Source organism: Tenacibaculum piscium (assembly GCF_021390715.1).
Classification (GTDB): domain Bacteria; phylum Bacteroidota; class Bacteroidia; order Flavobacteriales; family Flavobacteriaceae; genus Polaribacter; species Polaribacter piscius.
In genome coordinates this window covers 1-57671 of the sequence record NZ_JAJGWT010000005.1, presented here as the reverse complement: position 1 = coordinate 57671, position 57671 = coordinate 1, and the positions used below count along the sequence as shown (strand labels likewise).

At 30.7% G+C, this 57671-nt stretch carries 48 protein-coding genes, 2 tRNA genes, 1 rRNA gene and 1 other annotated feature (1 of these 52 running past the window's edge); of the genes, 20 read left to right on the top strand and 31 right to left on the bottom strand.

The genetic code is table 11. The features are described 5' to 3' along the window. The 3 genes from ffh to L0U77_RS06585 all read right to left on the bottom strand — a co-directional run. Positions 1-482, bottom strand: the start of a protein-coding gene (ffh, locus tag L0U77_RS06595; RefSeq protein WP_101917379.1) for a signal recognition particle protein. It extends 847 nt beyond the left edge of the window; 482 of the gene's 1329 nt are visible here — the first part of the coding sequence; its start codon is at positions 480-482; its stop codon lies off the left edge, out of view. A gap of 44 nt (positions 483-526) precedes the next feature. Beyond that, on the bottom strand, positions 527-685 hold the full coding sequence (locus L0U77_RS06590) for a hypothetical protein (protein WP_159459581.1): 159 nt from the start codon (positions 683-685) through the stop codon (positions 527-529). An 81-nt stretch (positions 686-766) separates the two neighbouring features. Continuing rightward, positions 767-1330: an RNA polymerase sigma factor gene (locus tag L0U77_RS06585; protein WP_101917377.1), complete on the bottom strand. Its 564-nt coding sequence runs from the start codon at positions 1328-1330 to the stop codon at positions 767-769. 209 nt (positions 1331-1539) lie between these two features. On the opposite strand from L0U77_RS06585, the gene ychF reads away from it, so the two are divergent. After that, positions 1540-2631 carry a redox-regulated ATPase YchF gene (gene ychF / locus L0U77_RS06580; protein ID WP_233885230.1) on the top strand — a complete coding sequence of 364 codons (1092 nt, stop codon included), beginning with the start codon at positions 1540-1542 and terminating at the stop codon, positions 2629-2631. 216 nt (positions 2632-2847) lie between these two features. Further along, positions 2848-3519, top strand: coding sequence for a DUF2461 domain-containing protein (locus L0U77_RS06575; protein ID WP_233862090.1), 672 nt, complete (start codon positions 2848-2850; stop codon positions 3517-3519). 183 nt (positions 3520-3702) lie between these two features. Here L0U77_RS06575 and L0U77_RS06570 read toward each other — a convergent pair whose 3' ends face one another. After that, positions 3703-5046 (bottom strand): MATE family efflux transporter, encoded by a 1344-nt coding sequence (locus tag L0U77_RS06570; RefSeq protein ID WP_233885233.1) that lies wholly within the window; start codon positions 5044-5046, stop codon positions 3703-3705. Between the two features lie 101 nt (positions 5047-5147). Between L0U77_RS06570 and L0U77_RS06565 the strand changes: the two genes are divergently transcribed. The 4 genes from L0U77_RS06565 to L0U77_RS06550 are packed head-to-tail and all read left to right on the top strand — an operon-like array spanning position 5148 to position 8171. Beyond that, positions 5148-5540: an acyl-CoA thioesterase gene (locus tag L0U77_RS06565; RefSeq protein ID WP_101917371.1), complete on the top strand. Its 393-nt coding sequence runs from the start codon at positions 5148-5150 to the stop codon at positions 5538-5540. 40 nt (positions 5541-5580) lie between these two features. Beyond that, entirely contained in the window at positions 5581-6699 is a 1119-nt protein-coding gene (locus L0U77_RS06560) for a DEAD/DEAH box helicase (protein WP_101917370.1), read from the top strand. 28 nt (positions 6700-6727) lie between these two features. Beyond that, a complete protein-coding gene (locus L0U77_RS06555) occupies positions 6728-7354 on the top strand; it encodes a trimeric intracellular cation channel family protein (RefSeq protein ID WP_233900914.1) in 627 nt (208 codons plus the stop codon). Between the two features lie 16 nt (positions 7355-7370). Next, positions 7371-8171 carry a LysM peptidoglycan-binding domain-containing protein gene (locus L0U77_RS06550; protein WP_233897286.1) on the top strand — a complete coding sequence of 267 codons (801 nt, stop codon included), beginning with the start codon at positions 7371-7373 and terminating at the stop codon, positions 8169-8171. 232 nt (positions 8172-8403) lie between these two features. Here the strand turns inward: L0U77_RS06550 and L0U77_RS06545 are convergent, their stop codons facing one another. Further along, positions 8404-9615 (bottom strand): RsmB/NOP family class I SAM-dependent RNA methyltransferase, encoded by a 1212-nt coding sequence (locus tag L0U77_RS06545; RefSeq protein ID WP_233885238.1) that lies wholly within the window; start codon positions 9613-9615, stop codon positions 8404-8406. Positions 9616-9676: 61 nt separating this feature from the next. On the opposite strand from L0U77_RS06545, the gene L0U77_RS06540 reads away from it, so the two are divergent. Further along, positions 9677-12229 carry a DEAD/DEAH box helicase gene (locus L0U77_RS06540; protein WP_233900913.1) on the top strand — a complete coding sequence of 851 codons (2553 nt, stop codon included), beginning with the start codon at positions 9677-9679 and terminating at the stop codon, positions 12227-12229. A gap of 54 nt (positions 12230-12283) precedes the next feature. On the opposite strand, the gene L0U77_RS06535 is transcribed toward L0U77_RS06540, so the two are convergent. The 4 genes from L0U77_RS06535 to L0U77_RS06520 are packed head-to-tail and all read right to left on the bottom strand — an operon-like array spanning position 12284 to position 18834. Then, positions 12284-13432, bottom strand: a complete 1149-nt coding sequence (locus L0U77_RS06535) for a Wadjet anti-phage system protein JetD domain-containing protein (RefSeq protein WP_233897288.1) — start codon at positions 13430-13432, stop codon at positions 12284-12286. Beyond that, positions 13429-16812: an ATP-binding protein gene (locus L0U77_RS06530; protein ID WP_233897289.1), complete on the bottom strand. Its 3384-nt coding sequence runs from the start codon at positions 16810-16812 to the stop codon at positions 13429-13431. The genes L0U77_RS06535 and L0U77_RS06530 overlap by 4 nt, the downstream gene beginning before the upstream one ends. Next, positions 16796-17380 (bottom strand): DUF4194 domain-containing protein, encoded by a 585-nt coding sequence (locus L0U77_RS06525; RefSeq protein ID WP_233897290.1) that lies wholly within the window; start codon positions 17378-17380, stop codon positions 16796-16798. The genes L0U77_RS06530 and L0U77_RS06525 overlap by 17 nt, the downstream gene beginning before the upstream one ends. Further along, a complete protein-coding gene (locus L0U77_RS06520; RefSeq protein WP_233897291.1) occupies positions 17377-18834 on the bottom strand; it encodes a DUF3375 family protein in 1458 nt (485 codons plus the stop codon). The genes L0U77_RS06525 and L0U77_RS06520 overlap by 4 nt, the downstream gene beginning before the upstream one ends. A 203-nt stretch (positions 18835-19037) precedes the next feature. Here L0U77_RS06520 and L0U77_RS06515 point away from each other — a divergent pair, with 203 nt between their 5' ends. Further along, the gene (locus L0U77_RS06515; RefSeq protein WP_233897310.1) at positions 19038-19679 is read left to right on the top strand and encodes a class I SAM-dependent methyltransferase; all 642 of its coding nucleotides are present in this window, start codon (positions 19038-19040) and stop codon (positions 19677-19679) included. A gap of 21 nt (positions 19680-19700) precedes the next feature. Then, the gene (locus L0U77_RS06510; protein ID WP_233897292.1) at positions 19701-21185 is read left to right on the top strand and encodes an FAD-dependent oxidoreductase; all 1485 of its coding nucleotides are present in this window, start codon (positions 19701-19703) and stop codon (positions 21183-21185) included. A 3-nt stretch (positions 21186-21188) separates the two neighbouring features. On the opposite strand, the gene L0U77_RS06505 is transcribed toward L0U77_RS06510, so the two are convergent. Next, a complete protein-coding gene (locus L0U77_RS06505) occupies positions 21189-22121 on the bottom strand; it encodes a 3-hydroxyacyl-CoA dehydrogenase family protein (protein ID WP_338126515.1) in 933 nt (310 codons plus the stop codon). Between the two features lie 7 nt (positions 22122-22128). After that, a complete protein-coding gene (locus L0U77_RS06500) occupies positions 22129-23094 on the bottom strand; it encodes a Gfo/Idh/MocA family protein (RefSeq protein WP_193700141.1) in 966 nt (321 codons plus the stop codon). Positions 23095-23489: 395 nt separating this feature from the next. Between L0U77_RS06500 and L0U77_RS06495 the strand changes: the two genes are divergently transcribed. Beyond that, positions 23490-24131: a protein-L-isoaspartate(D-aspartate) O-methyltransferase gene (locus tag L0U77_RS06495; protein ID WP_101917352.1), complete on the top strand. Its 642-nt coding sequence runs from the start codon at positions 23490-23492 to the stop codon at positions 24129-24131. A gap of 76 nt (positions 24132-24207) precedes the next feature. On the opposite strand, the gene L0U77_RS06490 is transcribed toward L0U77_RS06495, so the two are convergent. The 5 genes from L0U77_RS06490 to L0U77_RS06470 all read right to left on the bottom strand — a co-directional run bounded on the left by L0U77_RS06490 (position 24208) and on the right by L0U77_RS06470 (position 27867). Then, complete coding sequence (locus tag L0U77_RS06490) at positions 24208-24399, bottom strand: lipoprotein (RefSeq protein ID WP_233885250.1); 192 nt, start codon at positions 24397-24399, stop codon at positions 24208-24210. 17 nt (positions 24400-24416) lie between these two features. Then, complete coding sequence (locus tag L0U77_RS06485; RefSeq protein ID WP_101917349.1) at positions 24417-25277, bottom strand: substrate-binding domain-containing protein; 861 nt, start codon at positions 25275-25277, stop codon at positions 24417-24419. Between the two features lie 8 nt (positions 25278-25285). After that, entirely contained in the window at positions 25286-26203 is a 918-nt protein-coding gene (locus tag L0U77_RS06480; RefSeq protein ID WP_233897293.1) for a nucleoside phosphorylase, read from the bottom strand. A 214-nt stretch (positions 26204-26417) separates the two neighbouring features. Beyond that, entirely contained in the window at positions 26418-27128 is a 711-nt protein-coding gene (locus L0U77_RS06475) for a hypothetical protein (RefSeq protein WP_233885258.1), read from the bottom strand. A gap of 37 nt (positions 27129-27165) precedes the next feature. Continuing rightward, positions 27166-27867, bottom strand: a complete 702-nt coding sequence (locus tag L0U77_RS06470) for an HmuY family protein (RefSeq protein ID WP_233885260.1) — start codon at positions 27865-27867, stop codon at positions 27166-27168. An 84-nt stretch (positions 27868-27951) separates the two neighbouring features. On the opposite strand from L0U77_RS06470, the gene L0U77_RS06465 reads away from it, so the two are divergent. Then, on the top strand, positions 27952-28986 hold the full coding sequence (locus L0U77_RS06465) for a cytochrome-c peroxidase (RefSeq protein WP_233897294.1): 1035 nt from the start codon (positions 27952-27954) through the stop codon (positions 28984-28986). Between the two features lie 514 nt (positions 28987-29500). Here L0U77_RS06465 and L0U77_RS06460 read toward each other — a convergent pair. From L0U77_RS06460 to L0U77_RS06425, 8 genes are all read right to left on the bottom strand, one after another. Continuing rightward, complete coding sequence (locus tag L0U77_RS06460) at positions 29501-29824, bottom strand: translation initiation factor (RefSeq protein ID WP_101915731.1); 324 nt, start codon at positions 29822-29824, stop codon at positions 29501-29503. 26 nt (positions 29825-29850) lie between these two features. Continuing rightward, entirely contained in the window at positions 29851-30798 is a 948-nt protein-coding gene (locus L0U77_RS06455) for an isopenicillin N synthase family dioxygenase (protein ID WP_233897295.1), read from the bottom strand. Positions 30799-30877: 79 nt separating this feature from the next. Continuing rightward, positions 30878-31636 carry a DUF6048 family protein gene (locus L0U77_RS06450; RefSeq protein WP_101917336.1) on the bottom strand — a complete coding sequence of 253 codons (759 nt, stop codon included), beginning with the start codon at positions 31634-31636 and terminating at the stop codon, positions 30878-30880. Then, on the bottom strand, positions 31617-32102 hold the full coding sequence (locus tag L0U77_RS06445) for a DUF6452 family protein (RefSeq protein ID WP_233897296.1): 486 nt from the start codon (positions 32100-32102) through the stop codon (positions 31617-31619). The genes L0U77_RS06450 and L0U77_RS06445 overlap by 20 nt, the downstream gene beginning before the upstream one ends. 20 nt (positions 32103-32122) lie before the next feature. After that, positions 32123-33574, bottom strand: a complete 1452-nt coding sequence (gene rlmD / locus L0U77_RS06440; protein WP_101917333.1) for a 23S rRNA (uracil(1939)-C(5))-methyltransferase RlmD — start codon at positions 33572-33574, stop codon at positions 32123-32125. 102 nt (positions 33575-33676) lie between these two features. Continuing rightward, entirely contained in the window at positions 33677-34372 is a 696-nt protein-coding gene (locus L0U77_RS06435) for a YiaD family glycine zipper/OmpA-like lipoprotein (RefSeq protein ID WP_101917332.1), read from the bottom strand. Between the two features lie 49 nt (positions 34373-34421). Then, complete coding sequence (locus tag L0U77_RS06430) at positions 34422-34910, bottom strand: lipocalin family protein (RefSeq protein WP_233885265.1); 489 nt, start codon at positions 34908-34910, stop codon at positions 34422-34424. A 239-nt stretch (positions 34911-35149) separates the two neighbouring features. After that, positions 35150-36340: a mechanosensitive ion channel gene (locus L0U77_RS06425; protein WP_233885267.1), complete on the bottom strand. Its 1191-nt coding sequence runs from the start codon at positions 36338-36340 to the stop codon at positions 35150-35152. 333 nt (positions 36341-36673) lie between these two features. On the opposite strand from L0U77_RS06425, the gene rocD reads away from it, so the two are divergent. Then, positions 36674-37954, top strand: a complete 1281-nt coding sequence (gene rocD, locus L0U77_RS06420) for an ornithine--oxo-acid transaminase (protein WP_233862033.1) — start codon at positions 36674-36676, stop codon at positions 37952-37954. Between the two features lie 380 nt (positions 37955-38334). On the opposite strand, the gene L0U77_RS06415 is transcribed toward rocD, so the two are convergent. The 4 genes from L0U77_RS06415 to L0U77_RS06400 all read right to left on the bottom strand — a co-directional run bounded on the left by L0U77_RS06415 (position 38335) and on the right by L0U77_RS06400 (position 42508). Then, on the bottom strand, positions 38335-41364 hold the full coding sequence (locus L0U77_RS06415) for a DEAD/DEAH box helicase (protein WP_233900912.1): 3030 nt from the start codon (positions 41362-41364) through the stop codon (positions 38335-38337). Between the two features lie 128 nt (positions 41365-41492). Continuing rightward, positions 41493-41870: a CCC motif membrane protein gene (locus tag L0U77_RS06410; RefSeq protein WP_233897300.1), complete on the bottom strand. Its 378-nt coding sequence runs from the start codon at positions 41868-41870 to the stop codon at positions 41493-41495. A gap of 23 nt (positions 41871-41893) precedes the next feature. Further along, a complete protein-coding gene (locus L0U77_RS06405; RefSeq protein ID WP_233897301.1) occupies positions 41894-42163 on the bottom strand; it encodes a DUF2752 domain-containing protein in 270 nt (89 codons plus the stop codon). 21 nt (positions 42164-42184) lie between these two features. Next, complete coding sequence (locus tag L0U77_RS06400; RefSeq protein ID WP_101917324.1) at positions 42185-42508, bottom strand: YbaB/EbfC family nucleoid-associated protein; 324 nt, start codon at positions 42506-42508, stop codon at positions 42185-42187. 99 nt (positions 42509-42607) lie between these two features. Here L0U77_RS06400 and L0U77_RS06395 point away from each other — a divergent pair, with 99 nt between their 5' ends. Both L0U77_RS06395 and capA read left to right on the top strand, forming a co-directional pair. Then, positions 42608-44779, top strand: coding sequence for a S9 family peptidase (locus L0U77_RS06395; RefSeq protein WP_394801650.1), 2172 nt, complete (start codon positions 42608-42610; stop codon positions 44777-44779). A 130-nt stretch (positions 44780-44909) separates the two neighbouring features. Then, positions 44910-45908, top strand: a complete 999-nt coding sequence (capA, locus tag L0U77_RS06390; protein WP_101917321.1) for a cysteate synthase — start codon at positions 44910-44912, stop codon at positions 45906-45908. 31 nt (positions 45909-45939) lie between these two features. Here capA and L0U77_RS06385 read toward each other — a convergent pair whose 3' ends face one another. After that, positions 45940-47487 carry a fibronectin type III domain-containing protein gene (locus L0U77_RS06385; RefSeq protein WP_233900911.1) on the bottom strand — a complete coding sequence of 516 codons (1548 nt, stop codon included), beginning with the start codon at positions 47485-47487 and terminating at the stop codon, positions 45940-45942. 150 nt (positions 47488-47637) lie between these two features. On the opposite strand from L0U77_RS06385, the gene L0U77_RS06380 reads away from it, so the two are divergent. Beyond that, positions 47638-48072, top strand: a complete 435-nt coding sequence (locus tag L0U77_RS06380) for a hypothetical protein (RefSeq protein WP_101917316.1) — start codon at positions 47638-47640, stop codon at positions 48070-48072. A 123-nt stretch (positions 48073-48195) separates the two neighbouring features. On the opposite strand, the gene L0U77_RS06375 is transcribed toward L0U77_RS06380, so the two are convergent. Then, complete coding sequence (locus L0U77_RS06375) at positions 48196-48978, bottom strand: alpha/beta fold hydrolase (RefSeq protein WP_233885278.1); 783 nt, start codon at positions 48976-48978, stop codon at positions 48196-48198. Between the two features lie 190 nt (positions 48979-49168). Between L0U77_RS06375 and L0U77_RS06370 the strand changes: the two genes are divergently transcribed. Further along, the gene (locus L0U77_RS06370; protein ID WP_233897303.1) at positions 49169-50482 is read left to right on the top strand and encodes a DEAD/DEAH box helicase; all 1314 of its coding nucleotides are present in this window, start codon (positions 49169-49171) and stop codon (positions 50480-50482) included. 89 nt (positions 50483-50571) lie between these two features. On the opposite strand, the gene L0U77_RS06365 is transcribed toward L0U77_RS06370, so the two are convergent. Beyond that, positions 50572-51525: a tRNA dihydrouridine synthase gene (locus L0U77_RS06365; RefSeq protein WP_233897304.1), complete on the bottom strand. Its 954-nt coding sequence runs from the start codon at positions 51523-51525 to the stop codon at positions 50572-50574. A 198-nt stretch (positions 51526-51723) separates the two neighbouring features. Here L0U77_RS06365 and pbpC point away from each other — a divergent pair, with 198 nt between their 5' ends. The 4 genes from pbpC to L0U77_RS06345 all read left to right on the top strand — a co-directional run bounded on the left by pbpC (position 51724) and on the right by L0U77_RS06345 (position 56713). Further along, positions 51724-54012 (top strand): penicillin-binding protein 1C, encoded by a 2289-nt coding sequence (pbpC, locus tag L0U77_RS06360; protein ID WP_338126512.1) that lies wholly within the window; start codon positions 51724-51726, stop codon positions 54010-54012. Positions 54013-54853: 841 nt separating this feature from the next. After that, positions 54854-56401: ribosomal RNA gene (locus L0U77_RS06355) — 16S ribosomal RNA — on the top strand. Between the two features lie 79 nt (positions 56402-56480). After that, positions 56481-56554: transfer RNA gene (locus tag L0U77_RS06350), tRNA-Ile, on the top strand. Between the two features lie 85 nt (positions 56555-56639). Continuing rightward, a tRNA-Ala gene (locus tag L0U77_RS06345) sits at positions 56640-56713 on the top strand. Between the two features lie 245 nt (positions 56714-56958). Continuing rightward, positions 56959-57364, top strand: a sequence feature (23S ribosomal RNA rRNA prediction is too short). The last annotated feature ends 307 nt before the right edge of the window (positions 57365-57671 follow it).

Here is a 57671-nt window from a genome sequence, read left to right as displayed (position 1 = left end):
TCGGCATATACTTCTACGCCAATTTGTTCTCCAACAACTTGTAACTGATTAATAGCGGCAGGACGATACACATCACACCCGACTAATAATACTTCTTTTGATTTTTTGGTTTTTAAGAAGTTCGCTAATTTACCTGAAAAAGTAGTTTTACCAGACCCTTGTAAACCAGACATTAGAATAACGCTCATCGAACCACCTAAGTTAATTCCAACGGTATCACCACCCATTAGGTCAGTTAATTCGTCTTTAACTAATTTTACCATTAATTGGCTAGGATTCAAGGTTGTTAATACGTCTTGACCTATGGCTTTTTGTTGAACTCTTTTGGTAAAATCTTTTGCAATTTTAAAGTTAACATCGGCATCTAATAAAGCTCTACGAACTTCTTTTAGTGTTTCAGCAACGTTAACTTCTGTAATTTTTCCGTGTCCTTTTAGCGTATGTAACGCTTTATCTAACTTTTCACTTAAATTATTAAACATGTATCGGCTTCATTTTTAGAGTTACAAATATAATAATTTAGTTGTTAGGAGTGTGTTTTTTCAGCTGATTTTACTTGATTTTTTAAACGTTCCCAAGCAAGGTTTATTTTTTCTTTTGAAACGGGTTTTTCTTTAAATCGAATTTCGATAGGATTGTATTTTTTATCCAGTTTATTTAGTATTGTTATTTTAGCGGTTTTCATAGAATTAAAAGCAGAATTAAAAGTATCAAGAGTATCAAGAGTATCAAAAAAAAGAAGCCAAAGTTACATATTAATTCTTGTTTAATTAAATAATTGTAATATTTGAATATCTTCTCTTAATTTTTTAATTGCTTTATGAAGGGTGTTGGCAACGCTCTGATAGTTAATATTCATTACATCGGCAATTTCTTGTGTTTTAAGGTTGCAATGATATTTTAAGTAAAGTGCTTCTCGTTGTTTTTTTGTTAATTTATTGAGTGAATCGCTTAGGTTTTTATTTCTAAAGATAGTTGATTCTTGATGTGTAAGTAATTCTTCGGGTGTAAAATGAATATCAACAAGATGATGATTTAAATCTCTAACGAGTTTATTTTTTTGATTTTTTTGCAGGATTTTAATTAAAAATCGTCTGTAAGAAATGAATAAATAAGGGGCGATTTTGGTTAAATCGCTTAAATTTTCTCGATGTTCATATACATACATGAAAAAATCTTGAATAGAATCTTCGGTTATTATTTTATTGCCAGAAATTTTTAAACCGTAGTTAAATAGGTTTGTATAATAGTTTTTAAAAAGTAGTTCAAAAGCGGTTAAATCTCCTTTTTTTAAGGATTTCCATAAAATTTCATCAGACAATTTATCCATATAAAAAAACAAAAATTAGTATCAAAGATTAGTATTAAAAGCAGCTAAATGTACTGAAAAAAAAATCAATATATTTTTCTTTTTTTTCTGTTTTTAGATAAAATAGTTAATTGAGCATCAAATAAAAGAGTAAAATTCAAAGCAAACAAGTATATTTGCAAACGCAAAATTTTCAAGGAAATAATAGAAAATAATAGAAAGATAATAGTATGAAAGCTGGAATTGTAGGATTACCAAATGTAGGAAAATCAACCTTATTTAATTGTTTATCAAACGCAAAAGCACAAAGTGCGAATTTTCCATTTTGTACGATAGAGCCTAATATTGGTGTGGTAAATGTGCCAGATCCAAGGATTCAGGTTTTAGAGGGCATGGTAAATCCGGAGCGAGTGATGCCTGCAACCGTAGAAATTGTAGATATCGCAGGTTTAGTAAAAGGAGCAAGTAAGGGAGAAGGTTTAGGAAATCAGTTTTTAGCGAATATTAGAGAAACTGACGCTATTATTCACGTATTACGTTGTTTTGATAACGATAATATTATTCATGTTGATGCTTCTGTAGATCCTGTTAGAGATAAAGAAACTATTGATATTGAGTTACAATTAAAAGATTTAGAAACGGTTCAAAAGCGTTTAGAGCGTGTAAAGAGAACGGCTAAAACGGGTAATAAAGAAGCACAAATAGAATTAGAAATTTTATTAAAAGTTGAAGAAACTTTATTACAAGGAGTTTCAGTAAGAGCGATTGATTTTTCAGAAAAAGATCAAGAAATTGTAGCGAGTTTACAATTTATAACGGCAAAACCAGTATTATATGTTTGTAATGTTGATGAAAGTGCAGCTGTTACAGGAAACGATTATGTTACCAAAGTCAAGGAAGCTGTAAAAGACGAAAATGCCGAAGTAATTGTTTTGGCGGTTGGTACAGAGGCTGATATTACGGAATTAGATGATTACGAGGAACGTGAAATGTTTTTAGCGGATATCGGATTAAAAGAAGCGGGAGCTTCGGTTTTAATTAGAGCTGCTTATAAGTTGTTAAATTTACAGACTTATTTTACGGTAGGAGTTAAGGAAGTTCGTGCTTGGACGATAAATGTTGGTGATACTGCTCCACAAGCAGCGGGTGTTATCCATACGGATTTCGAAAAAGGATTTATTAGAGCTGAGGTAACAAAGTACGATGATTATGTTACTTTAGGAGGCGAGCAAAAAGTAAAAGAGGCTGGAAAATTAGGTATTGAAGGAAAGGAATATATTGTTCAAGATGGCGATATTATGAATTTCAGATTTAACGTTTAAACATAAGATTTTTTTTGGGCGTTCGGGCGGGCTTTCACTACTCGCTTTTTTTAAATAGAAAAAATTTAAAAAAGAGCTCAAACAGGCCGTTCAATCCCTAACGCAAAATAAGAGCGTAAAAAAATAATACAAAAAATAGAAGTATATAAAAAACGTTGTAGATTTTTCTACAGCGTTTTTTTTGTATCTTTCATGTATAAAAAAGCATCAAAAAATATGCACTTAGAAAAATCAATATTTCAATTTTTAAAAGATTTAGAAGAAAATAACAATCGTGATTGGTTTGCGGATCAGAAAGCAACTTTTATAGAGGTTCAAGAGAATGTAAAAGGTTTTTATCTGAAAGTAAAGGGAAACTTAGAGGAACATGATACTATTGATAAAATGAAACAATTCCGAATTTATAGAGATGTTCGTTTTTCAAAAGATAAAACGCCTTATAAAACACATTTTGGAGGTTCTTTTTCACGAAAGGGAAATGATTTAAGAGGTGGTTATTATTTACAACTTCAACCAGGAAAGAGTTTTTTGGCTGGTGGATTTTGGGAACCGAATAAAGAAGATTTATTACGTATTCGAAAAGAAATTGAAATGGATGCTTCTGAATTTAGAGCTATTTTAAGTAATCCCTCATTTGTAAAAAATTTCGGAACTAAATTTGAAGGAGATGAATTAAAAACAGCACCAAGAGGTTTTGATAAAAACCATCCTGATATTGATTTATTACGAAAAAAAGGATTTATAGCTGTTCGTAATTTCACGGATAAAGAAGTGTTTTCTAAAGATTTTTTATCAGAAATTGATAGTTCTTATAAAGCGTTACGTCCATTTTTGAATCTAATGAGCGATGTATTAACGACTAATTTAAATGGTGAATCATTACTTTAAAATATATTTTGATTTGTTTTTTTTAAACAGGCTCTAAAAGGAATTAAAATTGTATCGAGAATTTGAATTATTTTGTGTTGATGAATTTTAATTGACTTTACTATTAAATAAGTTCTCGATACAATTTTTTTGAAGATTTTTTTGAAGGAAGAAAATCACTCGAACTGAAAGCAAACTGACAGTTTATTTTTTATTTAAACGATGTTTCATTTCTTTTTTCAAATATAAATAAGTAACTAAAGTTGCTAGAATATCAGCAATAGGAAAAGACATCCAAACGCCGTTTATCCCATAAAATTTAGGCAAAATATAAACCAACGGAATTAAGAAAATTCCTTGTTTTAATAAGGTTAATAGTAAAGCAGGTAACGCTTTACCCGCTGCCTGAAAATAAGCCGAACCAATTAATTGAAGCGTGATGACAGGAGTTGCTAAAAATGTAATAATTAAAGCATCCGAAGTAAGGGAAATTAATTTTCTATCATCAGTAAATAAGCCAACAAATTCTGCAGGAAATATCATTATCAAAATAAAAATAAACGTTGCAATGCTAGTTCCGTATAAAATAGCCGTTTTTATAACTTCCTGTACTCGTGCCCAATTATTTGCTCCGTAATTATAGCCTGCAATCGGTAAAAAACCTTGTGTAACTCCTAATACAGGAAATAATGAAAACATCATTATTCTATTGATAATTCCGTACATGGCAATCGAATTTTCTCCGCCATATTTAAATAAAGTGTAGTTTAAAATGATAATCAAAAGACTAATCGTTCCTTGCCTAACAACTGTAATTCCTCCTAATTCAATAATTTCTTTTAAAATAGAAAAATCAATAGTAAAATATGTTGGAATAATTTTTAATTCTGTGTTTTTTGATAGAAAAAACCATAAAATAAATCCGCCACTAACCATATAAGAAATAGCTGTTGCTAAACCTGCTCCGAACATTCCTAAATTCATGAATTTAATAAAAATAACATCTAAAATGATGTTTGCAAATGCAGGAAATATCATGGTAAACATGGCGTAATTAGGTTTTCCAACAGCTCTAATTACAGGATTTCCCATCATGGCAAAAGCTAAAAAAGGAACTCCCCAAATAATAACATTAAAATACTCGATCGCAGGAGTTACAATACTTCCTTTCGCTCCGAATAATTGTAAAATAGGAAAGCCAAAAAAAGTTCCCATAACTACAAATAAAATAGATAATGCAACGGTTAAACTAATCTGATTTCCAAATACTTTAAGTGCTTTTAACGTATCTCCTTTACCAAAAGCTCTCGAGATTATAGAGCTACCGCCAATACCAATTCCCATTCCTATTGATGATATTAAAAAAGCAATCGGTAACACGACTGTAACTGCTGCAATTGCCATTACGTTAATCCAGCGTCCTACAAAAATAGTATCAACAATCATATTTAAGGACATTACTAAAATCCCCACAGAAGCTGGTAATGCTTGTTTTAATAGTAATTTACTTATTTTTTCAGTACCAAAATTGCGTGTGATTTTATCCATATAGTATTTTTAAGTAGTCAAATATCAGCAATACTAACGTAGTTTTAAAAAACAAGACGTCATTTAAGTAATAATTAACATCATTCACGTAGTTTTGCGGTATGAATTTTTATGAAAAAAAATATACCGTTACAGCAAATGAAATTGATGAATATCATCATGTAAATAATGTGGTGTATGTGCAGTGGATGCAAGAAGTATCTATAAATCATTGGTTATTATTGATAAAAAAAGTGCCAAAACCCGATTATGTTTGGTTTGTAATCCGTCATGAAATTGATTATAAAAGTCAAGCTGTTTTAGGCGATGAAATAACCGTGAAAACCTGGGTTGGAAATACTTCAGGGATAAAATCTATCCGTCATTTTGAAATGTATAAAGGAACTGATTTAGTAGTGAAATCTCAAACTACCTTTTGCCTGTTAGATGCAACATCACAAAAACCAAGAAGAATAACCAAAGAAGTAACAAATTTACTTCAAGGAAAAATTTAGAAAAAATAAGCAATATATTTGCACATCATATACATAGAGAATGACAACATTTAAAGCGTTAGGAGTACAAAAAGAATATATTCAAGGACTTGAGGAATTAGGTATTAAAAAACCAACCGAAGTACAAGAACAAACCATACCGTATTTATTACAAAATAATTCGGATTTTATCGGGTTAGCCCAAACAGGTACTGGTAAAACTGCGGCTTATGGATTGCCAGTTTTACATAAAATAGATGCATCAAAAGATACTGTTCAAGCATTAATTTTATCGCCAACAAGAGAATTAGTACAGCAAATAAAAAAACAACTTTTTAAGTTTACAAAATATGTAGATGCTAAAATTTTTATAGAAGCTGTTTACGGTGGTGAAAAAATAGACCGTCAAATAAATAATCTAAAAAGAACAACACATGTAATTGTAGCCACTCCAGGTCGTTTAATCGATTTAATAGAAAGAGGCGAAGTAAACTTAAAAGATATTCAAACTTTAGTACTTGATGAAGCTGATGAAATGCTAAGTATGGGGTTTAAATTAGATCTAAATCGTATTTTAAAATATACTTCAGGAACTCGAAAAACATGGTTGTTCTCCGCAACAATGCCTGATGAAATTAGAAATATCATCAAAAAATATATGGATTCATCAGCAAAACAAGTTGAGGTCAATAAAAATACGTTGGTAAATGCTAATATTACGCATCAGTTTGTACAAACTACGATTCCAGAAAAAGTAGACGTAATTGTTAAGTTTTTAGAAAAAAGAAATACTGAAAGAGGTATCATTTTTGCAAGAACTAAAGCAGGCGTACAAAAATTAACAAAAGCTTTAGATGAGGAAGGTTTTTCGGTAGGTGCTTTGGAAGGCGATATGCAACAAAGAGATCGTGAGAAAGTAATGCGTGCTTTTAAAAATGAAAGTCTTCAAATTTTAGTATCAACCGATGTTGCCGCAAGAGGTATTGATGTGCAAAATTTAGGATTTGTCGTACATCATCAATTGCCAGAACAATTAGAATATTACACACATAGAAGTGGACGAACGGCAAGAGCAGGTAAAAAAGGCGTTTCTTTAGTATTGATTTTGAATAATGAACGAAATAATATTAAAGATGTCGAAAGAACATTACAAATACAGTTTTCGGAAATAAGTATTTAATTAGAAATAATAGTTAATAAATAGTTACGTGGATATTATCTATACCCTTGATATTGCAGGAACTTTTGCCTTTGCCATAAGTGGTGCATTAGTTGCCATGAAAAAACAATTCGATGCATTTGGAGTTGTTATAATCGCCTTTGTAACAGCCACAGGTGGTGGTATGATACGAGATGTATTAATTAACGCACATCCGATCACATGGATTGGCGACATAAATTATATATGGATAACTTTAATAGGAGTCGCCGTTACATTTTTGTTTAGAAGTAAAATAGCACCGCTTCGTAAAACCATGTTTCTGTTTGATACCATTGGTATCAGTGTATTCACGTTATTGGGATTAGAAAAAGGATTAGCCTACGATTTACACCCGTTTTTAGCGTTAGTCATGGGAATGGTTTCTGCTGTTTTTGGAGGCGTACTGAGAGATGTGCTTACCCGAAAAGTTCCTTTAATTTTTAAGAAAGAAATTTATGCTTCCGCTTGTTTAGCAGGCGGAGTTACGTATTTGATATTAGCGAATTTTAAAATTAATGAAAACCTACATTTTATAGTATCTGCGGCAGTTATTTTTATTATCAGGTCTATCGCTGTAAAATATAAATTAGAATTACCAAAAGTTAAAATTGATGCCTTAGGAGAACCGAATTAATTTAAAAAAAAATAAAATGAAAAATGAACTTAGTTTCGTATTCTTATTATTGATAGGAATATATGGAGGATATTCACAAGAGAAATTCACAAAAAAAATAGCTAAAAATTCATCCGAAAAAATACAAGAAAAAAAACTTCCTGAAGGATGGGATACTGTATTATTAGATAATAAAACAGCCTATATGAATTTAATTACAGGAAGAATTTCTAGAACATTTCCTACTGAATCAGCCGTAAAACCGATTCCTAAAAAAGAATTTGATCCAACAATTCTTCATAAAGTGAAAAAAGGAGAAACATTAAGTACTATTGCTCGAAAATATAATTTGAAACTCGCTAAATTATATCAACTTAATAGTGTTGCTAATTTTGATGCCCTAAAAATTGGACAAGAAATAGTTGTCGGATATGCTAAAAATTCATCAGAAAAAAAAGCTTTTTTAAACACACCAACTACGCAATCAGTTCAAAAATCCAAAGAAAAATCCAAAGAAAAAACTGAAGAAGTTACTGAAAATATCACGAAAACAATTAATTTGAGTGAGTTTAAACTAGATAAAAAACCAAAACAAGCGAAACAGTTAAAGCAAGTAAAAGATGTAAAACCAATCAAACAGGTTAAGCAGAGTAAGCAGAGTAAGCAAAAAGTAAAGGAAGTAAAAGAAAATACTAGCACGTATCATGTAGTGGCAACTGGTGAAACTTTGTATAGAATCGCTACTCAATATAAAATATCAGTAAAAAAATTAAAAGAGTTAAATGATATCAAAAATAATACAATTGCTATTGGACAAAAATTAAAAATTAAAGAATAATTTTAAAAAACTAAATCCTAATTAAATGTTAAACCGCATATTTATTGTAACGAAGGAATAAAAAAAACGTCTTACTATTTATAAAGTTTTATATAAATATATTTTTTTAGTTAGTTTTTTATAGTTGATAAAAAAAGCTCGGAATTTTAAAATTCCGAGCTTTTTGTTTTTCAATCTAAATTTTCAATCTAAAAATGAAGATAATTCTTGAATATAATTAGTCAAAAATAAATTATTTTTTGACTAATTGCGCCATGTAAAAACCGTCATATCCAAATTCATGAGCCAATACTTTATGATCTTTTACAAGTGAGAAATCTTTTCCATCTTCCGAAGCTAAAAATATTTTAACTTGATCTTGATTTTCCGAAGGCAATACAGAACACGTTGCATAAACTAATTTTCCGCCTGGCTTTACCATTCTTGAATAGCGCTGTAAAACGTCTTGCTGAATTTCTTTGATATTATCAATAAATTCAGGTTGTAATTTCCATTTACTATCAGGATTTCTACGTAAAACACCCAAACCAGAACAAGGCGCATCAATTAAAACTCTATCGGCTTTACCGTATAATTTTTTAATCACTTTGGTAGAATCAATAACTTTTAAATCGATATTACTAATACCATTTCTACGTGCTCTAACTTTTAATTTACGTAATTTACTTTCGTAAATATCCATGGCAATAATTTGCCCTTTATTTTTCATTAAAGCAGCTAAATGCAATGTTTTACCACCAGCACCAGCACAAGTATCAATTACTCTCATACCAGGAGCAACGTCTAAATAAGCCGCTACTAATTGAGAAGAAGCATCTTGAACTTCAAAAAATCCTTTGTGAAAAGCTTCTGTTTTAAAAACATTGGCACGTTCAACTAAACGTAAAGCATCGTCACAGCCTTCTATAAATTCAGTTTCAATACCTTCTTGTTGTAAATCTTTCTGTAAATGTTCTTTGGTTACGTTTAATGTATTGGTACGTAAAATAACATCAGCACGTTTGTTTAATGCCGCCATTTCTTTAGTCCAAACAGTTTCGCCCAATTCTTTAACACCTAATTCATCAATCCAATCAGGAATAGATTCTCTGTATTTTCTAATTTGAGAAAGTTCATCGAAGCGTCCTTTAATTCGTCTTGTAGGCGTTTCTTCAATTTGATTCCAATCTGGTAATTTTATTCCTCTTAAAGTACACCAAACTACTAATAAACGCCATAAATCTGGTCGTGAATACGGCGTTTTTACATCTGCAATTTCGGCGTATAAACGCTTCCATCGTACGATGTCATAAATAGTTTCGGCAACAAATTTTCTATCACGTGCGCCCCATCTTTTATCTCTTTTTAATGCCTTTTCAACAGCTTTATCGGCATATACGTCATCATTAAAAACGTCACGTAAACTATCAATAACTGCGTAAACTAAATTTCTATGTAATCTCATTTGGTGAATTTATAGGCGCAAAGATAGTGGATTTTAATGTCTTTTTGTATTTTCGTATTTAATGAATTTAAATCACCCGATAACATATATAAAAGGCGTTAGTGTAGCCCGTGCCGAATTGTTAAATTCCGAATTAGGGATTAAAACGTGTAATGATTTATTACACTTTTTTCCGTTTCGTTATATTGATAAAACCCAGTTTTATACGATTCAACAATTGGCTCAAAATACTGCTGAGGTTCAAATAGTTGGTAAAATAACAGCCGTTAAAGAAATTGAACAACAACGAGGAAGTAGGCTAGTGGCTACTTTTTCAGATGGCACAGGTTTTTTAGATTTGGTGTGGTTTAAAGGTGCTAAATGGATAAAAAACAGCTTAAAAACCGATGTTCCGTATGTAATTTATGGGAAATTAAATTGGTATAACGGTAGGGCAAATATGCCACATCCAGAAATGGAAACGGTAAAAGAACATAAAAGTAATGTTCAATCTGCCATGCAACCCGTATATCCATCGACAGAAAAATTAGCGAATAAAGGAATTACCAATAAAATAGTAAGAGGATTTATTCAGTATTTATTTGAGCAATATTTTAGTTTGATAACAGAAACATTGCCAGATTATCTATCCGAAGAAAATAATTTATTAGCCAAAAAAGAAGCCTTACTCAATATTCATTTTCCTAAGAGTCAAGAATTATTAGCAAAAGCACAATATCGCTTAAAATTTGAAGAATTATTTTTTATTCAAATTCAATTATTACAGAAAAAACGCATCCGTAAATCAAAAATAAAAGGCGCTGTTTTTGAAAAAATAGGCAATAATTTCACTGATTTTTACACCAATAAATTACCTTTTGAATTGACAAATGCTCAAAAAAGAGTGTTAAAAGAAATTCGAAAAGATGTTGGTTCTGGCAAACACATGAACCGTTTATTGCAAGGCGATGTTGGGTCAGGAAAAACAATTGTGGCGTTGTTAAGCATGTTAATTGCGATTGATAACGGCTATCAGGCAACTATTATGGCACCAACTGAAATTTTAGCAATTCAGCATTATAATGGAATTACCGAACTTTTAGAAGGAACAACGATAAAAGTTGAATTATTAACGGGTTCAACACGAATTAAAAAAAGACGTGAAATTCATACAGGTTTAGAAGATAAATCAATACATATTTTAGTAGGAACACACGCTGTTTTAGAAGATAAAGTCTGTTTTAAAAACTTAGGGATTGCTATTATTGATGAGCAACATCGCTTTGGAGTCGCACAGCGTTCTAAATTATGGCAGAAAAATCAACCGCCTGCAATTCTGAATGAAAAAGGTAGAAATCTTCATCAAAAATATAAGGATGAAAATTCAGCATCTTATCAATTAATTAAAGAAATTGCTTTTAAACGAAAAAATACAACATCAAAAGCTGAAAGAGCCTTGTGGGAAGTTTTAGATAATAAAAAAACAGGTTTTAAATTCCGAAGATATTATCTTATTGAAGATTTTTTAATTGATTTTATCTGCCTTGAAAAAAAACTAATTATAGAAGTTATTGGTAAATATCATACGACCGAAAAACAGCAAGAAGCAATGCGTTTGCGTACCGAAATTTTAACCGAATTCGGTTATAAAGTGGTTCGATTAGATGAAAATAAAATTCTAAATTCGCCTGAAAATAGCCTTGAAAATATACTAGATAAAACAACAAAAAGAATCATTGCAACCTTAAATAGTTTGCCTACGGTTACAGTAAAAAAATCAATTCCGCCACATGTTTTAGTGATGACAGCAACGCCAATTCCACGAACTTTAGCGATGTCGGTTTATGGTGATTTAGATATTTCAGTAATTGATGAATTACCGCCAGGGCGTAAGGAAATTAAAACCGTACATCGCTTTGATAGTAATCGTTTATCAGTTTTTAAATTTTTGAAAGATGAGATAAACAAAGGGCGACAGGCGTATGTGGTGTATCCGTTAATTGAAGAATCGGAAGCGATGGATTATAAAGATTTAATGGATGGATATGAAAGTATTTCGAGAGATTTTCCATCGCCAAAATATCAAATTAGCATTGTTCACGGAAAAATGAAACCTGCCGATAAAGAATTTGAAATGAATCGATTTATAAAAGGCGAAACCCAAATAATGGTGGCAACTACGGTAATTGAAGTTGGTGTAAATGTGCCAAATGCATCGGTAATGGTTATTGAAAGTGCTGAACGTTTTGGTTTGAGTCAGTTGCATCAATTACGAGGTAGAGTAGGGCGTGGCGCATCGCAAAGTTATTGTATTTTATTGTCGAGTTTTAAATTATCATCCGATAGCAAAACCCGTTTGCAAACCATGGTTGATACTACTGATGGTTTTAAAATTGCTGAGGTAGATTTAAAACTTCGAGGTCCTGGAAATATTATGGGAACGCAACAAAGTGGCGTATTAAACCTAAAAATTGCCGATGTGGTAAAAGATACCGCAATTCTACATAAAGCCCGTCAAACGGCAATCGCTGTTTTAGAAGATGATGCTAGTTTTTCGAAACCTGAAAATGCAAATCTATTAAAAGTTTATACGCAACTGCAAAAATCAAGCGGGCTTTGGAGTAATATTAGTTAAGAGGTTTTGATATTATTTCCAATATATCAAAATTTTGATATAGTTTATTAGAAATTAGTTTTTATTTATTTCTTTTTTAACATATTCTAACGGAATCTTTTCCTGTTCTAACCTCCAATTATTTTTCTTTATTTTTTTGTAAATAATCATTTCTTTTTCAGTTAAATTTAAAGAAATATTTACATTTGATAAAGTTCCGTTATCATTTTCAAAGAATTTATCAAATGTAGTTTCATCCATAAGAAAACTTTTTGTTTTTGGGAAATAATTTCTCATTTGAGATAAAATTTCAAAGCCCTGAACATCTAAATCTCCCCAATATAAAATTTCGCTTTTATTTAGCCATGTAGCATTTTTTAAGTTTTCAATTTTAAATCCACTACCAAAAATTACAATTGTTTTTTCCATTTCAGGAAGTGTCAAAGCAATGGTGTGCAAATTTGTTTTATTTTCTACAATAATGACCTTTTCAAAGTTTAAATTTATAGCGTTAAACTGATTTATTGGAATTGAAATATCATTTATTCCCGAAAAATAATGTTTACTTATTTTTGAATCTAGAATTTTAAAACGAATTAAAGGTTCGCTATATTTTAAATTAAAACGCTTTTCAAATTTTGTTTTGTCTTTATTGATAAAAGGATTTATGATAATATCAAGCAACTCTTTTAATATAGCTCTATTTCCTTCTATAAATTTTGTGTGGAGAGTTATAGGTAATTCTCGGATAAATAAATTTGGTTTCGGATTGGCTTTAAAGTACTCGCATACTTTTAAAATATCAGACCATTTTTCCGAATTATCAATTACTTTATTTGGGTATTTTTCTATCCAAAATAGAAGTTCAGGAAAGTGTTTTAATATATTTTGATAATCTATTTTAAATTGATTTACCTCTTTTTGAATATTAAGATATTTTTCAAAATCGTGTTTAGTTTCAAAATAAATACTTGAAGGAAGGCTTTGTGTTCCTAATATTTTTGTTTTTCGTTTATTGTAGCTAATACTATAACCAAATCCTTTTTTTTCTTTTGATGAAAGAATAAGTTCTTTTAGCTCTTTGTTAAATTCAGATATTGAATTGCTAGGTTTTTTATTGCCAATAATATCTAAAGGAAAAATATTTTCTTCATTTATAATCGCTTGAAGATAATTTTTATATTTTCTTTGAGCTTTTATTTTTATTTCTTTTGGATGTATCATTTGGCAATATATTTTAATTTCTCCTCTTGAAATTTTTCAATAGGCATATCGTAGAGCCAAGAAATTTTATTATCTCTTCTTTCTATATAATGAACAAAAGAAATATCATTTTCAACAATATGAATATTATCGCTAGGCGTTACTACTAATAGCTGTAAATGAAGTTGTTTACATAAATTAATAAGATATTTTGCTTTTTCTTCATCTTGTGCTTTAAACGCTTCATCAATGGCGATAAAACGAAAAGAATTGCCTTCTTTGGTTAATCCAAACTGATATGCTATCGCAGAAGCTAATATAGTATAGGTTAATTGTGCTTTTTCTCCACCAGAGAGTTGCCCCATTCCTGTATAGGTTTTTATTCTGTGATTGGTTTCTCTGTTAATTTCTTCTGCATTGTATTCAAACCAAGAGCGAACATCCGTCGTTTTTTCTCGCCATTTTTCGTTTTCAAGCTGTTTTATAAATGGCTTAATATTATTATTGAAATGATTTTTTCTTGCATCTATTGATTTGTCAAATTCTTTAAAATTTGGAATTGCATTTTCTAATAACGCTTTAAATTCTGTTATATCAGCTGTTTTTTTATTTTGAGCTTTCAGTTGAATGTAGCTTGTTGTAGGATGATTATTAAAATCTATAGCTTTAAGTGAATTGTTTAAAGAACTGATATTTTCTTTAATATCTTCAGACCATTGATTAAAGAAATTTTTAAAAATCGCTACTTTGTCTTCAATTGTTGTTTGTAGATGTTTATTGAATTTACTTTCAAAACTAGGTAAGTCTTCTTTTATTAAATTGTTGTATTTTTTTTGATATTCACTGATAAATTCTAATGATGTTGAAAGTTGATTAACATCAGCGTGCCAAGATTTATATTTTTTTAAAATTTCTTCTGATGGATTTTTAAAAGCATTTATTTTAGAACTTACTTTTATGTTTAAGTTATTTTTATCTTTGTTTAATTTTTCATTTTGATCGCTAATATTTTTTTGAAAAGTTTTTTGAGTTACTGAAAAATTAGTATAATTAATTTCTTTAAGAATTACATTATTTTCTTCAAGATTAATCAAGTCAATTACATCAGGTTTATTTTCAGATACTTGATTTAATAAAGTAGAATGAGAAGTTATTTGTGCTTTGGCTTCATTTAATTTGGTGTTTTCATTTCGTTTTGCATCTTTTTGAGTATCAATTTCTTTTTCGGTTTTAGCTAAATTATTTTGGGTGTTTTTTAATTGTTCTTGAAGAGCTTTTACTTTGTCATTTGTATTTTCAAGTCTCTTTTTTAGTTCTTTTTTTTCTTGATTTTGATTTGCATACGTTTTCCAATCTATTTCATCAAATTTTGTAAATAGCTTGCGTAAATCAGATAAATTTTCTTCTAGTATAGCAATAGATTTAATTTTTTTATCAATTTCTCGGATTAACTTTATTTGTTCTTTTTCGTTATCTTGTAAATCTTTAAATATTGTTTTCCAGTAGTTTATTTTATCTTTATTATCCCAACCTAATACAAAGTTATTTCTATTGGAGCTATATTTTCTATCATCTTTTTCATGACTTCCTTTTCTTTTAATTAATCCTTTTTTTGTAATAGCTTTTTCTAAAGAGTTAAATTCTAAAAGATTGTCTGCGCAAGTGTAATTAAATTGGTTGCTTATACGTTCTTCAATCCAATCAATATATTTACTATTAGATTTAAAACTAATTTTATTAATTAAGAGATTTTTATTCTTTGAATAATTCTGTAAATTTTTTAGAGAGGTAAAATCTTTGTAACGTTCGTAAATTATTTTTCCTTTTAAATTGGTGTTATTTACGTATTTATTAACTTCTTGATAATATTTTTCAGGAACGATTAATCGCAAGGCAAAATTATGTAAAACCTTTTCAATTGATGCTTCCCATTCTAAATCATCTACTTTTATTAATTCGCCAATAAAAGGAATTTCATCTTTAGAAGCTCCAACATTAATAAGTATTTGTTCTCTAATTCTTGCTGAATCGCCTGTTATATTATTGTTATTATTTTGTAAATATTTTATAGTTTTAATTGCTTTTTCAAGCTCAATTTTTATATCTTCTTCTTTCCTTTCCGCATCTCTTAGGCTTTTATTGAGTGTGTCAATTTCAGTTTTAATTTTTGCTTTTTTTTCTTGAGCTAGAGTTTTGGAGTTTTTAAATGTTTTTTCATCACAATTTATAGGATAATTTAAAATTTGTGCTAATTGGTTGTACTCGTCAGATTTCTCTTTTCTTGAATTTCTTAATTTTTCAATTCTTTTAATTTCTTTTTCTAAATCTTCAATTTGCCTTCCAACTTCATCAGACTTAATTTGGACTTGTAAATCAGTTTTTTTACTTTCTAAATCAATTTTATTTTCTTTTAATATTTTAATTTCTTCATCAATTTCTTCAATTTTAATATTTATAATATCACTTTCTGTATCGGCTAATTTTAATCCTTTTTGAGCAAACCAAAAGACTGATTTTTCTTTATTTTCTTGTGTTTTTTCTAGTTGAATATTAATGTTTTCAAGTTGATTTGCAATTGAATTTATTGGTTCAAGTTGTTTTATTTGTTCTGTTGCTTTATCAATATCATTTTTGGTATTTATTAATGTGGTAAAGCTACTTTTTAATTGATTATACTCATTTTCAGTATCTCTTTTTTCGAGCATATTGGTTTTAATAAATTCGTCTAAATCTCCTAAAACCTTAATTCCTACTGTTTGATTAAAAAGACTTAGTGCTTTTATGGAAAGCATACCAAATTGTTTATATAATCTTTCGGCATATTTTTTAGGACTATCATAATATTCAATCCATTTTTTTTGAGATGTATTATGACGTTTATCGAGGCGTTTTTTCCAATTTCCTTTTGCATCAAAATCGCTAAAGTCCGATGTGATATTTAGTGTTTTATAGGCAATTCCGAAGGTTCTTTTCATCATTCCGTTTGAAAAACTTCGAACTTGAAATAGTGTAATTATTTTTTCATCCGTATTGGAGAATGAAGCTAGAAGAACAGAATAAGTCGTTTTATCTCTAAGTTTTTGCGATGTAGTGCTTAAATCTCCTTCTTTTTGAATATCTCCGTAATGCCCAAGGACATAACTTTCTTCACTTCTGTCGCCTTTTTTTTGAACACCAGAAGATTGATTATAAAATCTATCACTTTTTAAAGGAACTAAAAGTGTTAGTAAGGCATCTATAAAAGTTGTTTTACCAGAACCGTTAGCACCTGTTAATAAAGAATTATTTCCCTTTGGTTCAATCTTAAATATTTGATTATCAAAAGTTCCCCAATTATATATTTCCATATATTGAAGTCTGAATCCAGCTTTATCTGCGCTTGTATTAAATAGTTTCCACATAATTTTTTAAATTTTCTTTAAATTCATTTAAAATGTCAAGTGTAATTTTTTCTTTGATTATTTTATGAATTATATATTTTTTTTCATTTTCACTTGTTCCAATTTCTTTTAGGTAACCTAATTTTTCTACATTTTTAATATAAGTTTCAATGTTTTTTAAAACTTTAATTGTATTATAATTTTCAGGGATAAAAAAGCTAATTTGTTCTTTTAGTTCGGATGCTGTTATATATTTTTCTGTAACGGTAAAATCGGTTGGATCATTTTCAAATTCTTCTATTATTTGCCGAAGTATTACTAAAACGATGCTAGTTTCAAAACCTACTTGTCGTCTTGAGGCGATTCCAATAGTATTGTTATCGTTATCAATTTCAAATTGTTTTAAGAAAGCGAATCCATCATTTTCTTTTACAATAAGTTCTAGTCCAATTTTGCTAATATATTCTTGAATTTCATTTTGATAATTTAAAATGTCATTCCAAATACTTTCATTTTTATTAACAGTTCCTTTTAATAGTTTAACGATTGCTTTTGAGTATGGTTTTATATTTTGGTGTAGTTGCTTCATTTAATTAAAATTATTTCAGGGATTTTAATAGCTTTATTATTGATTTTATCAAAGATAATTTCTTGTTGTTTTTCGGAGTTAAAACTATGAGTAAAATCTTTTATTATTCCAAAATATCCAAAAATTTCTGGTAATCCTTTTTTAATTCCTCCATAATTTTCAATAATTTCATGAAGTGTTATTTGAGATTTTAATCTTAGCATTTCTTTTATTCTTTTTCTTAATAAATTTTTGTCTATAGCATTTTCTTTAAAAATTTTATTTAATTGAACAGATTTAGAAATATCATTTTCCGCAATTTTTGGTTTTTTATTGTAGGTAATTTCTTTTTTTTGTTGAAGTGTTAAGCGTTTATCAAATGGAATATGGATGTTATTATTTAATTCTATTGCTATTGATAAATCAGGTGTTTTTTTAGTTTCACTAATTTGAGTTAAGTAATTTTTTATTTGTAGAATTACTTTTTTAGAATTTTTTTTATCAGAATTGTCATTTTCTCGAATAATACGGCTTAATTTATCTGCCATTTTATCATTAGCTTGATACACTTTATTCCCTGATGCGTGAAGATAGCTTTTCATATTTTTTAAAAAAGCATCATTAATTGGGATATTTTTATCGGTTAATGTTTGGTATAATTCATCTGTTAAAACATTCCATTCTTCTTGAAAATTGGTATCTATTAAGAACTTCCAGAAGGCGTAAAAATTTTTACCTTGATGGCTTTCTTTTAAATCATCAAGAGCATCAAAAGTGAAGGTTAGAATATCTTTTTTAGTAAAATTTTGATTGGTTTGTTTTTTGTAAATATCTTTTGTGATATTTTTAAAATTATCTTCTACTTCTTTAAAGTCGGAGAGGAGTTCTTTTGCTGAATATGTTAGTTCTTGAAATCTTGGGATTATTTCATGAGTTTCAAATATTTTTACATCTTCACCAATTTTAAGTTGTTGTATTTCTTGTTCAATTTTAAGTTTTTTATCTTCTAATATTTCTATTCGTTTATCGACATCTTCATTGGTAAATTCAACTAATTCTTTCAGTTTATTAAAAATATCTTTAAATTTTGATTCAGCACCTACAAACTCTTTTTTTTCTAAGCTATAAATCCAGTTAATAGTTTTATTCGTATGTGTTGATAATTCATAGAATACATCACCATTTTCATTTTTATAGTTTGTTAAGAATCCTTTATTTGTCCAATTTTTAATGGCATTTTTCGCTTTAATTTCGAGAGTATCTATGGTATTACTTTCAGTTTCTTCTAAGTGAATATTGTGATGATTTAAAAAATCAGTTAGTGATAAAATAATATCTTCAGAAGATATGTTTCTTTTATTATCATTATTAAAGACTGTCAAAAAAAAATCAAATATTAGTTCTCTATTTTTTGAGCGTAAAATTTCAATACTTGGAGAGTTCTTTATAATAGTTAATAAATTTTTGTTTGTCATAATTTTTATATTGATATAATTTTATAGCAATAAATTTAAGATTATTTCATAAGTTATCAAAAGCATTTTTACTTTATAAAGTTTTTTTTAAATTATCTTTGAGTTCTTTTTGAAGCTTAATTTATCTTCAATAACAATTCACATTAAACAAACAAGAAAAACAAGTGAAAAAAACGAAAACCCCATGGGCAACGAAAGATGCGATGCGTCAGGTTTATGAATTAAATTTATGGGGAAATAATAACACCGATTTTTATTCGGGAGCGGGTTCGCATCAGGCGGAAATTGTAACACCTTATTTATCGGCGGTAAGTTCATTTTTAACATCTTTTGAAACGCCTTTAACGGTTTGCGATTTAGGCTGTGGCGATTTCAATATCGGAAAAGAATTGGTGAAATATACAAAGCAATATATTGCCATAGATATTGTGCCAGAACTGATAACATATAATACAGAAAAATTCAAAAATATAAATGTAACCTTTCAAACTTTGGATATTGCAAAAGATGCCTTACCAACTGCCGATTGCGTAATTTTAAGACAAGTTTTACAGCATTTATCGAACGATGAGGTTCAAAATGTAGTGAATAAATTAAGTAATTATAAATATGTTATTCTAACCGAACATTTGCCAAATGGCGAATTTATTCCGAATAAAGATATTATTTCAGGACAAGGAATCAGGTTGAAAAAACAAAGCGGATTAGATATTTTAAAAGCTCCTTTTAATTTCAATATAAAAACAGCAAAACAATTAGTTGCTGTTGCTATTAATGGTGTAAATCATCAAAATAATAAATTTAATAAAGGCGTTATTCTAACCACGCTTTACACTATTTTTTAAGATAGCATAAACTAAAACCGTATGAATAATTTTAATTTGCGTATTTGTCATCAATGTAAAGGTGAAGGTAAAAAACCTAGAAGAGTCAATAAAAGAATCAATAAAAATAATAAAACAGCTTTTTTAGAAGAAAAACCGAAAATAACCTATTATAAATGCAAAAATTGTGATGGTTCAGGATTGATAAAAATTATAAAAACGGATACTTCTAGTATTCAAAATGATGAAAATAAAAATGATAAAGTAACGGATAATTATCCTCATATTGCAATTATTGGAGGCGGTATCGGAGGTATTGCTTTGGCGGTTGCTTGTTTGCATCGAAAGATTCCTTTTACACTTTATGAACGTGATTATAATTTTGATGCACGTTCGCAAGGCTACGGATTAACCTTGCAACAAGCCAGTAAGGCAATGGAAAGTTTTGGGATTTTCAAATTGAAAAAAGGTGTTATTTCCACAAAACATATAGTGCATACTTCTGATGGAAAAATAATTGGCGAATGGGGTATGCGAAAATGGGTATCACCAACAATATCAAAAGCATCAAAACAAACATCAAAACGAACGAATATTCACATTGCACGACAATCTTTACGTTTTGAACTCCTTGAACAATTAGGTGATACGAAAGCCATAAAATGGGGACATCAATTGATTGGTTTTAAAGAAAATAATCATCAAAATAACGATGATAAAAAGAATAAAGCCATTACCTTGGATTTTCAAGTTGATGGAAAAATACACAATGTAACTGCTGATATTGTGGTGGGTGCTGATGGTATCCGAAGTACTGTACGTCGTTTATTATTTGAAAATAGGGAGCAAAAAAATTCACCTTTACGATATTTAGGCTGTATCGTGATATTAGGAATTTGTCCTTTAGATGCTTTAAATGGTTTGGAAAATTCATTATTAGATTCTCAAACGGTATTTCAAACCGCGAATGGAAATGAGCGTATGTATATGATGCCATACGATTCGAGTTCGGTAATGTGGCAATTAAGTTTTCCTATTTCAGAAGAAAAAGCTAAAGAATTGAGTAAGAAAGGAGCAAAGGCATTAAAAGAAGAAGCTTGTCGTAGAACTCCATGGCACACACCGATTCCAGAAATTTTAAACGCTACTTTAGAGGCTCAAATCTCTGGATATCCTGTGTATGATAGAGCGTTACTTTCTTTAGATTTTATGAAAGAAGCCAAAGAAATAACACTTCTTGGTGATGCCGCACATCCAATGAGTCCGTTTAAAGGACAAGGAGCAAACCAAGCATTATTAGACGCATTGTTGTTGGCACGTATGATTTCAAAAAAATGTGGACATTTCTCGAAATGGCGAACATTGGGCATTCGAGAAACGGTATTAACCGATTTTGAAACCCAAATGTTAGCAAGAAGTGCCTCTAAAGTAAAAGGTTCTGCCGATGCTGTAAAAATTTTACATTCTGATACCGTACTTCAACAAGCAAATCAAACACGAGGAAGCGATTTAAAAGATTTAAAATAGTATTTATTTTAAAAACATTTTCGATACTTTTTCAGCTTTTTTAGTTGTTGAATAATCGTAAAAACCTTCTCCAGATTTCACACCTAATTTTCCTGCATTTACCATATTTACTAATAATGGACACGGTGCATATTTAGGATTTTTAAAACCATCATAAAGCACCTTTAAAATAGCTAAACAAACATCCAAACCAATAAAATCAGCAAGTTGTAAAGGACCCATTGGGTGTGCCATTCCTAATTTCATAACGGTATCAATTTCAGTAACACCAGCAACGCCATTATATAATGTTTCGATGGATTCGTTAAGCATCGGCATTAAAATACGATTTGCCACAAAACCTGGATAATCATTTACTTCAACAGGAGTTTTACCTATTTTTTTCGCTAAATCAACCGTGAAATTCATAACAGCATCTGCCGTATTATATCCTTTGATGATTTCTACCAATTTCATAATTGGCACAGGATTCATAAAATGCATGCCAATAACTTTTTCAGGTCTGTTGGTCGCTCCTGCAATTTGTGTGATCGAAATAGAAGAAGTATTCGTCGCTAAAATCGTTTTTTCAGGACAAAGAGCATCTAATTCTTTAAATATTTTTAATTTTAAGGATAGGTTTTCGCTCGCAGCTTCTACCACTAAATCAGCATTTTGAACGCCTTTTTCAATAGAAGTATGTGTCGAAATATTCTCTAAGGTATTTTTTTTAGCTTCTTCGGATATTTTTTCTTTGACAAGCATTCTGTCTAAATTCTTGGTAATAGTTACCATGGCTTTGTCGAGTGCGTTTTGAGAAATATCAATTAAAGAGACCGAATAACCGAATTGCGCAAAAGTATGTGCAATACCATTTCCCATAGTTCCAGCTCCTATTACAGCAATGTTTTTCATGTTTTTTTTGATAATTAGGTTAATTTTTGAGTGTTTTTTGATGGTATTTTTAGTTGTCAAAACAATCAATAATCATGTGAGCAACACGCAATGCTTCTGTTCCTTGAGCTAGTGATACAACGGGAATTGTATCGTTATTAATTGCATTGGCAAAGGATTCTAATTCGTCTAAAATAGCATTATTTTCAACCACGGTAGGATTATCAAAATAAATTTGTTTTTTCACGCCTTCGGCATTTTGCAAAATCATGGCAAATTCGTCAGGACTTTCAGGAACATTTTTCATTTTTACTACTTCGGATTTTTTCTCTAAAAAATCAACAGAAATATAGGCATCTTTTTGAAAAAAACGACTTTTACGCATGTTTTTCATCGAAATTCTACTCGATGTTAAATTAGCAACACAGCCATTTTCAAATTCAATACGTGCATTGGCAATATCTGGCGTATCAGAAATTACAGCAACACCGCTTGCGTGTACATTTTTTACTTTTGATTTCACTACGGATAAAATAATATCAATATCATGAATCATTAAATCTAAGACTACAGGCACATCTGTTCCTCGAGGATTAAATTCTGCTAATCGATGTGTTTCGATAAACATTGGTGTATCAATCATATTTTTAACGGCCATAAAAGAAGGGTTAAAACGCTCTACATGACCAACTTGTCCTTTTACATGATGTTGACTCGCTAATGTTCGAATTGCTTCTGCTTCTAAAACGGTATTGGTTATCGGTTTTTCAATAAAAATATGTTTTCCTTGTTCGATAGCTTGTTTGGCACATTCAAAATGAGATAATGTTGGCGTTACAATATCAATAACATCAACGGCTTTTATTAAATCATCAATAGAATCAAATAATTTATAACCAAATTCATTGGCTATTTTTTGAGCATTTTCAGTAAAAGGATCGTAAAACCCGACCAATTCGTATTTTTCAGATTGTTCTAATAAACGTAAGTGAATTTTCCCTAAATGACCTGCACCTAAAACTCCAGCTTTTAACATAATATGTTTAATTTTTTATTTAAAATTTATTAATTTTACCAGTAATTTCATGGTTATTTTTAACGTTTTTAACTAAAATTTCAAATAAATAGCAACTAAAATTTCAAGAGAAAACATCTTTAAATAACCGTGTTTTTAACCTTATAATTGCTTCGGATATCACCAAAAAAGCAATGCAAACAAAGATACAATTTTATACATATTTATTACTACTTTTGATTTTTTGAAATTAAATTATTACAGACAATTAATTTGAAGTAGTAGTATACGATTTTTTCACTTGAAAAACAGTATTAGTTATTTGTTTTTCAGTGTTTTGTATACGTGCTATTTTTGTTTTTTTAATTATTAAGTTAAAATTGTCAAATTAAAATTATCACAGTAGATTACAATTAATGAGAGATACTACAAAGCATCAAGGACTTCGAAATAAGTTAGCAATTGTTTTACAATCAAAAGGTATTGTTGATGAAAAGGTGTTAAATGCGGTTCGTAAAATCCCAAGACACTTATTTATTGATAGTAGTTTTGAAGCGCACGCTTATCAAGATAAAGCATTTCCTATTACAGCGAATCAAACAATTTCGCATCCGTATACGGTAGCGTTTCAATCGCAGGTTTTAGAGGTAAAAGCAGGAGAAAAAGTACTTGAAATCGGAACAGGTTCAGGATATCAAACAGCGGTTTTGTTAGAATTAAAAGCCAAAGTATATTCTATTGAGCGTCAGCACGAATTGTTTAAAAAAACATCGTTATTTTTACCTAAAATAGGATATCGACCAAAACGTTTTATTTTTGGTGATGGCTATATTGGTTTATCCGAAGAAGCTCCTTTTGATAAAATTATTGTAACCGCAGGTGCACCATTTGTGCCAAAACCGTTGTTAAGTCAATTAAAAGTAGGAGGGAAATTACTGATTCCCGTAGGTGATAAAGAGCAAATAATGACGTTATTTATTCGGAAATCGGCAAAAGAATTTGAAAAACACGAATTAGGGGATTTTAAATTTGTACCGATGTTACAAAAGAAAAATTAACAAATCTACTTTTAGTTAGCAGATTTATTAATTTTTATGTTGATTTTTTGAATATCAAACGATATTATCATTTTGATTATTCTGTAATTATACTTGCATCAGCAACCATAATTGCTGATGTAATTTCAGCTTTTTCTAGTTGATATTGTTTTTGATATTGTTTTGTTGTTGGTTCATTTTTGGCTAAACCACAAGGGCTTGTACTTCCGCAAGAAGAAAAACCGATAAGACTAAGCGTGCAAATGGTAATAACTATTGTTTTTTTCATTTTGTTTGGTTTAAAAATCAAATATACATATTTCTGATTAATTCACTAGAATCTATTGTTGAATCAATAACGCTAAAACCGACCATTTTATTTTGTATGTTGGTTATTAAGTCTTCAGATATCGGTTCGCCGTCATTCCATTGCGTTATTGATAACCATTCTTGAATGTCTTCCAATTGCTGTTCATATCTGATTGCTAGTGTTTTATCGATGTTTGGTGTTTCTTTAAAATCAGCAGTACAGGTATTAATAGTTTTTAATACTTTTTGTACGGCTTCAAAATGATGTTCCAAAACTTCGTTCCTAACCGCTACCACAAAACAAGGCCAAGGAGTTGGGCAATCTCCTAAGCGTCTAAAAGTCTGATTATCAACTAAAGGTTTTGTTGTAAAATGTTCCCACATAAAATAATCGGCAGTTCCGTTTGTTAAAGCATCGATTCCACCTTGCAAATCACCGACTACTTTAAATTTTAATTGATCGATATCCCAACCATTATTATGAGCATTTACAATTGCCATCAAGTGTGATCCAGAACCAAAACGGCTTATGGCTACGGTAGCATTTTTTAGGTCTTCTATTTTTTTAAAAGATGATTTTTTCCCTACATGAATCCCCCAAATTAACGGACTTTTTACAAATGTCTGTGTTATTTTAGATGGATTTCCATTGATGATATCTTTAATAATTCCTTCGGTAAGTACAATGGCAATATCTACTTCACCGGCACGTAATGCTTTGCACATTGCACCTGTACCACCAGGGAAATCCTGCCAACGTAAGTTGATATCTTGTTTGGTATATTCTTTGTTTTTTAAGGTGGTGTACCATGGATAATTAAAATGTTCAGGAACACCACCTACTTTTAAATTTGTCATTTATTGATTTATTGAACTAATTTATTTAATGTATATATTATTAAATCGGCTGTAATTTTTTCGGGATTTTCACTAAAATCACCTGTTGCTCTGTTTGCGATAATGGCATTCATAGAAACGGCGTTATGTCCTAGTAATTTTGATAATCCATAAATAGCAGAAGTTTCCATTTCTAAATTGGTAATTCTATTATTTTGATATTCAAAACTATCTATTTTATTATTTAGGGTTGCATCTTGCAATGGCAATCGTAATACACGTCCTTGAGGTCCGTAAAAACCGCCTGCTGTAGCTGTAATTCCTTTATAAACTCTAGTAGAGTGTATGTTTGAAGTTATGCCTGAATTTATTTCTGAAGTTATTTCTGATGATAATTTATCTTCTAAAAATGTACTATTAGCAATAATTATTGGACTTGCTTTTTCGGTATTCCAATTGGTGTGTTTTACGAAAGCGTTTTCTATTTCTGGATGAGAAATTGCTGTTATTTGATACGAATGTAACATTCCATTTAAATCTAAAGCATGTGTGCTTAGTAGAAAACTATTTACAGGAATATCAGCTTGTAAAGAACCAGAAGTTCCGATACGGGTAATATTTAACTGTGTATGTGTCTTTTTTACGTGGCGTGTTTTTAAATCGATATTTACCAAAGCGTCTAATTCGTTTAAAACAATATCAATATTATCAGGACCAATTCCTGTTGAAATTACGGTAAGTCGTTTACCTTTATAAGTTCCTGTAGTTGTTTTAAATTCTCTTTTTTGTGTGGTAAACTCAATCGTATCAAAATGTTGTGTAACTTTATCAACACGATTTTGGTCTCCTACAAAAATAATATCGGTAGCAATATGTGTTGGTTTTAAATTTAAATGATAAATACTTCCATCAGCATTTAAAATAAGTTCAGAGTTTTGTATGTTCATTAACTATTTTAGTTTTAGCGCCACCAAGATAAGAAAAATCAACAGGTAATATTGCATAATAGTTATTTAGATTGATGCTTAATTTTAAGTGCTTCTTTAATTGAGTTTGATATACTTTCAAAAATATACTTTCAAAAAAAATAGAACTGCGATTAACAGTTCTATTTTTATTATTTTTTTAGATGATTTAAAACATATTCTTAAAATTCAGGAATTATATTTTTTCATCTAAGTTTGGGTTTCCTTTTTCAGGATTATAATAATATTGAATTACATAATCAATGGTTTCTTTTTTATCAAAATCAGTATTTGTTCTTTTAATTGATTTGATTGCCATTTTTGCAAAATGTCCGTCATGTGTTTTGAATATAAAAACGATTGGTTTTAAGAGTAAAACATCACGATTTTGTGAAGAACGATAATACCAAGTTTTACGAGAATCTCCAGAAAAATTTCTAGGCAACCAGTTTATAGCGGCTATATAGTTTTCGTAACCTCTATTTAAAGCGTCTTGTTGATATATATGGTCAGGTAACCCAAGAGCAGAAGTACGAGTTTCAAATTCATCTTCTTGCACTGAAACAGCTACATCCTTACTTCTTTTAGGTTCATTTTCTAGTCCTATTTTTTCGCCACCTTCGTATTTAGAAAGTCCATTTACTAGAAAAACACGTCCTCTTATGGCAAAATCCCAAGCATCACTAGTTGGTTCTAAAGCACCTTCTTTAAAGCTAAATTTATGAAAATCACCAGTTTGTTTATCTGTGATTGTTTGGTCTCCAAGGGCAGTTGTAGTAACTTGAAGTGTCTTTGTGTTTGTTTTAGGTAATTTTTCTTCGTCTTTATCGGAACATCCTGTAAGGGTAAGTGTGGTTAAAAAAAGTGCTAAAAAAGTTTTTGATAATAGCATTGTAATTTTTTTCATGATTGTTATTTTATGATTGAAATTTATATATAGATTTTTAATTAAGTTTTTTGTTTCCTGCAACAGGATTTAAAAAATATTTGAAGGTATAATACGGGTATTTATGCCCAAGAACTTCTTTCATTGTTCCAGAAGTATCTCCGTTTTTATAAAGGTCTTCGATTTTTAATTTTACATAATGTCCATTTTTTGTTTTAATCAGTAAAGTTTGGTTCTTTTTTACTCTAAGCGTGTGGTCATCGTGCATTTCGTATGGGTCGAACATTCCTTTTCCAAAATCATCAATTGCCGTTTTTCCAATACCATCTTGTTTAAAAATAGCATCGGCAGGAACAACAGATATGTTTTCATAATCATCTTTAATAATAGCCGCTGACGCATTTTTTGTTCGCATAGGTTCTAAGACGCCACCAGAGGTATATCCTTGTGTCCATTCTCCGCCATTGATGATAATAATTCTACTTGCAAAGGCAATATCCCAAGAATCATCGGTTACATATGTTGCTTTTTCAAGATTAAATTTGGTGTATACATAATCACCTTTTTCATTTTTAGGAGAAGTAAACATATTTTTAACATGTACGATATTTCCTTCTTTTGTTATCGTGGTAAATTCGGGAACTCGCGAGTCTAAAAATGTTTTTTCTTTTTCATTCTGATTTTCATCTTCCTCATTTTTGTTACAGGATAAATTCAGTATGCTAACTAAAAGCGGTACTAAAAGATATTTTAATTTCATCTTATATTTATTTAGATTAATTCTATTATATTTGCAAATGTATTTATTTTAACATAAAATCAAAGAAAAAAAAAGAAAAAAATAATGAATAATAACTGTTTTTTTAATTTTAAGATCATATTACTTATTAGTTTGGTTATTTTTTATTCCTGTAATAAAAAGGAAGAATTGGTTAAAATCCCTAAAAAAGATGATTATAAGAATTTATTATCCGAAGCAAACAAAATTTTTTCGCCATTGCCAGCAAATGGTTATGTTACATTTAATGAGCTTACTGATGAAAAAATATTTTTAGGAAAACTATTATTTGAAGAAAAAAGATTATCAAAAGATAATACGATTAGTTGTGCATCATGTCATGATTTAGATAATTTTGGTGCTGATACCGAAGCTGTATCAAAAGGAGTTGACGGAAAAACAGGAACTCGAAATGCGCCTACGGTATTTAATTCGAGTTTGCATATTGCTCAATTTTGGGACGCACGAGCAAAAACCGTAGAAGAACAAGCAGGAATGCCAATTTTAAATCCTGTAGAAATGGCAATGGAAAGCGAACAAGCCGTTGTTGATAAAATCAGTAAAATTGAAAAATATCAAGATTTATTTAAAAAAGCGTATCCAAATCAAGCGAATCCAATAAATTTTGATAATTTAACAAAAGCCATTGGCGCTTTTGAGCGAACGCTATTAATGCCTTCAAAATTTGACGAATATTTAAAAGGAAATCAACAGGCGTTAAATCAGCAAGAGAAAAAAGGCTTGTTTATTTTTATGTCTCGAAATTGTATTTCTTGCCATGATGGTCCGTTAGTTGGTGGTGGTAAAATTCGAAATTTCGGTAGTGATATAAGACCTTACTGGGAGCATACTAAAAGTAAAGTTATTGATAAAGGCGTGTTCTCAATAACCAATAAACCGATTGATTTGTATGCTTTTAAAGTGCCATCGTTACGAAATGTGGCAAAAACAGCACCTTATTTTCACGATGGAAGTGTTGCTGAATTAGAAAATGCCATCAGAATAATGGGAAAAGTTCAGTTAGATAAAAAGTTAGAAGAAGCTGATATTAAGAGTATCAAATTATTTTTAGAAACACTTACATCTTATAAAAAGAGTTAGTATTTTTCACCGCTAGTGCAAGTATCTTGCTTGTGCCGTTATAACAAAACAGCTTAATCTAAAATATTTTCAGATACGGTACAAGCGTGACGCTTGCACTAGCAACTAAAATTTTAAACTTAAATTAAAAGATACTTAGAGCCTGTTTAAATTTCATCTGAAAAAAATATAGTGGCAAAAAATGACGGCAAGGGGTTAAAACCCCTTGTTAAAAGGAGCTAAAATTACAAAAAAAGTTAAAAACTGTTGCAAATCAGGATGAGAAACTGAAATAAATTCAGTTTGACGCATTTTTATTTTTAAAACAAGGGGTTTTAAGACCGCTAGCGCAAGCATCTTGCTTGTGCCGTTATAAGTAAAATAGCTTAATCTAAAATAAATTCACATACGGTACGAGCGTAAGGCTCCTACTAGCAACTAGTTTAAATATGACAGATTTGATTAAATTCGATTATATCAAAAATAAAAAAAGTGTTAGAATTGATAAATTCTAACACTTTTTTTATGATTTAGATTAGCCTCCAACACGTTTTACATTAAAGCCTTTATCTTTTAAAATTTGCATGATTTTATCGCGATAATCACCTTGGATAATTATTTTATCATCCTTAAAACTACCACCAACACTAAGTTTGGTTTTAATTTCTTTGGCTAATTTTTTAAAATCTTCGGTAGCGCCGGTGTAGCCATCTAAAATAGTAGTTGGTTTTCCTTTGCGTTTTTCATATTTACAAAGTATTGGGTCGTCTTGTAGCCAAATTGCTGACTTTTTTTCAACCTTTACCTCACTTTCTTGATGATCGGGAAATAAGTTTTTCAATTGATCTTTAAAATCCATGCTTGTTTTATTGTTGTTTTTTACGCTTATTTTTTTAAGCCTAATTCACGTAGGCGTTCGTCTAAAAATTCACCAGCGGTAATATCTTCAAATTGTTTTGGGTTTTGCTCATCAATACAATTTTCTAAAACATCTAATTTCATATCAGAAACAGGGTGCATAAAAAATGGAATTGAATAACGTGATGTTCCCCATAATTCTTTCGGTGGATTCGTTACTCTATGTATCGTCGATTTTAATTTATTATTACTATGACGCGATAACATATCGCCCACATTAATCATCAATTCATCAGGTTGTGCAACGGCATCAATCCAATCGCCTTTATGATTCTGAACTTGCAGTCCTTTTCCTTGCGCCCCCATTAATAAGGTAATTAAATTAATATCACCATGAGCAGCCGCTCTTTCAGCGCCTTTAGGTTCGCTTTGAATAGGAGGATAGTGGATAGGACGCAAAATACTGTTTCCATTTTTGATATACTTATCAAAATAAGTTTCTTCTAAATTCAGGTGTAACGCTAAAGAACGCAATACATATTTGGCTGTTTTTTCTAGCATTTTGTAGGTTTGTTCTCCTACTTTATTAAAATTTTCTAGTTCTTGAACCGTTACATTTTCAGGATATATGTTGGCATATTTAGAACTTGCTTCTACATATTGTCCAAAATGCCAAAATTCTTTTAAATCGCCTTCTTTTTTTCCTTTCGCACTTTCTTTTCCAAAAGAAACATAACCTCTTTGACCACCAATACCAGGAATTTCATATTTCTCTTTTACACTCGTTGGTAAATCGAAAAACTTTTTAATTTCAGCATATAAATTCGTAACTAATTCATCATCTAAAAAATGACCTTTTAAGGCTACAAATCCTATATTTTCATAAGCATTACCAATTTCATTGATAAATTTTTGCTTCTTGTTTTTATCTTCTGATAAAAAGTCGGTTAAATTTACGCTCGGAATTTTATTCATTATTAAATATCTTAAAAGTGTTAATAAGTTTTATCATTAAAAGCTGTAAAGTTAGTAAAATCAAGCGTACATCGTGAAATTACTTATTAACAAAAGGAATTAAATAGGATATTGTATAATTGAATCCAAAACCTGTATTGCTTTCAAAAACACGATTAAAACCAGGAGCATAGAGTGTTTTAAAGTTTTTCTGATCATCTACACTCATCATTATTTTATAAGAAAACCCTGCGCTTAAAAATAGATTTTTAAAAGTTTCTACCTTAATTCCTAATTGAATTTCTGTCCAATGAGCTGTAAGTCCAGTTTCGGTAACAGGAGTTTTTATTGTATTTGATGCAAAATAATTAGTACCAACATTTGTTTTATAATTATTTAAGGTTTGGTCGAAACTTGCAAAACCATATCGAAAACCAACATAAATTTCGTTGTTCATATCCAGCCAATTTTTATAGGCATTGTAATTTGCACCAAGTCGTATGAAGTTTCCTTTTGAGGTTGATTTGGTAAAATCTTCGAAAGTTATTTCTTCTTCATAGCCTATTTCAGTGGCGATATACCAATTTTTAGAAATTCGATAATCGCCGACTAATTCGAGTCCGCTATAACTTTTATCAAAAATGGCTAGGGCAGGTTTGCTGATATCGATTCCTAAACGCAAGCCATAGCCTGTTTTATAAGATATGGAATCGGTTTTATTTTCGTCTTTATTTTTTTGATTATTTATAATTTCTGTATTCGCTTTTAATCTTTTTTGAGATGTTTTTTGAGAAAAACTATTTAGAGAAAAAAACAAGAAGCAAGAACTAAGAATACACTTAAAAATATATTTGTACATGTGCTTTTTTTTGATTGTCAATAGTCGTTATTTTAGACGTTGATATGTTATCAATCCAACCTGTATGCGTTAATTTCACATCATTAAAGATAACTTTATAGCCACACGAACGAGAAACATAAACTTCTTCGGGCTTATAGTTTATAGTTAGTGTTGCTGTTTTATTATTGATACTTAAATTATCGGTCGCATTCATTTTTAACGTATAAACAGTTTGGTTATCCAAACTGTTTAACGGAATATTTATAGAATCGGTATTTTGATTGACAAAAAGACTGTCTTTATTTTGTGCTATTATTGAAAAACGAGTAACTTTCTTTTTTTCAGAAGTATTTTCTTTATCATAAAAGCGAAGCACTAAATTGGGCGTTACGGGATTTTCTACACAAAAATCATCTTTTTCACAAGAGGATAGTCCGATAAAAAAACTCCCTAAAATAAGACACGTAAATACATATTTTTTCATTGAAAAAAGTTTCTTATAAATTATTTTTCGAATAAAACAACGGTTTCGATATGTGCTGTATGTGGAAACTGATCGACTAAACTAATCTTTTTAAGTTTATAACCAGCGTTCATTAATTCTTCAGTATCACGTGCTTGTGTTGCAGGATTACAAGAAACATAGACCATTCTATCGGCATTTAATCGGATGATTTTACGCAATGTTTTTGGCGCAATACCAGCACGAGCAGGATCTAAAATAATGGTTTTAATTTTATTTTGATATTGAGGATGTTCATATAAAAACTTACCAACATCGGCGGCATAAAACTGTAAACCTTCAATTTTATTTCGTTTGGCATTTTCTTTGGCATCTTCAATTGCAGAGGCGACAATATCAACTCCAACTATTTTAGCATTTTCACTTCTTGACGCTAAAATTTGTCCAATTGTTCCTGTTCCACAGAATAAATCCATCACGACAGTATTATCAACAGCTTCTTTATTTTCTAAAGCGTAATCAACGACTTTGGTGTATAATTTTTCTGCGGATTTAGGATTTGTTTGAAAAAAGCTTTTCATACTGATTTCAAAATTTAAACCTAATAACTCTTCTACAATTTTATCTTTCCCTGTAACAAGTTCAATACTTCCTGAGGTTGCAATAGTTCTATCACCAACTTCATCGTTAATTGTATGTAATAATCCTGCTAAACGATCGCCAAAAATATCTTTTAATAAACTAGCAAAAGCTTGCATATCAAATTTTGGTAAATCAGGTGAAGTGGTTACTAAATTGAATAATAATTCGTTAGTTTTATATGATTTACGCACTACAAAATATCGAAAGAAACCTTCTCTTTTTGGTCCGTGCCAAGGCGCTAAACCTGTTTTTTCACAATATTCACGAATTACTTTTAAGTTGTCTTCAACTTGCGCATCAAATAAACCAGAATCTTTGTCTAAATTATCACCCATCCACCAAGTTCCACGGCGTTTAAATCCTAAGGTGAAAAAATCGGCATCGGTTTTGTTAACTCTATCGTATCCAATGGCTGAAAAACCATATTCCATTTTATTTCTGTAGTGAAATACGTTTGGAGAAGAGATAAATTCATCAAATAAATCTTCGATATTTTCAACTTTTCCTATTCTTTGAAATAAAGATAAGGTACTTTCTTTTTTATATTGATGTTGTAATTCAATCGGTAATTGAATGTAAGGCGCTCCAGGAATGTCTTGATAAGGCAATGTTACTTCATCTTTTGATGCTTCTAAAACATCAATTAATTTCGCTTCGGCATATTTTTTACTTGATTTGCTAATTTGTGCCTTCACCAATTGACCTGGCAAAGTATTGGGAACAAAAACAACAAAACTACCTTCTTCGGATTTTATTCGTGCGATTCCTTTTCCTCCAAAAGCGTAATCTTCAATTCTTAATTCTAAAACTTGATTCTTTCTTACAAATTTATTTCGTTCTCTACGTGGCATTGGCTGTTATTTATAGGTTTGCAAAATTATGAAAAGTTATGGATTGATTGCACAAAAAAGACTACTCATTTGAGTAGCCTTTTATATAAAACAACGAAATTCTTATTGTTTCACTTCTTGTTTTGCTTCTTTAACCATTTGTTCGTTTGCAACAATAGCAAATTCAACACGTCTATTTTTACTTCTACCTTCTAGTGTTTCGTTAGAGGCAATTGGGTCGTTAATTCCCAAACCTTTGGTTTCAAATCGACTTCCTACAAGTCCTTTACTTGTTAAGTAATTTTTTACAGCATCGGCTCTTTTTCCAGAAAGTGTTAAGTTATATTCAGCTCTACCAGTACTATCGGTGTATCCGTAAATTACGATATTTGTGTTTTTATATTCTTCAAAAACAGGAACTAATTTATCTAAATTTGCTTGTGCTGTTGGTGTTAAGCTTGATTTATTGGTATTAAATCGAACGGCACTTTCACCTAAAGTAAGCATAATTCCTTCGCCAACTCTTTCGACATCGGCTCCAGGTAGTGCTTCTTTAATTTCACGTGCTTGTTTGTCCATTTTATTACCGATAACACCTCCCGTAACTCCACCGACAACGCCTCCTAGAACAGCTCCTAATTCTGAGTTTTTACCTTTTCCTAAATTATTTCCAAGAACTGCTCCTAAAAGCGCTCCTGCGGTAGTACCGATTACCGCTCCTTTTTGAGTATTGTTAGCATTTTTCACAGAACTACACGAAGTGAATGTGCTACCTATTAATACGACAACAGCTAAACTATAAATGATTGTTTTTTTCATGATATATCTTTTTAAATTAGGTACTTATTGATGTTAAATGATTGCAATATTAGTTTCTTTGAAATGAATAAGTAATATTTTTGATACTACCAGCAACATTAATTTTATCAACTAAATCAAAACTTGTTTGTGTTAAATTATTGATATTTAAAACAAAGCCGTTATTTACATTTTTCGCTTTATGGCTATTGATTATTTTTAATACAAAATTTCCTTCTTTATTGATATACCAAGTCGTTGGAGAATTAAAATCAACACAAGAAGTACTCGGATTATTAAGGCTCATTTGTCCTTTATTATTGTTTGAAATAAAGCTCCAATTACTTCCGATAAAACAGTTAGAATCAGCAATATTAAAAGAAGTCACTTTAAATAAGTTAGCACCTGTGTAATTAATTGCGCTAATAGTCCAGTTTCCTTTTAGGATTTTTTCAGTTTTGTTGTCTAATTTGGTATTTACTGCTGAAGCGGTTGTTTTACAGCCAATACTCATTGAAATTGTAGCTAAAAATAGCATAAAAAATAAGGTCTTTTTCATGTTTTTCATAATTTGATTTAGATTTATAATAGTTTAAGTCGATTCGTTTTATTTTTTTATTTTTTGATGAAAAATAGTAGGCATTTATCTTCACTATAATTAAGACACTTTTATTGCTTAAAAGTCACCTAAAGATACTTAAAAAACAATTAAAATCCCAGTTTTATTTTGACAAAAAAGCACCTCGATAGAGGTGCTTTAATAATTAATTGATAGCCGTTATTCTAACTATTTTAACATTATTCTTTTTTCGCAACATCGGTTGTGTTGTGGTTTGTATTGTTGCTAAATTTATTTAATATTTTTTCCATTTGTTTACCACCAGCCTCACGACCACCCAATCCAAAAGAAAGTACTACGGTTAAGGCAACCGCACCAAGCGTTATTCCAAAAGCTAAATTGATAATATCATCAGCAATACCCATTTTACCTAAACCGATTGCTAAGAAAACCGCTAAAATAGCAACTCTTACAATACTTCCTACAAATTTATTATCACTTTTCATAAAGTTTTTAGAAGCGATTGTTGCAATCCAATTTCCGATCGCTAAAATAAGTAATCCGAATAAAATATTTCCTGCAAGATTTAAAACCGTATTCATAATTTCAGAAAGTTTGCTGAATTCTAATTTATCAATAGCAGTCATCACACCAAATAATACGATAAACGCATATACAATGTTTGCAATTAATTTCTCAACATTCGTTTTACCTGTAAAAGAGTCTAAATTAGCGCTTTTTAATATTTCATTAAGATTTAAACTGTCTAATAAATCTTTAATCAAATTACTTAAAAATTTACCTCCAATAACAAATATTATTAAAATTAACGTTGCTACTAATATTTTAGGAATTGCAGCGAAGAAAATCTCTAACATATTGGTTGCTGGTTGAGAAATAGAATCAACATTTAAAATATTTAAAGCGGCTATTAAAAGCGGAATAAATATAAAGATAAACACAACTTTTTTAAGAATGGTAACAATATTAATATTTTCAGGAAGGTTTAATTTTGGAGCAAATTTTTGAATTGTTCCTCCTGATAACCCAATTAATTCAGAAACAATTGTTGCTAACATATAACCGATATAACCGACAAGTCCTGCGCCTACAATGTTTGGAATAAATTGAGTAAAGCCGTTTAATAATCCTTTAATCGGTTCTAAAACGCTTGTCATTCCTAATTTATCTAGGGCAATCATAAAAACAAAAATCATAATTAAGTAGTACACTAATTTTGATATTAAATCACCAAAACTAATTTTACTATTACTTAATGTTTTATTTAAACCACTTTTATCACTTATTTTATTGATAAGAGATCTAACTAATTTTGCAACTAACCATCCTAAAATAATAATTAATAAGGCGCTAATAGGATTTCCAAAGCTACCTGTAATTTGATTGTACGTGTCTAAAATCTGATTCATTTTTTATATTTTTTAAGTTTTATTAGTTATGGTTATGACACTTGTTTAAATAAATAGTCACTATTAATTTTGATTCCTCTTTTTAAAAAAAATACTGATAAAATTAATTGAAGTTCAATTAGAGCCTTTTTAAATAATAGTTATTTAAAAAGAATCTAAAAAAGCGTCAATTTTTTTTTTAATAGGTATTTTTAAGACTAAAAAACTTAATATTTAGTAATATTGCAACACTTTTTAGGGATGATTTCTTTCCCACGCTGAATTTTCGAAATTTCTTCGAAAGGATAAAGGTGAATAGGAATAGTTTTTTTATTAATTAAAAATTATTTTTAAATGGCTGATTTACAACAAATAACTTCGCAACAAGCGATTGAATTAGAAGACAAATACGGAGCGCACAATTATCACCCGTTACCAGTAGTATTGAGTAAAGGTGAAGGTGTACATGTTTGGGATGTTGAAGGAAAAAAGTATTATGACTTTTTATCTGCTTATTCGGCAGTAAATCAAGGGCATTGTCATCCAAGAATTGTTGATGCCATGGTTAATCAAGCAAAAACATTAACGTTAACTTCTCGTGCTTTTTATAACGATATGTTAGGGAAATATGAAAAATTTGCTACAGAGCTTTTTGGTTTTGACAAATTATTACCAATGAATACAGGTGCAGAAGCCGTAGAGACAGCTTTGAAATTATGTAGAAAATGGGCTTATGAAGTAAAAGGAATCAATGAAAATGATGCTAAAATAGTTGTTTGTGAAAACAATTTCCACGGACGTACTACAACGATTATTTCTTTTTCAAATGATCCTGTAGCTCGTAAAAACTTTGGACCGTTTACGAACGGATTTATCAAAATAGAATATAACAACTTAAAAGCGTTACAAGAAGTTTTAGAAAGCGATAAAAATATTGCTGGTTTCTTAGTAGAGCCAATTCAAGGAGAGGCAGGCGTATATGTTCCTTCTGAAGGATATTTAGCAGCAGCAAAAGCTTTATGTGAAAAACATAATGTATTATTTATTGCTGATGAGGTTCAAACAGGAATTGCACGTACAGGTCGTTTATTAGCAACTTGTGGAAACTGTTCTTGTGCTGATAAAAACTGTTCTGGAGAACCAGAAATTAAAGCGGATATTTTAATTTTAGGAAAAGCACTTTCAGGAGGAGCGTATCCAGTATCTGCTGTGTTGGCAAATAATAATATTATGGATGTTATTAAACCAGGAAATCACGGGTCTACTTTTGGAGGGAATCCAATTGCTGCTGCTGTAGCAATGGCTGCTTTAGAAGTGGTTCAAGAAGAAAATTTAGCTGAAAACGCATACAATCTTGGTGTAATTTTTAGAGCTGAATTAGCAGAATTTGCTAAAACAACTGATTTAGTATTATCGGTAAGAGGAAAAGGGTTATTAAATGCTGTTCTAATTAACGATACTGAAGATAGTTCAACGGCTTGGGATATTTGTATGAAGTTACGTGATAACGGATTATTAGCTAAACCAACACACGGAAATATTATTCGTTTTGCACCGCCTTTAGTTATGACCGAAGCACAATTAATGGATTGTATCGCAATTATTAAGAAAACTATTTCTGAGTTTAAAAAATAAGCTTCTTATTTTTTTAATATAAAGCGAAGATATAAAAGGAACGATTTTAATAAATCGTTCCTTTTTTTGTGAGTTTTTGTAAATTTTTATAAAATATTATTTTGATTTTTATTGATTTTGATGCTCTAAGAGCCTGTTTAAAAATTAAATAAACTGTCAGTTCTCGATACAATTTTTTGATATAAAAACAGACTTAAATATTTGACCGCTTATTTCTGAATTGTAGTTAAAATAATATCGAAATAAATAGTTATAACCAAAACTTAGTAAATAGACCTAGCCCCGATTGAAGCAATTGTTTGAGCTCCTTTTTTTTGATTTTTCTTCAAAAAAAAGAGCGAGTGCGGAAAGCGGGAAATAGCTTCAAAAAAAAGTATAATTTATTTTTTCATTTCATGAATTTGTAAATGCTTCTTTAAAATACCTGATGGTGTGTTTTTTGTTTCATCAAAAATTCGAGTGTCGCCAAATAAAATAAAACTCTCTTTTGCTCTGGAAACCGCTACATTTAACATATTCGGCTTGTTATCTTTTTCGAAAAATAACGTTCCTTCATCTAAATTTGTATACACCGAACTGAATAAAATAATGCTACGTTCCGCACCTTGCAACGCATGAACCGTTCCTAATTTTATCTTATTGACATTAAAACCCGCTTGGGTTAAGGCTTTTGATAATTCCCCTTTTTGACTCGAAAAGGGCGTAATAATCCCTAAAATATGTTCAATATCAACAACATTATAGGCCTCTTGAATCTGCTCTTTATGTTGTTGTAACCACGTAATAATCGCTTTTACTTCACTGATATTATAACGACTGTTGAATTTTCGCTCGCTAACTCCCTCAATATGATATGCCATCATCGAAGGGAAAATTTGATGCTCTTTTGCGACACCTTTCATCGGTTTTAAAATACCGTTGTAGGCGAGTTCATTACAGAAATTAATAATTTCATCGTTGCATCTTCGGTGTTCTAACAAGACCAATCCTCGCTCTTTTTGATCTTGTTCTGCTAAAAAGGTTTCAAATTCACACGCATTTTGAGCCATCTTCATAATACTTCCGCTAGAGGCTAAAAAACCGATTTCATTCAAATAAATTTCCTCTTTTTTATTATTTTCTTTTTCATGAAGAAGATGTAAATTCGATAAATTACCAATATCAATTTTTCTTGGAATAGCCCAAATTGGTTCGATTTGTTTTAAATCACCAATAACAAACGCCTTTTTTGTTAGTGAAAAGACAGGAATACTAACTTCGGGAGTTACTTGACCTGCTTCATCAATAATTAAAAAATCTAAAAAATTATAGAGTGGAAGATACTCGAAAATCGGCTTTCCATACTCGTCTTCTCCCATAAATTGACTGTATAAAAAATGACTCGGTGCCATGTAAAATGTCGCTACAAAACAAGGCGTTAGCATCGCTCTGCGTTTCCATTTGTTTTTAATCGCATTTTCTCCCGTGCCTTTTTCTGTATCATTTTTAAGAGCGTCTTTTGTAGCAAGCAACCAACGTGCTTCCCAATAATGAACCGAAAATAAAAATGCTTTATGACGCAATTCCATGTCTAATTCATCATAAAAAAAACGTGCAGAATTATCGTTTGAATTTATTTTTTCATACTCATTTTCCCACATTTTTGCTTCAGAAATAACAGGGAAACCACTAATTTTATTTTCTGATTTCCAGTTTTTTAATTTCAAATTAGCCTGTAAAGCAAGGTTTAAATTTCCAATACATTCTTTGATAAAGAAAACAGTTTTATCATAATTGTTACTTGTTTCTTCGGATATTTTAAAAATAACTTCAGATGTAATAGCTGTATTATTAGCGATAGAAATACTGTTCTCAATTTTAAAATATTGAATTATTTTAGCAGTAAAATTATTTTTATTTATAGTTGATTTTAGACGTGTTATTACCGTACGCCATTCTTTTAATTTTGAAATTTTAAACGCATCTTTTTGAATAAAATCCGCTTTATTTATTAGAATCGTATTGATGAAATTAATGCTATTTATATAATCTTTTGAAAAATTAACGCCGTCGATTAACGTATTCTGAATCGTGATAATTTCATCTTGTAAATCATTGCAAACATCTTCGAGAGAGTTTGTTTCTGTATCAAAATAATGACAATAATTTATTAGAAAATAATACTCGGCATCAGCAAGATAAGTATCGTTTTCTAAATCGCACAAAGTTCCTTGATGACCAAATAAATTTCCTTTTAAAAAGTTGATGTTTTTAAGTCCTTTTTCATTCTTAGAATTTGATGGAAGATACGTAGCGTATCCGTTAAAATTAGGAATCCAACGAATGGCTAAAGCATCTAACGAACTTTTTGAATTGATAAAACTATCAATAATATTAGTAACCGCCTGATTATTGTTTGAACATGCTAAAATTACGGGTGCATCTTCTCCTTTTATGGCTGATTTCACAAATTCGGTAGCAACTAAACTTTGTAACAGCGTTGTTTTTCCAGTTCCTGGAGGACCATTTACTGCCATAATCGTATTTTCTGGTGAAATCAAATAAGATAATAACGTTTTTCGTTGGCTTATCGATAATGGAAATTTATTGGACATTTGTCCTAAATGCAAGTGATTATAATTTAAGAAATCGGCATCGGTAACAGGATTTTTTCGGTTTTCAGTACTGAAAAAAGGGTCAATTATTTTTGATAAAACAGGCAATGCTGTCTCTTTTGTTTCTTCATTTTTTAATAAATTTTCATACAAAAAAAGAATACTTTTCGCCGTAGAAATTTTGGAACTTACCGCAAAATAAGTGAGTTCATAATGAGTGTGGTAGTCTTGAGTTTTATAATGATTTAAAGTATTGCCCGTAATTTGTGTGAAAATTTGATGGATATATGTCCAATAGTCATCCCAAGAAATTTGCTCATCTTCGTATGTTGGTTCAGGCGTTTCAATATCTTGAGCATTTAAAATAGTGTCAATTTCTGAAAAAATAAAATCATTTTTAATATCGGCAATCGGTGTTAAATAATTGCGGACAATTAATGGAAATAATTCTTTAGGTGCTGATAATTCTCCCGAACGATTTACCGTTGCAATTATCCAAAAAGGATGAATTATACGTTTTTTTTCTGTTTGATAATCTGTTTGGTATTCTAAATTAAAAAGCGAAAATAAAACACTCGTTTGTTGAAGTTTAAACCACGTAGGATGTTCTTTTTTAGTAATTCCTTTTAAGCGATTAATGCGTCTTTCTTCGATATCTAATAGTTCATTGGCTTGTTTTGAATTGATAATTCCATTACTTAAATCAGCTGTTTTTTGATGAAATAAATTTTTAATCTTAGAAATATCAATCGCTAAATTTTCGCTATCAGATAAACTATTCTTATAATATTGTAACCAGTTTTTTTCGTCTTTCATGCCTTTTGAAAATAGCCTGCGAAATTACAGTATTTTTTATCAATATTTTTCATCAAAAAAAAGCAACCATAATGATAGGTTGCTTTTTTAAAAACTAAATTTTAGTCAATTCTATTTTTTTCTATTTTTTATTCGTTCTTTAATTCATTAATTCTTTCCATCATTAATTCGGCATCTCCTAAAGTATCCCAACCAATTTGATTCAAAAACCAAATTACATATCCGATAAAAATAATATTCAAAATCATACCAATAAGTCCTAATATTCGAGCTGTACTTGCATTTTTAACACCGTTATATTTTTCTGGATTATCATTGTCTAGTTGCACGGCTTTATTACCTAGTATAATCGCTAAAATTCCCAAAGGCAATCCTATAATTCCATAACAAAAACAAGTAAGAATTGAAAAAATTCCTAATACTAACGATGTTGTAGAATTTGGTAAATTCTCTTTCATCTCTTTTTCAATACCTTTTTCTATACTTTTTTCTATCTCTTTTTCCATCTTTTAATAGTTTAAATAGTCTTTTAAATTAGTTCATTCATTTTCATAACATAACCCAAAACAATAATAATCACATTGATTATAGCTAAAATACTAATTATTTTTTGAGCGTATCTAAAGTTAAAAAAGAAGTTGATAACAATTAATACGCCTACTAATAATAGCGTATAAATAGCTGGATACATCTTAAAAGCGGTTATAAAATCACCCTGAATAACCAATATGAAAGCACGTTGAATACCACAACCTAAACAATCAACACCGAAGAATTTTTTGTTTAGGCATGGAAACATATAATCTTCTAGATTCAAAATTTATTTGAACATATCCATTCCTGGAATATTTGGCATTCCGTCTTGAGCGGCAACGGCTAATTCATGTTCATTGATTTCTTTCGCTTTTTTTAATGCTTTATTTAACGTTAAAATTAAATAATCTTCTAACTCTTCTTTATCACTCAATAAAGATTCATCAATAGCAATTGATTTAATGTCACTATTTGCAGTAATCGTAATTTTTAAACTTCCGTTAGCGGTTTGTTCATCAATTAAAACGGTGTTTAATCTCTTTTTTGTTGCTTCTACATTTTTTTGAGCATCTTTTATTTTACTCATCATTCCTGAAATATCTCCAAACATTTTATTGATTATTTTAAATTAAACTTTATTTTAAGCAAAAATACTATTTTAACAAGTAATTTACTCAAAACAAATAATCAAAATCAAATCAAAATTAAAATGAAAAAAATAATATCGTTTTCTATGTTTATTGCCGTCGCTATTAGTCTTATTTTTGTTGATTGCAAAACAAAAGACATGAATAAAAAGAATATAACAGCACCTATTGCTGATAAACAACCAAAAACATTAGAAATTCACGGAGATAAACGTGTCGATGATTATTTTTGGATGCGTTTAACAGATGCACAAAAAAATGCCGAAATCAAAGATGCACAAACTCAAAAAGTGTACGATTATTTGAATGCTGAAAATTCATTTTACGAGCAAGAAACAACACATACCAAGGATTTTCAAGAAGAATTATTTCAAGAAATGAAAGGGCGTATTAAAGAAGATGACAGCTCTGTTCCATATAAAAAAGATGGTTATTTTTACAGTACACGCTACGAAAAAGGACAGCAATATCCCATTTATAGCCGTAAAAAAGCCTCTTTAGAAGCCGTTGAAGAAATTATGTTTAATGTAAATGATCAAGCGAAAGGCTACGATTATTTTCAATTAGGTGGTTTAAGTATTTCTTCGGATAATAAATTAACAACCTTTGCAACCGATACGGTAAGTCGTCGTCAATATACGATTCAAATAAAAAATTTAGAAACAGGTGAAATTTATCCTGATAAAATAGAAAATACTACAGGTGGCGCTGTTTGGGCAAACGATAATAAGACGTTGTTCTACACTAAAAAAGATCCTGAAACCTTACGTAGTTCTCAAATTTACAAGCATATTTTAGGAACTGATACGGCTGATGATGTATTAATTTTTGAAGAAAAAGATGAAACGTTCGGGACTTTTATCACCAAAACAAAATCGAAAAAATACCTAGTAATGGGTTCGTATAGTACGGTTTCTAATGAATATCAAGTTTTAGAGGCTGATAATCCTAACGGAACTTTTAGAATGATTCAAGCTCGTGAGCGTGATTTAGAATATGATATCGCACATTACGAAAATCATTTTTATATCAAAACAAATAAAGACGGCGCAACGAATTTTAAGTTGATGAAAACTCCTGAAGATAAAACAACCAAAGAAAATTGGGTGGATGTAATTCCGCATAGAGAAGACACTCTATTTGAAGATTTTTCAATTTTTAAAGAGTATTTAGTCTTAGAAGAAAGAACCAACGGTTTAAATAAAATTCGTATTAAACGTTGGGATAATACCGAAGATTATTATTTACCTTTTTCGGAAGAAACCTATTCGGCAGGAGTACACGGAAATCCAGATTTTGATACTGATGTAATTCGTTATTCATATAATTCAATGACTACACCAAGTTCTGTGATTGATTTTAATATGAGAGATCAATCCAAAGAAATTAAAAAAGAACAAGAGGTTTTAGGAGGGAAGTTTGATAAAAATAATTATGTAAGCGAGCGTATTTGGGTAACAGCTCGTGATGGTAAAAAAGTGGCGTTGTCAATAGTACATCATAAAGATACGAAGCTTACCAAAGACACGCCTATTTTACAATATGCGTACGGTTCTTACGGGCATACAATTTCTGACGGATTTTCAACAACACGTTTAAGTTTGCTTGATAGAGGTTTTGTATATGCGTTGGCACACATTCGAGGAAGCGAGTATTTAGGACGCGATTGGTATGAAGACGGTAAAATGCTAACCAAGCAAAATACATTTAACGATTTTGTAGATTGTTCTAAGTATTTAATAGATAATAATTATACATCGCCAAAGCATTTATATGCGATGGGCGGTTCTGCGGGTGGCTTATTAATGGGGGCAATTATCAATATGAACCCTGAATTATATAACGGAATTATCGCCGCTGTGCCTTTTGTAGATGTAATTTCAACGATGTTAGATGATACGATTCCATTAACAACAGGTGAATATGACGAATGGGGAAATCCAAACGAAAAAGAATATTATGACTATATGAAATCATATTCGCCATACGATCAAGTAGCGGCAAAAGCATACCCGAATATGTTAATAACCACAGGATTACACGATAGTCAAGTGCAATATTGGGAACCTGCAAAATGGATTGCAAAGCTTAGAGATATGAAAACAAACGATAATTTATTATTTCTACATACCAATATGGAAGCAGGTCATGGTGGTGCTTCTGGAAGGTTTGATGCCTTAAAAGAAACCGCTGAAGAATACAGCTTCTTTTTAATGTTAGAGGATAAGTTATAAAAATATTAAAAAAATAATGATACTTTTGTAGCTAATTTAGTGCAAGCGTCATTGTAAAAATAACGAAGTAATCTGCACAAGATAAACTTTTGTTTGTTTTACAATGACGCTTTCTTATTTTAAAATAATAATGAATAGACATAAAGGAATTACCAATTCAATTTTAGATTTAATAGGGCAAACCCCTATGATAAAGCTAGATAAAATAACAAAAAACTTTTTAGGAACCTATTACGCAAAAGTAGAAGCTTTTAATCCTGGACATTCGGCTAAAGATAGAATCGCATTGCATATTATTGAAAGTGCCGAGAAAAAAGGAATCTTAAAAAAAGGAGATACCATTGTTGAAACAACTTCAGGAAATACAGGTTTTTCATTAGCAATGATTAGTGTTATCAAAGGCTATAAATGTATTTTAGCAGTGAGTGATAAATCATCACAAGATAAAATTGATATGTTAAAATCAATGGGCGCTCAGGTACATGTTTGTCCTGCAAATGTTGCACCAGATGATACTCGTTCCTATTATGAAGTAGCCAAAAGATTACATCGAGAAAATCCAGGCTCTATTTATATCAATCAATACTTCAATGAGCTAAATATAGAAGCACATTATAAAAGTACAGGTCCTGAAATTTGGAAACAAACAAAAGGAAAAGTAACACACGTGGTTATTGCAAGCGGAACTGGCGGAACGATTTCGGGTACAGGAAAGTATTTGAAAGAGAAAAATCCAAAGATAAAAGTTTTAGGAGTCGATGCCATCGGTTCTGTTTTGAAAAAATATCATGAAACAGGCGAGTTTGATGAAAATGAAATATCACCCTATAAAATTGAAGGTTTAGGAAAGAATTTAATTCCAACAGCCACTGATTTTGATGTAATTGATATCTACGAAAAAGTATCAGATAAAGATGCCGCACTTACATCAAGAGAATTAGTAAAAATAGAAGGGTTATTCTGCGGATATACTTCTGGCGCTGTCTTACAAGCGACCAAACAATATAATGAAAAAGGATATTTTGACAAGGATAGTGTTGTTGTGGTGCTTTTACCTGACCACGGTTCTCGTTATATGAATAAAATTTATTCAGATACTTGGATGAAAGCACAAGGTTTTTTAGAATAATTCTTTCGTTGAGGTTTAAAAAAAGTTAAAATTAATTATTTAACACAAGCGAAAAAAGGAAGGATAGCTTATAAACTATCCTTCCTTTTTTGTTAAAAAAACAGGTATTATCAAATTTAACTTTATAAGTTACGCCATTCTCTGTAATGAGTACATATCCAGTATTATTAAATAATATTTTATTGTAATTTTCTGAAGAAAAAGTATTACTCATAATAGCTGTACTGTAGGTCATAAAGTTATTTATAATAATACCTCCTATACTAACTTTATCAAAATCGATATTACTTATTGAATCCGAAAATTTTATTTTCAATTGATTACTGAAATATTGACTACTAGGCGTGTATAAAACAGCCTCAGTAACAGTTAAAGTAGGGTGTGTTTGGTATGATTTTTCTGTAGTAAATCTAATTTCTCGACTTAATGTTTTAACAGGATGACCTACTGTTTTATTGGCTATAATTTTTACGATATATTCTGTGTTAGGTGTTAAATCAGTAAAGTTATAATTAGTCCCATAAATAGCTGATAATTTTGGGTTTTGTTGCTTTCCGTTAAGATATATGTCATAATTAATCGATGATGTATGATTAGGATAAGTTGATGGAGTCCAAGTAATATTAGCGGTAGTATTTGTAAAAGAGTCAACCATAATATTAAAATCAGAAAGATTAGGATGTATAATTGTTGTAAAAGTAATAGTCTCTTCAGTTGAAGCTCCATTATCTGAATTTGCAATCACTTTAAACGTATAGGTTTGTCCTTCATTTAAAGTTGTAAATACCCAAGAACTAGCTGTATCAGTAAGAGAATGAAATATAGTTTTATCATCTAAAATAATCGAGTAACTATAAGTAAATCCGTCTTGAACAGTTGGTGGTGTCCACTGTATCATTAACCAATGAGGATCTAAATTATCTGTATCATCATCGTCATTATTAATTACTAAAGGAAAACGAGAAGGAGGTACTCCTAATGCATTAAATCCTTTTTCTACAGTAGAAATTTTATTTTTATTACTTTTGGCTATAATTTTTACTTTATAATATTTACTAGGATTTAAATTATTTAAATTAACGGTTAAAACATCTAAATCTTCATGTTTAAGTTCGTTATTAACATATACATCATATAATATACTCGAATTATCTTCAATATTTGAAGCAGACCATGTTAGTGTAGCTTTGTTGGTCGTAATATCTGTTATTAAAAGATTAACATCAGAAGGTGTTGGATTTCTATTAGTTATAAAGTAGAATTCTTTTTCAGCAATTTCTCCTGAATTACTCGTTACCAATAGCTTTCCTGAATAACTTGTCGATTCACTTAAATTATTAAAAATCCAAGAATTAGAAGTTATATTATCCGCTATTTTTTTGTTTTCTAAGAAAATATCAAATTTTAGAGTAGATTTATCAGGGATTGATGCGCTCCAAGATAATAAAGCAGTTTCTGCTGTTATTTCATTTATTTGAGTTTCTGAAATTACAGGCAATATTACTTGATTCTCGACATCAGAAGAACAAGAAGTAATAACTAGCGCTAGTATTATTAAAAAAGAATAAAATTTTTTCATTATATTTTATATATTTGAGATGCCAAAAATAAACAACAGCATTTTAAAGTTAGCCTGAAAATTATAATTTTTATTATTAATGTAATAATATTAAAAAATAAATGTTAATCTTGTGGATTATTTATATCAAACTTATAAACTATAAAATTTATGAAGAAATTAGTCGTAGTAGTAACATTGTTTTTTTCAGCAATATCATTTGCTCAAATTGAATTTGTTGAAAAAACAAAAATAGATGTTGTTGGACAAGTCGAATATGTTTATCTGGAAAAAGTGGGGAATGAAGCATATAATTTATTTTATAAAAATGTGAATAATCCAGTGAAAGAATACGTTTCTTTTTCATTTAAAAATATCGATAATGATGCTGCTAAATTACATCAAATTATTGTTCGAGGTTTTGAAGAATCAACAGGAAGTAGATATCAAATTAAAGCAAATGGAGATGCTATTTACTTTAAATATGTAAGAGATCAAGGAATTGTTAAAATGAAAATTCAACAATATGTAAGTAGAGAACCAGATGTTTTAACAGAATCTAAATTATTAACATTAGATGAAGTAAATAAAATATTTAATAATTAATCACACTTTTTTTTCTTATTTCTGATTAAAATCAGAATTAAAAAAACTATCAAAAAAACTCCTGAAAATTAATTTTTAGGAGTTTTTTTATAGGTAGTAATTAAAAAAAATATAGGTAGAATTCTAAGCAATAGAATGAATATATTTTATTGTTTTTGTATTGAAAATAGTTGCTTTTTCAACATTTACAACGTGTCCGCATTTCTGAATAACAACCAAAGAAGCTTTTACATGTTTTTCGACCACGTTTTTAATAGAGGGTAAAAACAAATGATCTTCTTCGCCCATAATATATAAAGTAGGAATTTTAAGATCTTTCATTCTAAATACACGTAATAATGGATTTATTTCAGCGGTTAATTTAAACCATCGTAAAAATTCTTTTTGATATAATTTTTTAGCTTCATTCACAAAAAGAGAACGTGATTTTTTATGATTTTTCTTCGGCATTATGATAAACGCAAAAAGTTTATACAATAACATATAGGGAATAATTGATTTACATAAGTTCCCCATAAAAATTAAAAAACGAGAGCGTAAATTTAATTTGATAATTGCTCCGCCCATAATCATACTTTTTACTAAATCGGGTTTTTTCTCAGCTAAATTCCGAATTAAAATAGTTCCTAAAGAAATACCTACAAAGTGCGATTTCGTAATTTTTAAATGTGAAATAACCTCTAGAATATCTTCGGTAATGGCATCAAAAGTATATTTTTTCTGAAACGGCGTTTTTAGTATTGATTTGCTATCGCCATGACCACGTAAATCTAAAATTAAAATATTAAAATGTTTCTTAAATTCTCGAACTTGCTTGTACCAAATAGCGCTACTTCCGCCTGCCCCATGTACAAATGTAACCCATTGTGTAGAAGTTATATGTTCGTAAGAATAGTAATTTAACAAATTAAAAGTATTTAAAATTCAGGCTAAAATAATTTATTTTAATAACTTTACTAGTAAAATCAGCCTATTTTTAAATTGATGTAAATAATATCACAGTGTTTTTAGGCTAAATTTAAGATAAATAAAGATACACTGCCTATCTTTGTGGCTTTAAAAGTTATTAAAAAAACTTCATAGATATTCAAATATTATGGCAATGACAGTAAAAACACAGGAAGATATTTTAGCAAAACTAAATATCTATGAGTTAAACGAAATGCAACAAAAAGCGATTTCAGTAATAGATACAAATGCAAATACAGTTATACTTTCACCAACAGGAACTGGTAAAACCTTAGGTTTTTTATTACCAGCCTTGAAATTAATCGACACAGAAAACAACGATATTCAAGTATTAATTTTAGTACCATCAAGAGAATTAGCTATTCAAATAGAACAGGTAATTCGTGAAATGGGAACAGGTTTTAAAGTAAACGCTGTTTATGGCGGGCGCTCAATGGCAAAAGATAAAACGGAACTAAAACATATACCAAGTATTTTAATTGGTACGCCTGGTAGAATTTTAGACCATTTTGCAAACGAACGTTTTTCTAAAGATAGTATCAAAACGTTAATTTTAGATGAGTTTGATAAATCGTTAGAAGTTGGTTTTGAATCTGAAATGAGAGGGATTATCAATCAATTACCAAATCTTAAAAAACGTATTTTAACTTCTGCAACGCAAGAAACAGAAATTCCACAATTTGTAGGTTTAAATAAACCAACGGTATTAAATTATTTAACAGGAAAAAAATCAAGACAATTAACTTTAAAAACGGTTGTTTCTCCTATTAAAAATAAAAATAAAACTTTACATGAATTATTACAACATGTAGGAAATCAGCAAGGAATTATTTTTTGTAATTTAAAAGATAGCATCAATCACGTAAGCGAATTTTTAGAGAAAAATAAAATTGCACATAGTTGTTTTTCTGGAGGAATGGAGCAAAGAGATCGTGAGCGTTCGTTAATAAAATTCAGAAATGGAACAAGTCAGGTATTAATTGCAACCGATTTAGCGGCAAGAGGTATTGATATTCCTGAAATGAAATATATTATTCATTACGAATTACCAGAAAGAATTGAAGAATTTACTCATAGAAATGGTAGAACTGCAAGAGTAAATGCAAAAGGAACTGCATATATTTTAAAATGGCAAAAAGAAAATTTACCAGATTTTCTTAAAAATATTCCTAATGAAGATATTTCTCATAAACAAAAAATAAAAGCTCATTATTGGGAAACTTTATTTATTTCAGGAGGAAGAAAAGATAAAATATCAAAAGGAGATATTGCAGGATTATTCTTTAAAAAAGGAAACTTAACCAAAGAACAATTAGGAGTTATCGAATTAAAGCAAGATTGTGCTTTTATCGCAGTTCCTGTAAGTGAAGCGAAAAAATTAATTGAAGAATTAAATAATACTCGTTTAAAAAATAAAAAAGTACGTATTACTTTGGCATAATAATTAGTCAATTAATCAAGAACAATAAAAAGGCTATTTCTTAAATTTAAGAAATAGCCTTTTTTTATAAATTAATTAGAGAAGAATTATTAAAGACGTTTTTCATTACTTAAAATTTCTTTTACAGCTATTTGATATTTTTTCTGATTTCCAGCTTTTTTAATCTGTTTGTAGGTTTTCTGCGGATTATCAAATGACTTTGAAAAATATTCCCAAAAACCTAACATTTTCATTTTGATAGGTGTTGGTCCTGATAAAGCTTCATCATATTGTTGATAAATTTCATTATGAAAAGCTTCAAAACGTTGCCATCTATCTTCAGGGTATTCGGTTGTATTGTCTTTAATCATCTGTGGTAAAAACGGATCAGCAATTAAACCACGCCCAATCATAAAATGATCAATACTAGGAAAACGCTCTTGAATCGCTTTAAAACCAGCAACATTAGTAATATCTCCGTTGTAATATAATTGATGTTTAGCAACATCAATACATTTTTGAAAAGCATCTAAATCAACACCACCTTTGTATAATTGTTTTCCTATACGTGCGTGAATTGCTACATTTTTTAAAGGATATTTATCTAAAATAGGGAAGGAGTTTAAAATTTCTTCACTATTTTCATAACCCATTCGCATTTTCATTGAAACTAAAATATCCGATTCGTTGTGTGCTTTGTGTAAAACTTCATCAATTTTTGCGGGATTACAAATTAATCCAGAACCCATTCCTGATTTTGTAACCATCGGATACGGGCAACCTAAATTCCAGTTTAATTCTTTATAGCCTAAGCTTTGTACATATTTTGCAACAAATAAAAATTCCTCAGGATCGTTTGTTATTACCTGCGGAATTACGGTTAAAGTATCGTTGTTTTCAGGTAACAAATCACGCTTATAACTCGATTTTATAATCATTTTCCCATTCAATCGAATGTATGGCGCGTAATAAGTATCAATACCTCCGAAATATTTATGCTGTGCATTTCTAAATCTAAAATCGGTAAAGCCTTGTAATGGTGATGAAAGTAAAGTAAAACTCATAATTTTTAATAAGCTGCAAATATAACTTACTTATCCTTTATTTTTTACGCTTAAACTTTATACTTTTGAAAGTATACTTTTAAAATAAAGATTAGAAACATAATCTGTATTAAATCTGCATGAAAAACTTACATGAACACACTTTTTAACTTTTTAAAACAGTATCAATTAAAAAAACTGGTTATTAGCATTTTTTCATTGATAACAATACTATATTATTTTTGTTTACCCCAGCAATTATTTTTAGTGCCAACATCAACCGTTGTAACTGCAAAAAACAATGAATTATTAGGAGCTGTTATTGCCAAAGATGGGCAATGGCGATTTCCTGAATTAGATTCCGTACCTAAAAAATTTGAAGCCTGTATTTTACAATTTGAAGACGCTTATTTTTATCAGCATTTTGGTTTTAATCCAATATCAATAGGAAAAGCATTTATTCAAAATAGCAAAGCAAAACGAGTAATTAGAGGTGGAAGTACACTAACACAGCAAGTAATTCGATTATCAAGAAAAAATAAAAGTAGGTCTTATCTAGAAAAAATAAAAGAACTCGTTCTAGCAACTCGATTAGAATTTAGATATTCAAAAGAAAATATTATAAAGTTATATGCTTCTCACGCTCCTTTCGGAGGAAATGTCGTTGGCTTAGAAATGGCTTCTTGGCGCTATTTCGGATTACAACCACATCAATTATCATGGGCAGAAACAGCAACTTTAGCCGTATTACCAAATGCACCTTCGTTAATTTATCCAGGGAAAAATCAACAAAGATTAAAAGAAAAACGAAATAGATTACTTAAAAAATTATATCAACAGAAAATTATAGATAAAATAACCTATCAATTAGCATTAGAAGAAACCTTGCCTCAAAAACCTTACCGTTTGCCAAATTTTGCACCACACTTTGTGCAAGAAATAGCTAAAAAACACCAAGGAAAATATATACAAAGTTCTTTAGATATCCATTTACAAAAACAGGTAAATAACTTGGTAAAACAGCACTATTTACATCAAAAACAGAATGAAGTATATAATATGTCTGTAGTAGTTTTAGATGTTGCTACCAGAAAAGTCATAAGTTATGTAGGTAATTCACCAACGGATAAAGCGCATCAAAAAGACGTAAACAATGTTATTTCGGCACGAAGTACGGGAAGCATTTTAAAACCATTTTTATATGCACAAATGTTACAGTCGGGTGCTATATTGCCAACGCAATTAGTGGCTGATATTCCTATTGAAATAGCGGGTTATACCCCCAAAAATTACGATTTAACTTTTGATGGTGCCGTTCCTGCCAACCAAGCCTTAACCCGTTCTTTAAATATTCCATCGGTTTTAATGTTAAAATCATACGGATTAGAAAAATTCAGAGAAAATTTAAAAGCGTATCATATTAATGACATCGATAAATCGGCAGATTATTATGGATTATCGTTAATTTTAGGTGGAGCAGAAGCGAGTTTGTGGGATTTATGTAAAACATTTGCAAGCTATGCAGGTATTGTAAATCATTTTGAAGCTACAAAACATCAATATTATTCAAAGGAATTTTTAGAACCGAGTTATTTAAATTCAGCTAAAATAAATTTTGGTAAAACCCAAAAAAACTACACACATATTGATGCAGGCGTAGCCTTTACAACATTAAATACTTTAACTCAAGTAAACAGACCTCTTGTCGATCAATCATGGAAATATTTTGATTCTTCTCAAAAAATAGGATGGAAAACGGGTACAAGTTTCGGTAATAAAGATGCTTGGGCAATTGGTGTAACTCCTAAATATGTTGTCGGAGTTTGGGTTGGAAATTCTGACGGAGAAGGAAGGCCTGATTTAACAGGCGTAGGAAGTGCCGCTCCTTTGCTATTTAACGTTTTTGATGTGTTGCCAAAATCAGATTGGTTTTTAGAACCTTTTGAAGCATTAATTGAAGGAGATATCTGCGAAAAAAGCGGATATTTGGCGTTGCCAATTTGTAAATCGGTTATAAAGAGAATTCCTAAAAATGGCGTAAGAGCAAAGCCTTGCCCATATCACAAGCAAATAACAGTTGATGCGTCAGAAATTTTTCAAGTAACCTCTAATTGCGAAGCTGTAAGTAATATGAAAGCGAAAACTTGGTTTGTTTTACCTCCTTTAATGGCGCATTATTACAAGCAAAAAAACGCAAATTACCGTGAATTACCAAGCTTTAAAAATGGCTGTAATGAGTTCGAAAATAATATGATGAGTTTTGTTTTTCCAACAAAATTTCGTTCTAAAATATCACTAACAAAAGGCGTTGAAAAATTAAATCCAATTATTTTAAAAGTAACTCATACTAGTGCGGATGCTGTTTTATATTGGTATTTAGACGGTGTTTTTATAGGTAATACGACTCAATATCACGAACAGGCGATAATTCCTAAAAAAGGAAACCATAAAATTACAGTAATAGACAATCTAGGAAATGAGAAAATTTGCTTTATAGCTGTTATTTAATTTTTTTTGAAGCAATTTCCCGCTTTCCGCACTCGCTTTTTTTGTTTTTAAAAAAGAAAAACAAAAAAGAGCTCAAACAAAGCGTCAATCGGGGCTAGGCATTTGTGCTCATTTTGATAATTTGATAAATCAATAATAATTTTTGCAAACCAAGCCAATCGACTATGAATTGGTTATCGTGAGCATCTTTCAGGTGACGACAATAATCAAAATAACTTCAAATTTCAAGACCTATATATAAGGACAAAAATAAAGTAGGGGCAAACCTATGTGTTCGCCCACCAGAAAACCGTAGGAATCTATGTGTTTTCTCATTATAAAAAATAAAATATCGCCTGTTTGAGCTCAAAAGCCAACAACAAGAAGTAGGTCTAAAAAAAATAATTACCTGATAATCAGTCACTCCTTAAATTTATTGAAAATAAATGCATAAAAAAGCTTAAAAACACAAAAAAGAGTCGTAAGTTTGTAGTCCATAACAGCGATATTAATTATCGCAGTGTTATAAACGTTCATTTAAAACATTTTTTAAAATAAGTTAAATTTAGCTTGTTTAAAACAAATTAAAAGATGTATATTTGCAACCGCTTTAAGAAATACATTAAAGCAAAACGATCAAGAAATTTCGGAATGACTTTTAAAAAGTCAGTTAGTTCGATTCTAACATTTCTACAAAAGAAGTCTGAGAAGATTAATAAGTTAAAAGATACTTGTGTGTGTCGACTCGACACGTTCATTGAAAACATTGAAATTGACAGCGTAAATAAGAGTAGAATAACCACGTTCTATTAATTTAGAACAAATTCTTTTGAAACTTATTCATTAATATTATTTAAAATATACAATGAAGAGTTTGATCCTGGCTCAGGATGAACGCTAGCGGCAGGCTTAACACATGCAAGTCGAGGGGTAACAGGTAGCTTGCTATGCTGACGACCGGCGAACGGGTGCGTAACGCGTATAGAATCTGCCTTGTACAGGAGGATAGCCTTTAGAAATGAAGATTAACAYTCCATAATGTAGGGTTTCGGCATCGAGACTTTATTAAACATTTATGGGTACAAGATGACTATGCGTCCTATTAGCTAGATGGTAAGGTAACGGCTTACCATGGCAACGATAGGTAGGGGGTCTGAGAGGATTATCCCCCACACTGGTACTGAGACACGGACCAGACTCCTACGGGAGGCAGCAGTGAGGAATATTGGTCAATGGAGGCAACTCTGAACCAGCCATGCCGCGTGCAGGATGACTGCCCTATGGGTTGTAAACTGCTTTTATACAGGAAGAAACCGATGTACGTGTACATCCTTGACGGTACTGTAAGAATAAGGACCGGCTAACTCCGTGCCAGCAGCCGCGGTAATACGGAGGGTCCGAGCGTTATCCGGAATCATTGGGTTTAAAGGGTCCGCAGGCGGTCAATTAAGTCAGAGGTGAAAGCCCATCGCTCAACGATGGAACTGCCTTTGATACTGGTTGACTTGAGTTATACGGAAGTAGATAGAATAAGTAGTGTAGCGGTGAAATGCATAGATATTACTTAGAATACCGATTGCGAAGGCAGTCTACTACGTATATACTGACGCTGAGGGACGAAAGCGTGGGGAGCGAACAGGATTAGATACCCTGGTAGTCCACGCCGTAAACGATGGATACTAGTTGTTGGACTTCGGTTCAGTGACTAAGCGAAAGTGATAAGTATCCCACCTGGGGAGTACGGTCGCAAGACTGAAACTCAAAGGAATTGACGGGGGCCCGCACAAGCGGTGGAGCATGTGGTTTAATTCGATGATACGCGAGGAACCTTACCAGGGCTTAAATGTAGATTGACAGGGCTAGAGATAGCTTTTTCTTCGGACAATTTACAAGGTGCTGCATGGTTGTCGTCAGCTCGTGCCGTGAGGTGTCAGGTTAAGTCCTATAACGAGCGCAACCCCTATTTTTAGTTGCTAACAGGTTAAGCTGAGGACTCTAGAGAGACTGCCGGTGCAAACCGTGAGGAAGGTGGGGATGACGTCAAATCATCACGGCCCTTACGTCCTGGGCTACACACGTGCTACAATGGTATGGACAATGAGCAGCCACTGGGCGACCAGGAGCGAATCTATAAACCATATCACNTTCGGACAATTTACAAGGTGCTGCATGGTTGTCGTCAGCTCGTGCCGTGAGGTGTCAGGTTAAGTCCTATAACGAGAGCANTGTAGATTGACAGGGCTAGAGATAGCTTTTTCTTCGGACAATKTACACACCGCCCGTCAAGCCATGGAAGCTGGGGGTGCCTGAAGTTCGTTACCGCAAGGAGCGACCTAGGGTAAAACTGGTAACTAGGGCTAAGTCGTAACAAGGTAGCCGTACCGGAAGGTGCGGCTGGAACACCTCCTTTCTAGAGAAAGATGGTGAGTTACAAAAGGAAGTTTTACTCTTTGCTGTTAATTTTAAAATACACTAATAACAAGCTATATAGTCTCATAGCTCAGCTGGTTAGAGCGCTACACTGATAATGTAGAGGTCGGCAGTTCGAGTCTGCCTGAGACTACAAAAAGCGAGTTGTTAGAAAGGAAATTCTAGAAATTAGAGGATTCGACATTCAAATTCTGAATAGTATTCTAGAGTTTTATAATGGGGGATTAGCTCAGTTGGCTAGAGCGCTTGCCTTGCACGCAAGAGGTCATCAGTTCGACTCTGATATTCTCCACAACGGCATAAAGTTGTTCACGAAAAGTTTAAATACTTGTCCGTGGCGACTCGCCACAAGTTCATTGACATATTGGTAAAATGATATCGTAAAGAAATCAAGATAGAGAAGTTAATCTTCGGATTAACAACAATATTTTTATAAAAATAAATAATTATAAAGAGCTCGTTCTAAACATTTATGTTTAGAGCAAAAAGTACAATAAGCTAAATAAGGGCGTATGGCGGATGCCTAGGCTTTCAGAGGCGATGAAGGACGCGATAAGCTGCGATAAGCTACGGGGAGGGGCACATACCTTATAATCCGTAGATTTCCGAATGGGGCAACCCGGCATGTTGAAGACATGTCACCCGAAAGGGGGCAAACCCGGTGAACTGAAACATCTAAGTAACCGGAGGAAGAGAAAACAATAGTGATTCCGTTAGTAGTGGCGAGCGAACGCGGATTAGCCCAAACCAATACTGTTACGGCAGTATTGGGGTTGTAGGGCTGCGACATTAGAATCTAAGAGAACTAGAATCGATTGGAAAATCGAACCGAAGATAGTGATAGTCTAGTATAGGTAATCGAAGATAATATAGCAGTACCCTGAGTAGTGCGGGACACGAGTAATCCTGTATGAATCCACCGGGACCATCCGGTAAGGCTAAGAGAACTAGAATCGATTGGAAAATCGAACCGAAGATAGTGATAGTCTAGTATAGGTAATCGAAGATAATATAGCAGTACCCTGAGTAGTGCGGGACACGAGTAATCCTGTATGAATCCACCGGGACCATCCGGTAAGGCTAAATNAAGAGAACTAGAATCGATTGGAAAATCGAACCGAAGATAGTGATAGTCTAGTATAGGTAATCGAAGATAATATAGCAGTACCCTGAGTAGTGCGGGACACGAGTAATCCTGTATGAATCCACCGGGACCATCCGGTAAGGCTAAATACTCCTGAAAGACCGAT

Excerpts from the sequence above, each read along its gene's own strand:
- L0U77_RS06380 (WP_101917316.1), top strand. The coding sequence starts at position 47,638 with ATGAAGAAATTAGTCGTAGTAGTAACATTGTTTTTTTCAGCAATATCA.
- L0U77_RS06565 (WP_101917371.1), top strand. The coding sequence starts at position 5,148 with ATGAATTTTTATGAAAAAAAATATACCGTTACAGCAAATGAAATTGAT.
- L0U77_RS06520 (WP_233897291.1), bottom strand. The coding sequence starts at position 18,834 with ATGACAAACAAAAATTTATTAACTATTATAAAGAACTCTCCAAGTATT.
- L0U77_RS06465 (WP_233897294.1), top strand. The coding sequence starts at position 27,952 with ATGAATAATAACTGTTTTTTTAATTTTAAGATCATATTACTTATTAGT.
- L0U77_RS06385 (WP_233900911.1), bottom strand. The coding sequence starts at position 47,487 with ATGAAAAAATTTTATTCTTTTTTAATAATACTAGCGCTAGTTATTACT.
- L0U77_RS06450 (WP_101917336.1), bottom strand. The coding sequence starts at position 31,636 with ATGTACAAATATATTTTTAAGTGTATTCTTAGTTCTTGCTTCTTGTTT.
- rlmD (WP_101917333.1), bottom strand. The coding sequence starts at position 33,574 with ATGCCACGTAGAGAACGAAATAAATTTGTAAGAAAGAATCAAGTTTTA.
- L0U77_RS06470 (WP_233885260.1), bottom strand. The coding sequence starts at position 27,867 with ATGAAATTAAAATATCTTTTAGTACCGCTTTTAGTTAGCATACTGAAT.
- L0U77_RS06535 (WP_233897288.1), bottom strand. The coding sequence starts at position 13,432 with ATGATACATCCAAAAGAAATAAAAATAAAAGCTCAAAGAAAATATAAA.
- L0U77_RS06425 (WP_233885267.1), bottom strand. The coding sequence starts at position 36,340 with ATGAATCAGATTTTAGACACGTACAATCAAATTACAGGTAGCTTTGGA.
- L0U77_RS06495 (WP_101917352.1), top strand. The coding sequence starts at position 23,490 with ATGAGAGATACTACAAAGCATCAAGGACTTCGAAATAAGTTAGCAATT.
- rocD (WP_233862033.1), top strand. The coding sequence starts at position 36,674 with ATGGCTGATTTACAACAAATAACTTCGCAACAAGCGATTGAATTAGAA.
- L0U77_RS06585 (WP_101917377.1), bottom strand. The coding sequence starts at position 1,330 with ATGGATAAATTGTCTGATGAAATTTTATGGAAATCCTTAAAAAAAGGA.
- L0U77_RS06460 (WP_101915731.1), bottom strand. The coding sequence starts at position 29,824 with ATGGATTTTAAAGATCAATTGAAAAACTTATTTCCCGATCATCAAGAA.
- L0U77_RS06410 (WP_233897300.1), bottom strand. The coding sequence starts at position 41,870 with ATGGAAAAAGAGATAGAAAAAAGTATAGAAAAAGGTATTGAAAAAGAG.
- L0U77_RS06475 (WP_233885258.1), bottom strand. The coding sequence starts at position 27,128 with ATGAAAAAAATTACAATGCTATTATCAAAAACTTTTTTAGCACTTTTT.
- L0U77_RS06490 (WP_233885250.1), bottom strand. The coding sequence starts at position 24,399 with ATGAAAAAAACAATAGTTATTACCATTTGCACGCTTAGTCTTATCGGT.
- L0U77_RS06430 (WP_233885265.1), bottom strand. The coding sequence starts at position 34,910 with ATGAAAAAGACCTTATTTTTTATGCTATTTTTAGCTACAATTTCAATG.
- L0U77_RS06570 (WP_233885233.1), bottom strand. The coding sequence starts at position 5,046 with ATGGATAAAATCACACGCAATTTTGGTACTGAAAAAATAAGTAAATTA.
- L0U77_RS06545 (WP_233885238.1), bottom strand. The coding sequence starts at position 9,615 with ATGAGATTACATAGAAATTTAGTTTACGCAGTTATTGATAGTTTACGT.
- L0U77_RS06575 (WP_233862090.1), top strand. The coding sequence starts at position 2,848 with ATGCACTTAGAAAAATCAATATTTCAATTTTTAAAAGATTTAGAAGAA.
- L0U77_RS06500 (WP_193700141.1), bottom strand. The coding sequence starts at position 23,094 with ATGTTAAAAGCTGGAGTTTTAGGTGCAGGTCATTTAGGGAAAATTCAC.
- L0U77_RS06415 (WP_233900912.1), bottom strand. The coding sequence starts at position 41,364 with ATGAAAGACGAAAAAAACTGGTTACAATATTATAAGAATAGTTTATCT.
- L0U77_RS06590 (WP_159459581.1), bottom strand. The coding sequence starts at position 685 with ATGAAAACCGCTAAAATAACAATACTAAATAAACTGGATAAAAAATAC.
- L0U77_RS06510 (WP_233897292.1), top strand. The coding sequence starts at position 19,701 with ATGAATAATTTTAATTTGCGTATTTGTCATCAATGTAAAGGTGAAGGT.
- L0U77_RS06395 (WP_394801650.1), top strand. The coding sequence starts at position 42,608 with ATGAAAAAAATAATATCGTTTTCTATGTTTATTGCCGTCGCTATTAGT.
- L0U77_RS06370 (WP_233897303.1), top strand. The coding sequence starts at position 49,169 with ATGGCAATGACAGTAAAAACACAGGAAGATATTTTAGCAAAACTAAAT.
- L0U77_RS06550 (WP_233897286.1), top strand. The coding sequence starts at position 7,371 with ATGAAAAATGAACTTAGTTTCGTATTCTTATTATTGATAGGAATATAT.
- L0U77_RS06525 (WP_233897290.1), bottom strand. The coding sequence starts at position 17,380 with ATGAAGCAACTACACCAAAATATAAAACCATACTCAAAAGCAATCGTT.
- L0U77_RS06560 (WP_101917370.1), top strand. The coding sequence starts at position 5,581 with ATGACAACATTTAAAGCGTTAGGAGTACAAAAAGAATATATTCAAGGA.
- L0U77_RS06485 (WP_101917349.1), bottom strand. The coding sequence starts at position 25,277 with ATGACAAATTTAAAAGTAGGTGGTGTTCCTGAACATTTTAATTATCCA.
- L0U77_RS06365 (WP_233897304.1), bottom strand. The coding sequence starts at position 51,525 with ATGAGTTTTACTTTACTTTCATCACCATTACAAGGCTTTACCGATTTT.
- ychF (WP_233885230.1), top strand. The coding sequence starts at position 1,540 with ATGAAAGCTGGAATTGTAGGATTACCAAATGTAGGAAAATCAACCTTA.
- L0U77_RS06530 (WP_233897289.1), bottom strand. The coding sequence starts at position 16,812 with ATGTGGAAACTATTTAATACAAGCGCAGATAAAGCTGGATTCAGACTT.
- L0U77_RS06405 (WP_233897301.1), bottom strand. The coding sequence starts at position 42,163 with ATGTTTCCATGCCTAAACAAAAAATTCTTCGGTGTTGATTGTTTAGGT.
- L0U77_RS06400 (WP_101917324.1), bottom strand. The coding sequence starts at position 42,508 with ATGTTTGGAGATATTTCAGGAATGATGAGTAAAATAAAAGATGCTCAA.
- L0U77_RS06455 (WP_233897295.1), bottom strand. The coding sequence starts at position 30,798 with ATGAATAAAATTCCGAGCGTAAATTTAACCGACTTTTTATCAGAAGAT.
- L0U77_RS06445 (WP_233897296.1), bottom strand. The coding sequence starts at position 32,102 with ATGAAAAAATATGTATTTACGTGTCTTATTTTAGGGAGTTTTTTTATC.
- L0U77_RS06435 (WP_101917332.1), bottom strand. The coding sequence starts at position 34,372 with ATGAAAAAAACAATCATTTATAGTTTAGCTGTTGTCGTATTAATAGGT.
- capA (WP_101917321.1), top strand. The coding sequence starts at position 44,910 with ATGAATAGACATAAAGGAATTACCAATTCAATTTTAGATTTAATAGGG.
- L0U77_RS06480 (WP_233897293.1), bottom strand. The coding sequence starts at position 26,203 with ATGAACATACAAAACTCTGAACTTATTTTAAATGCTGATGGAAGTATT.
- L0U77_RS06515 (WP_233897310.1), top strand. The coding sequence starts at position 19,038 with ATGCGTCAGGTTTATGAATTAAATTTATGGGGAAATAATAACACCGAT.
- L0U77_RS06540 (WP_233900913.1), top strand. The coding sequence starts at position 9,677 with ATGAATTTAAATCACCCGATAACATATATAAAAGGCGTTAGTGTAGCC.